Origin of the sequence: Rhizobium sp. BK060 (assembly GCF_014193145.1) — a bacterium.
In the GTDB taxonomy this organism is placed as follows: domain Bacteria; phylum Pseudomonadota; class Alphaproteobacteria; order Rhizobiales; family Rhizobiaceae; genus Rhizobium.
This window is the reverse complement of sequence record NZ_JACHYW010000003.1, coordinates 1-57,671: the sequence shown is the minus strand read 5'-3', so window position 1 is coordinate 57,671 and position 57,671 is coordinate 1. Positions and strand designations below refer to the sequence as shown.

Genomic DNA, 57,671 nt, shown 5'->3' with positions numbered 1-57,671 from the left:
GAGTTGCGGTTCATAGCCTTTCGTGTCCTTGAAGAAGTACTTTTCGCAAAGAAGGCGAACGCCGATTTCTCGACTGTCAAGTTCGGCGTTCAGGTTCGATCTTACATCGATGACTTCGTCGTCGCACGCGGCAACGAAGTGAACTGGTACGAGATAAAGTCCGGCGAGGCGACCGAGTGGGATGAAGGTCGCCACACGATCGCCGACAACTTTCTCTCTCAATACTTGCTCGATCACGGTCGTCGGCTAAAAGCTAAATATAATCTGGTCGTGCCGACCCAAGAGAGAAAATCCCATCTCGACGACATGGCCGACCACCGAACGAAGGGCGTCGTCTTAGTCGTCATATTTCCGAACACGGGTAATGTCGACGACATCGAGATCGAATACCCTTGGTTCCCCAACGACCTATCGAAGCTGATCCCGCTGGACGCCGCCCGCCGCGACCTTGAAGATCTCTACGTAGGACTCCAGGCGACGGCTCTAAATTTTCCGAACAATGAGATCCGAGATCTTGCGTTCGTGGCCGAGCAGCTTTCGAGAAAGTACAAGGGTGCATTCACCTGTGTACCAGACCAGCGCCTTGATCCTCGCGCCGAAGCGATCATTTTAGCTGTCCCCGGTATGACCGTTGCGGTTTGCGGCGATCAACTCCACTATAAATGTACCAATCCCGAAGTGCGAGGGCGGGTGCTCGGTTGTCGGATCGGATCGGCGTCAGGGCAGGCATTCGAAGAGGAAATAATTGCTCGAAGGCCGAAAACTTGGAAGAGATTGTCACCGCTGCTAGGAAGGAATTATGGTGGAGCCTGAACTGTCTGAAGCCATAGAGGATCAGTTCCTCGAGTTCAGCTCGACGAAATCAGGCGACCGCGCGACGATCGAACGTCTCGCGGGCTTTTTTCTTGGCAATCTTCTTAAAGAGAAAGTCCCCGTTGCTCAGCAGGTCGTTCAAGTTGTTATTCGAGCGGCGGATTTGTTGTACGCTGACGGCTTCATCGACAGCCTTGCCCAGGCAACAGACGCGGAAGCGCTACCCGCCGACATCGGCGTCACTTGTTACTGGAACGAATACCACCGCCTCTCGGCGGAAGCCCCCCTTCCTGATATCGCGCCTCTGTACAGAGAATACCACGCGCTCGAAAAAGGGGGTGTGGATGTAACGGCGCTCGTGACCTCCGGGCTCTCCGAGCCGGCAGCGATATCTGGGAACCTACGTCGTGTTCGCGAGCGAACAGGCTCTACCCATCTGTTGGTGGTAACGTCTACGGCCACGCAGGAGGAGATCGACATCCTCGCGGACTACCTTTCAGAGGATAGGATTTATGACGCGAGGCTCCTCCTCGGGGCAGATCCATCTGTTCAGCATCGTCTCCGGCGACTACTGCCGCAGATCGCCTCGGAAAATGTCCCTGACAACTCCTATACCTATCCGTCGTTTTTGGACGGCTTGCATGAACGGTATGGTGAGTATCGGGCGAACCGAATGGCGGGCTTCGGACCGTAATCGGATATGCCTGCGCTGATGTGCCATTCCGTGCTCGGTTTTTCAGCTCGTCGCTTGCGTCGGAACTGCGTTTCGAGACTTGGCGTCTAAGGATTCCCGACGGCGCATGGGCTTCGCTCGACGGACGCCTTCCGGAGATGGTGGTGGAGATCACTCTGACGATGACCGCCCGCCAGCTCAACAGGGTCGCGCACCTGAGAGCGATCGTCGCGGAGGGAAGCGAGCTGTGGACCTCGTCGCAGCCCGCGCCCACGAACGCAGGAACACGGGCCGGCTATCTGTTGGGGACAGCACAGGACCTGAGCGTCCTCACGCTTTACAGGCGCGAAGAATTCGAAGCTCTCGCCGGTCGTGTCCCGGAACTGGCCCCGCTTCTCGGTGGGCCGGCACTTCCCTTCATCATCGTCCAGGAGGGAAACGGATGTCACACCGCATTCGACATAGTCTGGAGACGGCATCGATGGAAGAATTAATAGGTAGATCCTATGAGGAGGGTGGATAGCAACCTCACCTTGCCACGGCGCTGGTTGCTATCCACCCTCCTCATAGGATCTACCCAATTCCGAAATTTTCTGTAGTCATAGGGATCCCCACTCGTCTTCCGACTGACTAGGTCTAATCGGTAAAGAGGGGCTTACGCGGCGTCCGAGTACCGCGAATGGACCCTTGATAGGTCGCTTTAGCGTTTACCAATCCTTACGCTCAAAACGCTGTTAACGCGGAGGACGTGTTTCCACAGCCAAGGAAATTTTGTGTGGTGGCTATCGATGGGCGGATGGTGATCCCCCATTCACGAGCGCAGCGGCGATCCTTCGCCAAGTGGACGGCGATTAGAGAGCTGGAAAGCGATGTGCGGGGGATAGACGCCGCCCTCCCCCACACATCGTTCACGCCAGGATCAAGCGAAAACGAAATCGTTGGCTTGCAGGCTTGCGATCGAGACGCCTTCGAGGCGAACGTAGTTGTTGACGTCCGCGTAAAGCCACGTGGTACCACTCACCCATTCTTGTGCGTTCGCCAATACCGCCGAAAAGTCATGCAGGCTTGCGATTGCACTCACGTCGATTTTGTCGACGCCGACATCGAAATCGTCGATCCAATCCTGCCCGTTCGACGGGTCGAAGGCGAACGTATCCGTCCCGCCGCCCCCAACGAGAAAATCATCCCCGTCCCCGCCGACGATGATATCGTCACCGTCGCCGCCGAATAGGATGTCATTTCCGGCCTGCCCATAAAGAGCGTCTTTGTTGCCCAGTCCGTAGATGGTGTCATCGCCATCCTGCCCGTGGATCGTATCGAGCCCTGCACCACCATTCAGCGTGTCGGCTCCAGACGTGCCCTCGAGCGTGTGGGTAGAATTCTGCAAGATGAACTGAGAAACGTCGATGCTGTGGTCAGTCCCTGTTCCGGGTGCGTCGAAGACAATCCACTCGACGTTGTTGGCGACATCCATAAGCTGGCCGCCGGAGACGACTACGGTGGAGTTATTGACAAGATCCAGTTTGAAATCGTCGTAGGCACCGTCAATGACGAGCGTATCAGACCCGTTACCGCCATCTACCAGATTCGCTCCGACGCCTGCGAATATGACATCGTCGCCATCGCCGGCATTGATCACGTCGTCGCCAGCAAGACCGTAGATCGTATCATTTCCACCAAGACCTGTGATGGTGTCCTGGCCGGCTGTCCCCGTCAGCGTATCAGCGGAAATCGTCCCGGCAACGGCTGTCGCAGATTGAGCTTCGATCAGGCCACTGACGCTGACGCTCGTGTCATTTTGACTGTCCGGCGTATCGAACACAATCCATTCGGCATGGGATATCGTGTTTGAAACACCGTTTCCACTTATGAGAATTGAATGATCGTCCCGGACGCTGATCGCGAAGTCGGTGTACGCACCGCCGATGACCACGGTATCGACGCCGTCACCACCGTCGACAATGTCTTTCCCCGTGCCCGCGAATACCACATCGTCACCGGCGCCGGCGTCGATCGTGTCGTCGCCCTGAAGTCCGTAGATAGTATCGTTTCCGGCGAGGCCGTGGATCGTGTCGTGCCCGGCAGTACCGGTCAGCGTCTCGTTGCCCCCCGAGCCGGTCAGATCGGTTGAAGAATTAGACTCGATGAGGAAGCCCACGTTTATACTGGTGTCGTCTTGCCCATCGGGCGCATCGAAGGCGATCCACTCCACGTCGGCAATCCGATTTGTGATGCCTGATGCGGTTACCAGAACCGAGTGATCGCGTTGGACAGTAACGGTGAAATCCGATTGGGCACCGTTGATGATAACAGTATCGCTGCCGTTTCCGCCATTTATGTTGTTGGTTCCATCTCCCGCGAAAATGACGTCGTCGCCGTCTTCACCATAGATCAGGTCGTTTCCGGCCAGACCAAAAATGGTGTCGCTCCCGGCACCGCCGAATATAGCGTCGCCCCCAGTCGATCCGGTGAGGCTGTCACCACCGCTGGTACCCAATGTCATGGAAGCGGCGGCCGCCTGCACAGCGGCGTAAGTAAATGCAACACCCGCGAACGAGAACTCCTCGACATTTATGACCGTGTCTGTGTATGTGTGGTCCCAGATCTGCAGATGTCCGCCCGACGCCACTATGATCGTGTAGGACGCGATGCTGTTGAGGAAGGCGACGGTGTCGAATCCTGCTCCTCCGTCGATCTGATCGCTACCGTTCTGTCCGTCGATGATGTTGTCAGCGCTGTCACCGGTGATGGTGTCGTTGCCCTGGCTACCGATTACGTTCTGGATGGCAGCGAAGCTGTCTTGGCCATTCTGGGTACCAACCGCCGTCCCCTGACCGGTCGAGGTAAATTGAACTGTCACCGATGCCGTATGCATCGAGAAATCGACCGTGTTAACGCCGCCTCCGCCGTTGATCGTGTCGTTTCCACCGCCCCCAGCGAAGGTCTCATCTGCGTCTGACCCCGCAATTGAATCATTGCCGAGACCACCGATAATCCGTTCGATGTTCGTGAAGGTATCAGACTCGCCGGAGGACCCCGTGGCGGAATATTCTCCCCAGAAATCGTCATGGGATATGGTCAAGTTCTCGGTCGAGGTGGCGTAGCTAATCGTGTCGACGCCATCTCCACCGTCATAGCGGTCATAGCCGCCGCCATGTGTGGAAGCGTCGATCGAGTCATTCCCGCCACGGGCAAAAACCGTATCGTCGCCGTCTGTGCCGGCGAGGTCACCATTATCGCCGTTATTTCCTTCGATCCTCCAGCCACCGTTCGAAGTAGGGTCGAAAGTCAGATAGTTCTTAATGCCAAAAAGCAGAGCATTCGTGTAGGAATTGACCATAGCGTCGACATATAGGATCGCCTCTTTCGCGACCGCGTCATAAACCTTTTGGCCTAACAGACTGAATCCGTATTTCTCGTCATAGTCAGGATAGTAGACGCTCGCCAAAGCAGTGTCGAACGAAAGCAGATCCCCGAAGGAAGTTGCCGCTGCGAGATCGGCGCTTGTAAGCTTCACCGTGATAGTCATTCCGTCCGAGACCCACTGAGAATAGGCAGTGAAGTCGGCATCGGATCCGTCGATTAAGTCGAGCTTTGCACGATCCTCGAGTTGCTGGTCGGTTAGCTGAACGTTCGGAGTATTTACCCCACCTCCGACTAGGTAGACATCATTGCCCTCGCCTCCAACGAGAATGTCCTTCTCGCCATCATTCCACTCACTGTGCGACGACGTCTCGAGCGATGCGAAGGTGATCGTGGCAGGATCGAACCCCTCGCTAATGGTTGCGCCGACTAGAACGTCGTCGCCTGCACCTCCGTAGAGCCTATCCGCATCGCCGCCGCCCGTCAGCGTGTCCTGGCCGTCGAAGCCCATTACGACGTCCGCGTAGTGCGTCCCATTTTTCGTGTCGTCGCCTTCGTTGCCACCGATCGCCAAGCCGCCAGAACTGATAGACACAGAGTAGTCACCGAACTCGTTGGATGAAGAGGCCAATCCCAATGCTCCGGCACCGGCAAGCTTTCCCAGATATGCGATCACATTCGGATCTTGGGTAGCCAAGCCATCGGCAAGTGCGAAGGCGATCGCGGCTGCGGAACCAGGCGAACCGGAGCTTATGAGCGTATTCCAAAGCGCCTGCTTTTCTTCGGCGGTGCTCAGGTATTCTAGTGGGAAGTTAGCCGTCCAAGCACTCGCACTCAGACCGGCTGAAGCAAATACCTGCTGATGGTAAGACTGAATTTCAGCATAGCCGAGTTCAGCGCCGCCGGCATTTTCGCGGGCGGCAAAGTCGGCATTCATAAGTTGCAGGCGGATTGCAGCTAAGTCGTTGCTGTTTAGCGGGTTTCCTTCGATGTCCGCTTGGGTGGTAATGAAATAGTTTGCAGTCGCGCCACCGCCTCGATCATTGTTAACGACTGCCAACGCAAGCTTCCCATAGATATCGCCAAAATCAGCGAGGAGCGTGTAGTACGCGATGCGATCACCCGCATTCTTGGCCAACGCGAGCTCGGCAAGTTGTTCACCCGAAAGTTTAATGCCCATATCTTTATCCCATGTGCTGAGTAGTTAATTGGTCATGCAATTCAACAGGCTTTGGATATTCCCTTTCATCAGCTTCCAATTTTTAAGCTGATCTAGTGGATAGCCAATTTTCACGTCGTAGCCGCCTAGGCGTGTGATTTGCTCGCAGTGCGGATAGCGGCGAGGTTGTGGTACGGTGCAGGAAATCACGTCCGTGATGGACGAGCCCTCGCGGCCAAAGAACAGGGTCTGCTTCTGCCAGTCCGGTTGCCAGCGCACCGGCAACTGGACCTGAAAAAGACCTTCCGACACAGCTTGTTCCGCAAAAGAGGGCTCACCAGATGCAGCCTTTCTTCCCGACAAGATGTTGGCGGTCACCCTCGCAAGGTCATTTATTTCAATTAAATTGGTGACCAGGAAGCTGACCCATTCCTCCCTTCCCGCGACGATTTTCCCTTGCATCTCCCGACGCGGATATGGCTCAAGCGTATCCCGATGAAAGTTGAAGTTGGCGGCTCCGTCGCCGTCCTTCGAGAAGGCGTCTGCGGTCTCCGGGAACAGGAGATAGTCGGCCGGAATACGTACCTTCACCTTTGTGCCTCCATGCTGGGCAAGGTAGCCCTCAGCAATCGTTCCGGAGAAATCGAATCCGCCGCAGATTCTCGCCGGACGATCGTCGTCGTGGGGTTTTTCGTCGCTAGCAGAGTTCATACCTTGCGAACTCGAGCCTCCAGCAATCACTGCAACGGCAACCGCGAACACGCCCAGGAGCGCAATCGCACTGAATTTGAGAGCGAAACTCATGTCATTCTTCTCGAAATACGCGTTGCATGTGGTCACGGATGGGCTTCGTAAAGTACGAAACAACGTTGCGATCCGCGGTCCGGATGAAGGACTCCACGGGCATTCCCGGCACCAAACGAACTCCAAGATGAGTTAGTTCGATCATGGCTTCCTCGGACATCGCAATGCCGACTCGATAGAAACTTGCGCCGGTTGTCTTGTCGGCCTCCAGATCCGCCGATACCCGAACAACCCGGCCTGTGAACTCCGGCGTCGTGTTTCGATTGAAGGCTGTTAGACGCAGTGTCGTGGACTGGCCAATTGCGACCTGATCGATATCGGCTGGCGATATGCGTGCTTCGACTGTCAAAAGACTGCCTTTCGGCACTATCTCCATCAGCGTTTCCGCCGGGGCGACAACTCCACCGACGGTATGAATAGAAAGGAGATGCACAATGCCGCCGATGGGTGCCTTGATCTCGGCATGTTTGACTGTGTCCTGAGCCGCGATTTGCTCTTCTGATAGTTGCCCCAGCTCATTTTCGACGTCGCGCAATTCGGTTGCGACTTCTGCACGGAGTTCCTGATCAATTTGCAGGCTTTGCAACTCCAATTCGGCAATACGACCTCGCGACGACGCCATTGAAGCGAAAAGTTGCCCACGCTCGCCCCGCAGCCGTGCTGCATTCCGTTCGAGCGCGTTGATCTGGCTCATGGTGATTCCCCCGACATCGAAAAGTCGGCGCATGCCCACGAGCTCCTTTTCGATCAGACCGATCTCTTCGATCTTCGCTTGCTCCTGTGCGTCTAACCCTTTGATCTGTTCGCGAAGTTGCTGTACCTGCTCGTGCAAGCGATCCTTCTGCCCTTCTCGGGAAGCACGTCGATCAGCAAACAGGCGACGCTCGCTCGCCATCGCCGCTTCCGCTTCATGAGCGTCCAGGCCAACCCTCAACTCTTCCGGCATTACCACGTTTGTCGAACTGTCCCGCTCCGCCCCGAGTCTTGCCTTGCGTGCCCGGTACTGCTGAATTTTCTTTTCGATGGATGTGAGGTTTGCTCTGGACGCAGTTTGGTCCATTCGGACAATTGTCTCGCCGGACTCGACCGCCTGGCCCTCACGCACGAGGATCGCTGTGACAATTCCGCCCTCCCGATGCTGAACTCTCTTGGCGCTACCATCTACGACTAGCACGCCTGACGCGATTACAGCACTTGACAGCTCCGTCGTTGCAGCCCAGCCGCCAACCCCGCCGAACAGAAGAAGCATGGCTGCGGCCCCAACGAGAAGGTTCCTGTTTAGAGAACGAGACAACCTGGCGCGCACGTTCGAACCGGCGACCGTCACTGGCGTTCTCCCTCTACGACAGTCAAAGCGGGCGAATTGGCATTTCGCACCGCTCGTTGCTGGTTCTCCTGGATCGATTTCAGGATCGCGTCTCGGGGGCCAAACGCCTTCCCGAGACCATTCTCCATCACGAGCAGTTTATCGATCTGCAGCAGGACGCTGTTTCGGTGAGAAACGACTATGACGATACCGCCACGACGCTTTACGCGCGTAATAGCCCCTGCCAGCGCCTTGTCGCCATCCACATCCAGGTTGGAGTTGGGTTCGTCGAGGACAACCAGAAAAGGATTTCCAAACAGTGCGCGGGCCAGCGCCACCCGCTGTCGCTGGCCCGCTGACAGATTTTGACCTGCTTCCCCGACCTGCGTTTCGTAGCCATCGATTAGACCGACGATCATGTCGTGCGCGCCAGCCTCCTTTGCGGCAGCGATAGTATCGGAATGGTCTGCCTGACGATCCAGCCTCGCGATATTCTCGGCGATCGTTCCGGGAAATAGATCAAGGCTCTGCGGCATGTAACCGATATGCCGGCCGCGCTCCGCTGCGGGCCACTGGTCCAAGGACGCGCCGTCCAGGGATACCTTGCCACGCACTTCCGGCCAAACACCGGTTATGGTTCGTACAAGTGAGGACTTGCCCGAAGCGCTCGGGCCAATGATGCCTACGGCGGTTCCCGCCTCCACCTGGAAGGTGACATTCTTCACGGTGATGCGTTCACGCATTCCGGGTGGCGCGACGAACAGGCTCTCCACAGAAAGGAGCTTCGACGGTGGCGGCAGTTGCGTTCGTGGTTGTTCTTCGGGGAATTGCTTGAAAGTTTCCTTTAAGCGCTGCCACGCTTGGTTTGCCGCGATCATGTTTCGCCAGTTGGCAATGACCTGCTCGATCGGCTGCAAGGCGCGAGCAAGAATAGTGGAAGCAGCAACGATCGACCCGCCGGTCAAATCTCCTTGGATCACCAGCCACGCACCCAGTGCCAGCGTTCCCGATTGCACCATCTGGCGCACCGTCTTCGACACCCCAGAGAACAATCCTGCGATGTCCGCGGAGTTTCGTTGTAATTCGGCGCTGCGTTCATGTGTCTCGGTGAGCCGCCCTTCAGCTCGCGCGAGGAAGCCCATTGCTGCAACTGCTTCCGCATTCCTATGAATTGCCTCGCCGAAGCGGTTGCGCGCCGAAACGATTTCGCCAATCTCGCGCACACGCGGTTTTGTCAGCACGTCGGCAGCAATGGTCAACGCGATGAGAAGCGTCATCGCAACAGCCGCTAGCAGGCCGATCCATGGGTGCAGAAAGAAGCAAATGACGAGATAGAGGGGCATCCACGGCAAATCAAATAGCGCGGCCGGGCCAGGGCCAGAAACGAAAGATCGCACCAAATCAACATCCTGCGCCGGCCTGAGTATATCGCCAGACGTACGCCCCCGCAGCGAAGCTCCTGCGATTACCGACGCAACCCTGCTGAAGATGCTGTTGTCAAAGATTCCAGCGATCCGGCTCAGTACGCGATTCCTTACCAGCTCAAGCAGACCGGAAAATGCGTAGAGACCAGCCGCCAGCATAAGCAATGCGACCAATGTCGGACCGCTGCGACTAGGAATCACTCGGTCATACACTTCCAGCATAAACAACGGGCCAGAGAGGGCGAGTAGATTGACTACCCCAGAAAATACGAAGACGCCCGCTAGTGGAAGAAAGAGTGGCGCGGATTCGCGCCCGTCGGAAAGTGACCTGAATAACGCCATAGCCCCCGCGCCGACGACAGATTCTGATATGGCTTAGCGATAGCTACAAGAAAGCGATTTCGCAACCTATGCAGAAGCAAAATTTCCATAGTTCAATTTATCATGGCATCTTTCTTGCGGGAGCGTGGATTTTTCAGCTCCGAGCTCATTAAGCTTTTCGAGGGCGCTACTCTTGCCGGTGATCCGCTGATTGTTGTCGCCGACCGGGAAGATCCTATCGCAACTTGATTATTCGTATCTCGTCGAGGAGTATGGCGCACTCCATAACCCTCCTCCCTCGCCGCCCTCTTGTATACTGGGGTGAAGCTCCATTACGACCTCGACGAGATCATCGAGCCTAACGGTGGCGACTGGACGGTATCGCTCATCGAAAGCATACGTGGCGTCACGATCCGAACGACCCTCTAAGTTCGAAGGGTTCATCGTCTGTCGCACAGCAACACCATAAGATCGGGGCATTGGCCAATTCCGCCTCGGATGGACTCTCTGTCATTCCCACAAATCCGCTGTGCCATCTGGTGTTCGCCAAGGCTCTGTTGCCAGCGCAATAGTGCTACGAATACCGCATCGTAAGAAACCGGCAAGTACTTCCTAACCCCGGAAAACTCACCACCGGATTGGTCCTCGAAGATGTCGCGATTAGCATTCTGGCGGGCGAACGATCTCGCACCACACCATCTACTTGGTCGCTTTCGTCTGCGCACCGATCCGGCTTTCGGAGGAGATTTTCCGCCGCGCTCGTCTCGTCACCCCGGCCCCTTCCATCACCTCTCTCAAGGTCGGCAAGGGTTCCACGATGACATCCACGAGATCCTCGAGCGCAATCAGGCAAACAAATCCGACTTCGGTCTCGACGATTGCGGGCCGGCCCTCTGAAGCCGCTTTGGTCAAAATGAAGAGGCGGCGCCGCGCCTCCCGCAATCTGAGCGGCATTCCTCCGGCTTCAAGGATCGCGGCCGTCACCAATGGTCGCGCCTCCGCCAACGGTTTCTCCTTCAGAGTTCGCACGATCATTTTCCACGGAGGTCTCATGCTGCAAGTTCCTCCGTTTCAGTTAGAATTTTCGCCACTTCAGCGCCCTCGACATGACCTCGCTTGTCTAAGGTGTCTGCGAGCAACTCGATCGCCGCGCGACGCCGCCTGACGATCTCGCGGCTTCGCTCCATCTCACGGACTAGGACCCGCTCGACCCTAGCGGCGATCTCCGGATTGCTCCGGCGGAGCCGATCTCTGAGTACAGGGGTGCTGGCCTCGAAATACGATAGCCCCTCGCCCATACCGAGCGAGACCTCCAACTCTGTGGCGATGTCGGTCGCCCTCTGCAGGTCCGATCCGTCGGTTCCCGCGGCACCTGCGAAAGCAGTCGCCAGCAATTCCTCCTCTGCTGCCCTCCCGGCAAGGAAGAATGCGATGCGATCAAGATGGTGCTGCCGATTTGGATCATTGTCTTCTTTGACAACCAGACGCGCGAAGCCAAAGGGCTGTGGGTCCCGAGCTTCTTGCGAGACAACGACAGCTTCCAGAGTGCCAAGCTCAAGATGGACAGCGACGACCGCATGGGCGGCCTCGTGGATTCCAACCATCCTCCGTCGAGCACCCTCCAGCTTCGTTGCGGGCGGAAGGGCGCGCATAACCATCTCGACGCTGACATCGGATTTGGCCCGCCGCGCCTCGCGCCTAGCTTGACGCCCGGCCTGCTCGAATGCCGCTCCGGTGAAACCCGCGGTGGCTGCTGCGATCCTGTTCACGTCCTCCGTCGAGAGATGATGGCCGAAATAGGTGTGCGCGAGATGTTTTCGTTCGGCGAGATCGGGCAACGCGATCGTCAGGTGTCGATCAAGTCGTCCGGGCCTCAACAGGGCCGGATCGATCGCGTCCGGGTGGTTGGTCGCACCGATGACAACCACGCCCTCCAGCTTGCTGTGACCGTCCATCAGTTCCAACAACAGGTTGATACACTGTGTCCAGTAGAGTTTGTGTTCGCTGTTCCCAAGGTGAGCGCGGTCTCCGATCGCGTCGATTTCGTCAAGGAACAAGATCGAAGGCTTGTTGGAAATGGCCTGCTCGAAGCTCCTGCGCATGGCTGTCAGCGTGTCGTTTAGGTATCCTGCGGATTGCCAGCGGGCTGCTGAAGTCGCCACCAGATGGACGTCGCACGATCTGGCGAGCGCACCGGCGAACATGGTCTTTCCAGTGCCCGGTGGCCCGCTCAGCAGGAGACCGCGGTCGATGTCACTCCATGACAGCCCCCCCTGCTTCCACTCGCGGATGTCCTCGGCTAGCGAAAGCCCCCAGATCTTGGCATCCCCATATCCAACGAGGTTCTCCAAGCTTGGTTCATCCGATGCCGGCAACGACACCTGCTGCATGCTCGCTAACCGCTCCAGAGCGTCCTTGGCCGGCCTTCCCCGCCTGAGTGCAGCAAACACAGAGGCAAGAGGGTACTCGAGCAGCTTCTTGGCGTCGGCGAGTTCGAGAACCTGGCCTGACAAGGATCTCGCGGCCGCTGCAAGATGAAAGGGTCTGACGGGGTCGACATCGACGACGCGATCGGCCGCAAGCTTGAATTCGTTCGGCAAATCCTGGCCCGGCGGCCAGACGATCAGGAATGACCCCGCGTCGTTCATGGCATCGAGGACGACATCGAGGTGGAGCTTGCCTCTACGGTCGATTTTGGGCCAAACCGCATTGAAGTTTGACAGCTCCGGGGTCTCCTGGACGAGATCGAGCGCGGCAATCTCGTATTCGGCACAATTCGCGCCGACTGGAAGACGGAGCGCGATCACACACTGGCGGTAACCGAGCTTCCTAAAGCCGCCGCCAAGACGAACGGCGTTCTTGAGAGCGAAGCGATACGCGAGGCGCTCCATTGTAAGCGGCTTCCGAGTTGTCCTACGGTAGGTCATTTGCCGCCTCCCAGCGCAAAACGGCGAAGCATTGTCTCAGGCCCAAGCATGCGCTCGTCGAGATCCGCAGAGATCATACGGTTGAGTAGCATCCAGGAGATGCCGGTCATGGGCTGCACCTCTCGAAATAGATGCATGCATTGCCCGATCGCTAGAGAGCCCGCCTCCTCCAACGCGGCAAGCAGGCGCATCCTGTCGTTCAATGGCGTCCGATAGTTCGTGTAACGCAACATGTCCTTTGCATTGGCGAGCCGGCATCCGACTTCAGTTTCCTCGCGGGAGACGAAGCGGTGGTGGACATGGCTGCAAGCAGCGCCTTCGGAAACTGAAGCCGAGCCCACTTCACCGCAGGCGTCGAGGAAGACGCGCCTGCCGTCGTCATAGTCGACCACGAAGTCCGGAACGTGAACGCCGTCCGAGGTCGGAAACTCCGTCGGAAGGCAAAGCCACGCGACGACGTGGTCGTCGACGTCTAAAAGGCAGCCGAGATCACGAGCCAACTGGCTCCGGAACATGACGTCGCCGGAGCACCTTACAGTTCCTAGCGGATAGAATTTCTGGGAGAGAGCATGCTTGTACGCAGCATAGAGCGCCTGCGGCATTTCGAAATGCGGATGGCTCATGACGATACCCGAAATAGCAATGGATCCTTGCCGCGGCGAAACGGCGCTAAGGACTCAACATATTCGGCTTATTCGTAGGAGCTTGTTCATCATGGTGAACAAAATACGAACAAAAATCGCGGCGTCAATAAGAATCTCGACGCCCAACGCCAAGCGCCCGCGAGGAACTGGGGATGATCGACTCGAACGGCCGACCGGGTACATCTCGATCCGAGCGGCCTCACAGTGCTCAATTCGCTTCGACGGCGGCGGCAGACGCTGCCTTCTTCTTCAGTTTGCGCAGTACCGGGCTCTGACCGGAAGCCAGTCGGGATCGCCATGGTATACCCAGGCAAGGCGCGCTTGTTTTCCGCATGCTGGAGCAGCGCCTCTGCCAGACGTCGATGCTCATATTGCCGTTTCGGCCACATCGGGCTTGTCTCGTTCAGTCCTAGCCATGGCAAAGCCGCGCTCGCGCAAGCTACACAAGAAGCGATGGTTCTTAGGGAGCGAGCTGAGCGTAGCAAAAGCCACGACGGTGAGTTCGAAGCCGGCGACGTCATCGCCAAGATTATCGCACGAAGGTCTCGTGCATGTCGGCCACCGATGTCACTGGCCCGGAACGTTGACGCGTTGGAGCTGGGCTGGCCATCGAGAGCTCAAAGAGATCGGGATCCGATCGTGATCTTCCCCTCGGTGGGTTTCGATCGGACGTTGCGACCAACTCGGTCCCGCCCTACCTACTGGCCATGATCGTATTCCTCGACTTCGAAGCCTCCTCCCTTGGCAAGCACAGCTACCCCATCGAAATCGCCTGGGTCTTCGAGGACGGCCGCTCGCAGTCGTTCCTGATCAAGCCAAAGCCCGGATGGACCGACTGGTCTGCAGATGCGGAAAAGGTTCACGGAATCTCGCGCGATCGCCTGCAAGAGGAAGGAAGCGACGTCGAACCCGTCGTCAGAGAACTCATGGCGGAGCTCTCAGGAAACGAGCTTTATGCGAGTTCGCCTTCGTGGGACGGGAAGTGGCTCAGCGCGCTACTTCGTGGCGGAGGAATGCCACGTCACGCATTGCGACTGCGGAAATCCGACGATCTCTTTACCGAGGTGGCGTTAGCTATCCTCAATACGGGTGGCACTCCAGTCGACGTTCCGGCTTTGGTGGCCGATGTCATCGCACGGTCGGAGCCTGCAAACCCGACTCATCGCGCCCTTCCTGATGCACTCCTCGAGCTTAAACGGCTCTGTCTTGTCCGGGATACAGCGAGGAAGATTGCGGCCTCCTGACAGATACGGTACTCGGTTGACAGGACGGTGGGAACAATTCGGAACCGTAGATCAATCCGCGTATGCAGACTGTAACGGCATGTCCAAAGTCGATTCTACTCGCCTGGGACTCTAGCGAAGAGGCTGTGCTAGCCACCCGGCATTCGATGGAGTTTCTGACGGGCTGCGCTTCTGTACATGTCACATTGGACGATCCTGTTGCACGGAGCTGGGAAAATGGCGAAGAGCCTGGATCTGACATGGCGACGTTCCTTACCCGCCATGGCGTGAAGGTTGAGGTTGACCGCATCGCAAGCGGCGGCCGTCTCTCAATCCAAAACCCGTCGCCGATAAGCCGAACGAATCTCGATCTTAGAAGTGGTTTGATTTCGCTCAATGCAGCAAATTAGCGATCACGTATATTTATTTAATGAATCAACAACACTTTCAGTTCCTGGACAGAGTAGATGCTGGTTGTCAGCTTGCAACCAAGCTCGTCAAGCTGAAGCTCGATCGTCCAGTTGTCTATGCCTTGCCACGCGGTGGGGTGCCGGTGGCGCTAGAAATCGTGCGCGCCTTGAATGCTCCGCTCGATTTGATCCTTGTCCGTAAAATTGGCGCTCCAGGCGCGCCTGAAGTCGCGCTGGGCGCCGTTGTGGATGGTGAAAGCCCCGAGACGGTCATCAACCAGAATGTGCGGCTGGCGAGTGGTGCTGACGATGCCTACCTTGAACGCGCCCGACAGTGCGAACTTGTCGAACTTGAGCGCCGCCGCGCGCTGTACCTCGGCAACCGCGCGCGAGTAGACCCCAAGGGTCGCACCGTAATCATTGTCGATGATGGACTTGCCACAGGGGCGACGGCGAAAGCGGCGCTTATTGCTGTGAGAGGCCAAGGTGCCGCAAAGATCGTTCTCGCCATTCCAGTCGCGCCGGAAGAAACACTCGCCGAGATGCGTCAATATGCCGACGTGATCGTATGCCTTCATCCCGCCAAAGATTTCTGGGGCGTTGGCTCCTTTTACGAGGATTTCCGTCAGCTCACCGATGAAGAGACTATTGGACTTCTGAGGCAGGGATGGACCGAATCCGAGAAAGCCGAGCCGAGCCCCAGCAAACGGCAGATTGCTGTCCCGCCACTCGGTCTGGTTGGCGATTTGAGCGTTCCGCCGGACCCGCGCGGCATTATCCTGTTCGCTCATGGCAGCGGGTCGAGCCGGCTCAGTCCACGGAACATTGCTGTCGCCGACAGCTTGAATGACGCGGGCTTCGCAACCCTTCTCTTGGATCTGCTGACGGCGGATGAGGCGGGAGACCGACGCAACGTCTTTGATATCCCGCTTCTCGCGGAGCGCTTGCTCGAGGCTGCGATCTGGATCGGTGCTGAGCCGGACATCGCTGATTTGCCGTTAGGCCTATTCGGAGCAAGCACCGGAGCAGGAGCAGCAATGCTAGCATCAGCGGAGCTTCGGGAGCGGGTATCGGCGGTAGTTTCGCGTGGCGGTCGTCCAGATCTGGCAGGGCGACGGCTGACCGAGGTCGAAACGCCAACGCTATTCATCGTCGGTGGCCATGACGAGCAGGTGCTTGCTCTAAACCGCGAAGCCCTTGCCGCCCTGACATGCGAGAAACTGTTGAGGGTCGTCCCCGGCGCCACCCATCTGTTCGAGGAGCCTGGCGCGCTGGAGGCGGCGACCGAGATGGCAACTGCTTGGTTCCAGCACTACCTCGCCCCGAAAGCCCCCATCCATGGATCCGCAGCCACAGCAACGCAGCCAGTATCGCAGGCATCGATAGCGGAAGTACTACGGTCCGCCGCCGAGCGTTTGCCCGCGCTGGACGATCCGGCCTTGCCGACGCCTTGGACCGGTTCGGCCACGCTCGTGTAGTGTTGCTCGGTGAAGCGTCCCATGGAACCTCGGAGTTTTACCGGGCGCGCGCTGCCATCACGCGCCGGCTGATCGAGAAACACGGCTTCACGATTGTCGCAGTCGAAGCCGACTGGCCGGACGCCGCAGGCTCTGCAGAAGGCGAGCGCCGCCTCGATCCTCTGCCTTCTGAGAGGCATTCATTTTACCGATAGGCTTATCGAGACCGAAAGATCCGCCCGCTATGAGATGTCTCGAAACGGAGCAGTCTCATAATGGAATTGAACCCGAAGGCGAAGGCGCTCGCCGGGACGCGGAAGCGGATCACGGAACTTCAACAGCAGATGACCGACAAGGCGCTGAAGATGGCTGCGGAAGTCGAAAAGCTCCTGGAGGTCGCAACTGTTCGCGAAGCGAAAGGCTTTCTCAAGGTTCACTGCGGCCTATCGTCAAGCGATCTCGGCACTTACGTCAAGTTTTCGAAGACCCTCAAAGGCGCCGAAGACGTCCTAGCAAGGAGCCGTATCCCGTTCTCCGTGATGAAAGCGCTCGCGTCGGCCGACAGCGACACTCGGGCGGAGGCGCTTACCACAATTGCTGGAGGCGCCCATCTCGACACGAGCGAAATTGCAGCGATCCGGCGAAGAAATCGAACCGACAAGATGTCCAGAGCCCAGGCCGCCGAAAAGGACCGCGCCGCGGTCATCGCAGCGGAACTGCGTCGCCGCGCGGCCTCTTCTTCTACTGCCTTGGACCAAGAAACCGATGCGTTCCTCGATACTGTTCGGGCCTTCGAGAGTCGGTTCAGATACTTCATCCAGAGCTTCGCCGATGCCAAGAAAGAGGAGCCGGAAACGGCCGAGGAATTTATGGCCGACTTCGAGCGGATTCGATCTGCGGGCGAACATCTACTCGAAACATTCGTCGAGGTGTTCGGGCCAAGACACGACCTTGCGGAAGATCTGAAGTTATCGAGAGCGCGATATGCGCTTCAAAGATTCGCGGAAGGTCGTTTTGCTCACGACGGCGGCTGGACTTTCGAGGAAGGCATTCCTGATCCTAGAAACCTCGACATCATCGGGGCGCTCCTGATCTTGACCAGCAGGCCTCGGAATTCGCTATGGTTACGCACTCCGAAGTCACCCCGCCCAACGGACCTCACGTAGCCTCCGCGCCGCCTTCGTTCTTTGGAGCTTTGCGCCGGCCTCGGAGGCATGTCGCTTGGACTGGAGGCAGCGGGCTTCGATCCTGTCGCGCTCATCGAGTTGAATAGCGACGCCGCGGCGAGCCTGCGTGCCAACCGTCGCGACTGGAACGTGATCAAACAGGACATGAAGCAGGTCGACTATGCGCCCCATCGCGATCGGATTCACCTTTTGGCCGGCGGTCTGCCCTGCCAGCCGTACTCACGGGCTGGAAAGGCGCTAGGCAAGGATGACGAGCGCGATCTCTTCCCGGCCGCGACGGAAATTGTGAACGCCGTCCGGCCGAAAGCATTCATGTTCGAAAACGTCGACGGTTTCAACGACGCCAAGCATGCCGATCACCGCGCCGAGGTCTTCGCCCGGTTCGCCGAAGCTGGATACGCGGTCAGGACGATATCGGTGAATGCCAAGGACTACGGGATCGCGCAAGAGAGGCCCCGCATCTTCGTCATTGGCATGAGTCCGGAGAACATGGCTAGGTTCCGCCCACCACCGACTTTCGAAGAATGGCGAGCAACCGTTGGCCACGCTCTCGAAGACATGATGGGCGCAGGCGGATGGTCGGGTGCTTCGCGATGGGCCGAACGGCGTCGGACCCAGGTGATCGTCCGCGACAACAAGGAGGAGATCGGCGGCCTAGCTTCGACTCTTCTGGGCGAGAAGCGGCGCGGGCGGGAGAAGGAAATCGGCCGGTGGGGTCTCCGCGAGATCATCATCGGCGGGACTTGGGACGCACCTCCCACCGACGCGATGGCCGCCGCTGCCGGAGATGACTTCATGCCTGGCCTCACGATGCCGATGAAAGCACGCCTTATGGGATTGCCTGACGGGTACGTCGTCATCGGAAACAAGGAGTCGCAGTCTCAGCAGATCGGCAATGCCGTCGTTCCCCGCGTCGCGCAGGCGGTTGGCCTAGCCATATATTCGGCCCTGCTTGGTGTCGACTTCGACTGGGAGGTTGTCCTGAGGCATCCGCGGCTCCCGTACGAGAGGGAAACCGTCGATCGGATAGAGATTGATGCGCCTAGTCTGGCGTACGATGCGGAGGTGCCTAGAGCGTCATGCGCCATTCCGGCTTCGCTTCTCCGATGTTAGAAAAAGCACTATCGATCAGGCTCTTCGACGCACTTCTTCACGTCTTCTATTAGAGACGGCGCATCGGACCGAGAACCCTTGGTCCGTGCGCCGCCCCCGAGACCAGCGGGTTGGAGGTGCCGCAGGAATATGTCCGTAGGTGACAGGACGTGTTCATCAATCGCAGAGCACCGTATGACCGTACGTAGGGGGCGGCACGATCAGTCAGCAATTGCTTTCGGGAGTGATCATCTCTTCGATAAACCGCCGCTCTCCAGATTTGCTTGCTTGAGAGATTCCGCGCTCAACAATTGCAGCTTGTCTAGGGGGCATTTCTTCCAGAAGATCTCTGATCCGTTCGCGTGCAACCTGGACCTCATCGTACTTAAGCGCGCGTTTTGAAGCGATTTTCGCCAAATATAGAAGCCGCCGATCTCCCTTGGACTGAAGATAGCGCTTGGCTAGGCCTTTCGAACGAAGTGCCTTTGCAGAGTCGACCACGCCCTTTACCGCGGACGTGCCTACCACCAGCGCGGAAAGCGCCTCAATGAGATTGAAGATAATAGGGTAAGCGAAGCTCATTGCCCTTTCTCCAAGTAATCCGGAAATCTCCGGTCGTAAACGACGTGCCACGCAAAACGTTCAATTGCATGCAGTAACACCGTCAGAATGATAGCAACTAATGCCGCGTGTCCAAAGATCCAACTTTGCGTCGATATCGCTTGCACGGTGTTGATGGCTCCAACGGCCTGCTCGGCCTGTTCAGGCCTATAATCCGCCACAATGCACCAAAGAAAAAGCGCGATGTATCCCGCTCGAAACCCATAACCTTCAGACGTAAAGCCGAATCCTGCGGCAAGTACCGCAGCAGTCATGTAGTAACTCTCGTCTTTGATCAAACCAGCGTGCTTCTCGAACTCGACAAAGAGTGGCAATAGCGGAACTACAATAATTGCCATGAGCGACATGAGCCAAACCATGAGGCGACGGCGGACGGACAGTAAGAATTCGAGAATTTTTGAAAGACTGGTCACGTATAAACTCATCAGAAGGCAGCAACAGGCGCGCCACGTGAACACCCAGTTCCTGCCTCGTACCTCGCATGCCGATTTTCATGCATGATGTCCGCAATGGTTGTCAATGCAGGGAATTGCACCCCCGTTTCCGAATGATGTGCGATGCGCCGGTCTGCAAGCGCCTACGGGACTGCATTCACCCGCATCGTTGGATTGCCACCATCGAAATATGCTGAGCATGCAGCGACCCTCTAAGTGATCAAGCCGCTTCTACCGGCACTAGGACAGCCGCCCCGTTGAGTCGACCGGCTCGTAGAGCCGCCAACGCATCGTTGGCCCGCTCAAGGGAATAAGCGGTTGTGACAGTTCGAATGTTTGCTGCTCGCACGACCACGAAAAATTCGTGGGCGTCAGTGCGGCTAAGATTGGCCACCGACACAACTCGCCGCTCCCCCCACAGTAGGCGATAGGGCATGGCAGGAATATCGCTCATGTGGATGCCGCCGCAGACAACCACACCGCCTTTCCGAACGGCAGCCAGTGCCTTGGGCACCAGCTCGCCCGCCGGAGCAAAAAGGATGGCGGCGTCGAGCAGTTTCGGCGGAACTTGGTCAGACGATCCCGCCCATACAGCTCCCATTTCCAATGCAAAGCGCTTTCCTTCGTCGTCTCCCGGTCGGACGAACGCATAGACCTCCTGCTGTTTCCAGCGGCAGACTTGTGCCAGGATATGAGCGGCGGCGCCAAAGCCGTAGAGCCCAACGGTTTTCCCGCCACCCGCCATCTTCAATGATCGCCATCCGATCAAGCCCGCGCAAAGCAATGGCGCGGTGGCAACCGGGTCCGAGCCCTCTGGTAGCGTGAACGCATAGTCCGCGTCGGCGACGACATGAGTCGAGAACCCGCCGTCGATCGTGTAGCCGGTGAACCCTGGGGCGTCGCAGAGATTTTCCTTTCCGTCACGGCAAAAGGAGCAGCAGCCGCAGGTGCGACCGAGCCATGGCACGCCAACCCTTCGACCTAGCAACGTTTCCGGCGCGCCGGATCCTAGCGCGATGACGGTCCCTACAATCTCATGGCCAAGTATCAGGGGAAGCTTTGGGTCAGGAAGATCGCCATCGAACACGTGGAGGTCCGTCCGGCAGACACCGCAAGCCTCGACCCTGATCAAGACTTGTCCCGCTGATGGAGACGGATCCGGCAGTTCGACAAGGCGCAGAGGCGTCCGAACTCTGTCAAGCATCATCGCCTTCACGTCAGCCTCCATCGATCGAAAAGTAACTCAATCAGCAACACACCAAGCGTTCTTGCCTTGACCTGAATCAAAGACTCCGCCCTCGCCGAGCGATACGAAGGATTGTTGGCGTAGCTGTCCATACGTACGCTCACGACGACGAGGAGGAGGGCAACATGGACCATATCGTAACCAGTACCCTCAACGCCAATCGTGCCGTCATTCCCAGTTGCTCGATCGCTCCAAACAACGATAGGCCAAGGGATGTGGATATTCTGCTCGAGCGGTCAGATAACGACCACTGGGTCGTAACCATGATCTCGTTGCGGGCGCGAAACTGGGCCGCTCACGAGCTTTGCTGCGCGCTTCGCAGTTGCTTCGCCGGAAGCATGCGTCTTGACATAATGAGCGCCGACCGCTTGCTGAAGAACGCGCGCAAACAGGGGTTCAAGACTGAATTCGTGGGCCTTGGTGGAAAGGACATTTTCTAAGGAAGACGGCACTACGTCCCCCGATCGCGAGAGACCGCTGCTGGGATGTGCCTGTCGGACCTTTGCTGCTGCATACGGTCGTTTCACGACCCAGCGCCGTAAACTTGGACGCTTCGTTGGTCGTTACCGCGCAAGCAACGACCACGCTCTGGTTTGATTGGTCGGCCTTGTGTAATCCGAGGCCACTAGAGGAGGTTCGATCTTACCTTGGACACCGCGCGATAGCCTCGAAAGGCGAGCTGCCTCATTATAGCTTCTCGCCCGCTGTTCGACTACGGCCACATCATGCGAATAGGTATCAAGCGGAGTCCGATACCAGACCTCCGTTTGAAACTTGAGACCTGCCTGCCACAACCACTCTGCCCCGTGCCCCGTGCGCCCGCGAGGTTCCCTCGGATGAAACTGGAAGCTGCAATTGTAGGATTCTTCCTCGTGCTCGCGTCGGTCGCTGCCGCACAGCAGCCTCCCTCCGAGACGAACCGAAAGATTGACGAATTCGTACGCCTGTTGGATGACCCCGACGTCCGTGCGTGGCTCGACAGCCGCAGGTCCGAAAATCCATCTTCCGCTCCCGGTGCGGCTGAAAGCAATTTTGCCCTCGTTAAATGGGAAGCCGCCGTCCGTAGCCGTGTACACAACGTTTTAACCGCCATCCCACGAATTCCGGCAGAGGTCGGCACGGCTGCTGTTCGAACCCGCGAGGAGGCCATCGCTAGGGGCTATTCCCCCGTCTTTGCGATTTTCGCGGGCCTCGTCGCCATTGGCCTCATAGCTGAATTGATCTGGCGCAGGCTTGTCGCGCGCAACAATGATCTGCTTGCTCGGCTTGGTTCGCTCGGGGGCTATGGTCTTTTTCGCGGTTGATTGGCCTCCCCTCGCGCGTTTGACCTTGCTCGCCTGTCTGGCGGCTTTCATCGCCGTTCGCTTGGCAATCGCTCTGATATCCTTGGCGGCCATTTCACCCGGCCAACGCCTGCGTCTGTCGATCCTTGCAGGATTGATCTGCATTGCGATCGCCAACGCGGCTATCGCGGAGCCCCTCGGCATCAGCCATGATGTTTCCGACGCCATCGCTTTCTGTTTCTCCGCAATGATACTCGTTGTGGCGACTGAAACGGTCTGGTCGACAATGCATATGTCATCGACATTGAAGGCCGGTCTAACAGCGTTCGGCGTCGTGCTATGGATCGCCTGGTCGCTAGACATGAGAGGCCTGTTCTGGCTTGGCATTTATGCCATCGTTCTTCCCAGTGTTCTGAAAGGAGTCACGCGCGTTGCCGGCCATCTTCATTCCGACGCCACCGGGCTGCGAGGCGTCCTGATCACACACGGTATTCGAGCCGTCGTTATTGGGATGGCGGTTGGATGGCTGGCAATCGTCTGGCATTTCAATCCGGATGCGCCTGGGCGGCGGGACCCATGGATTTCGGCGTTGGTCTATGGTGGCATGAAAAGCGTGGGTGTCCTTGTTCTCGCCGACCTGGTCTGGCAATTGGCAAGGAACTGGTTCGACCGTACGCTGCTGGTGGCTACCGACACCACCTCTCTTTCACCTGCTGATGCGGCGCGCCGCGCGCGATTCCGGACTCTGCTGCCAATCTTTAGAAATGCGATTGCGGTTGTCGTCTTGGTCTTGGCGGGCTTGATCGTACTTTCCGAGTTGGGGGTGCAAATCGGCCCGCTTGTTGCGGGAGCTGGGATTTTCGGCGTCGCGATAGGCTTCGGATCGCAGACTCTTGTGAAGGATATCATCAGCGGTGTCTTCTATATGCTCGACGACGCGTTTCGTGTCGGTGAATACATTCAGGCGAAAGAGTACAAGGGAACCGTCGAGGGCTTCAGTCTTCGTTCGGTTCGCCTCAGACACCATCGCGGTCCGGTATTCACGGTACCCTTCGGCGAACTCGGCGCGGTGGAAAACATGAGCCGCGACTGGGTGATCGACAAATTCCGGATATCGGTCGGCTACAACACCGACATCGAAATGGCTCGCAAGCTCACCAAGAAGGTGGGCGTCGACCTCAAGGCCGATCCCGAGCTTGGACCGCTATTCATCGAACCATTGAAGATGAAGGGCGTGGAGGAGTTTGGCGATTACGGGATCGTGCTGAGCTTCGCGATGACCACAGTCCCCGGCATGCAAACCTACATCCGGCGCAAAGCTTACGCCCAGCTTCGAGAGGTCTTCCTGGCAAACGGAATCACCTTCGCCCAGCCAACGGTCCAAGTCGGCGGTGACGACAAGAGCGGCGGAGCGGCGGAGCGGCAGCAGCGGCGGCTGCGATGCGCCCACACCAAGCGGGCCCGGCCGAACCGTTCACCTAGCATCCAGGCAAGGCATCTGGCCGCTTTTGTCGCGGCTCGGCCCGCTCTGCGATAGGCAGTCAATCTAGCCACTGCTGGGTTGGTGACGCGCATTTGCGACTTTGATCAACATCAAAGACAGGGCCCCTGCAGCTAGTACAATTCTCCTACCAAACCAAGGAGGGCAGCAAGATGAGCATCAAAACCGTCATATGCGTCTTCGGTGTCGACCGCTGGGATCTGGACCTCAAGACCGCCATCGAGTTTTGCGAAATGCAGGGCGCACATATGACCGCCCTCGTCGTCTGCATGGGGCGTGTTCCGGCGATTGCTACGTATGAAGCGCTTTCCACCACCTGGCTCGAAGGGCAGCAACAAGAAATCGATCGCCTTTCCGAGGAGACGGCCGCGGTCCGCAAGATCCTCGAAAGAACTGAACTGTCCTTCGATGTGCAGGAAATCTACACCGAGTTCGCCTGGGCCGACGACGACATTGCACAACGTGCACTCTATGCCGATCTTGTGCTTATTGGCCCTCAGGCCGCAGGGAATGAGGACCTTCAGCGGCGAATTGTCGATGGAGCGCTGTTCCAGTCCCCAACGCCAATTCTCATCAACCCTCGCATGCAGCCGGTCGTGGCGTTTCCGAAGTCCGTACTGCTTGCCTGGGATTCGAGCGAAGAGGCCGCGCGTGCAACCCGCCAGTCGATGGAATTTCTGAAGGGCTGCGATGCGGTGCACGTCACCCTCGTGGATCCTGTCGCTAGCAGCTTCGCGAATGGTGAAGAGCCGGGATCCGACATTGCCACCTTCCTTGTCCGTCACGGGATCAAGGTGGAAGTTGACCGCATCGCGAGCGGTGGGCGCCGTGTGGACGAGACATTGCGTCAGCACGCGGTAGACGTGGCGGCCGACATGGTGGTCATGGGTGCTTACAACCACCCGAGGATCCAACAGCGGCTTTTCGGCGGTGTGACACGGTCGATGCTGAAGGACAGCCAGATCCCGCTTTTCCTGTCCCGTTGACGCAGACTCTACGCCTATCGGCTCCGGCAGTCGCCGGGGCTTGCCAACGATATCAATGAAGTTCCCAACCGAAAGTCACTCATCCCATCCAAGGGGATCGCCATGAGGCCACAGTTCCATCTGCCCTTGAGCACATATCCAGAGGCAAGCTCGTTTACGATTATCGAGAACGCCATCCAGTTCTGCCTCCATCACGCGGCGGATCTGGTAGCGAGCCTTTCCGTCGCTCGGCGTCCTGGCCATCAGCTCGAACGCGCTGAAAATTCTATCGACGACGAGATACTTCAGGCTGATCGCTTCGACCGCAAGGTGGCCGCCCAGCTTGTCAGGCATCTGAAGCATCGGTCTGAAAGGGCATCTCTCGATGTCAGGCTCGATACGTTCGAGGCGGAGGCAATGTCGGCGAGCCTGAAGCTGGCGGAGGTTTCTCGCGCATACGACCTTACGATCGTCGAAAACTCCGAAATCGCGCGGCCGACAATCGAAAGCCTCGTTTTCGAAAGTGGTCGCCCGCTGCTTTTGCTGCCGCCAGAGGATTTCTACGGACGTATCGACACCGTTTGCATAGCCTGGGATGGCAGCGCCACTGTTGCCCACGCCCTGTCGACCGCCTATCCGCTGATCGGATCCGCCACCAAGGCGATCGTCGCCTGTGTGCGCAATGGAGAGCTATCCCATGACAAGCTGCTGGACCGCTACGTCGAAGCCTTAAAGCATTCGGGCCTTGAGGTGGAACTCGCGGCTTTGCATTGTGATGGCGAAGACATACCATCTGCCATTCAGGATGGTGCCCTCGAAGGCCGTGCCGACCTGCTGATCGCCGGAGCTTATGGTCACTCCAAGCTTCGTGAAGCGATGTTCGGTGGCGTAACGCGTGGTCTGCTCGGCAATCTCCGCGTCCCCGTGCTGCTAGCGCACTAAGCCAGTGCCCGAAGCGCGTTCAAGACGACCGCCACATCAATGGCCTCCTGGATGAGCGCTCCTTGGACCGGAGGCAGAAAGCCGAACGCGGCGACCAGCATTGCGATGGCCGAGAGACCTATGCCGGCGTAGACGCTTTGAAGCGCGATACGTTTCGAACGCCGCCCAATTTTCAGCGCGGTCACGATTTCCTTCAAATCGCTGCGCAACAGCACGACGTCAGCCGCTTCCGATGCGGCGGCGAGATTTCCCCGCGCAACGGCGAGGCCCACATCGGCCGCCGCAAGTGCGGGCGCGTCGTTGACCCCGTCGCCTATCATCATGACAGGTCCGGATTTTCTTTCTAATCGGATGATTTCGACTTTCTTGCCCGCCGACAACTCCGCCTCCACAGCATCCAGGTCGAGCTTTTCTGCGACCGCGCGCGCTACGCCGATCCGGTCACCGCTGGCAAGAATGATCCGTTTGATGCCCGTAGCGCGCAGCTTTGCGACCGTCTCAGGGGCTTCCTCTCTAAGCGTGTCCTCGAAGCAGATGGTGCCCGAATATCGTCCGTCCACGAACACAAGGGCACTGGCCAAAACATTGGTGACGGGAAATAAAGCGCCGCTGATCTTCGAAGCAATGAACGAAGGCCCGCCGACGAGAACATTGTGGCCATTAACCGAAGCCTCAACGCCCTCGCCCGCGACCTCGGTGGCCTTCTCCGGCCTTACGAGAGCGAGGCCGCGTCGGTGGGCTTCGGAGACGATCGCGCGGCCGATGGAATGCGACGATACCTGCTCGGCTGATCCAGCCAGTCGCAGCAGCTCGTTCGCATCGCCCTTGCAGTCAATGTCAGTGACGGCAGGCTGTCCGATCGTAAGCGTTCCGGTCTTGTCGAAAACGACAGTGCGAATGTTGGACAGTGCTTCAATCACTGCCGCTCCCTTGACCAGGATGCCGTGACGGGCAGCGTGTGATGTGCCCGACACGAAGGCGACCGGAACCGCAAGAAGGAGCGGGCACGGAGTCGCGACGACCAAAACGGCCAAAAGCCGCAAGCTGTCTCCGGAGAGCGTCACGGCAAGAATGGCCACGCTTACCGTCAGCACAAGAAACAAGAGCCCAAATTGATCAGCGACACGGAAGATCGGAGCCTTGCTTTGCTTGGCTTCCTCGACGAGTCTCACGATGCTGGCATACGTACTCTCCGCAGCCGGTCGGGCGGCGATCATTTCAAAGGCATCGCCCGCGTTCGACGCCCCGCTCATGACTGGCTGTCCTTGCCCAAGGCGTACGGGAAGCGGTTCTCCCGTAAGAGCAGATTGATCGACGAGTGCGGTGAGGCTTTCCACTCGCCCATCGACGGGGACGATGTCGCCGCGGCGGATAAGCAGTTTGTCGTCAATTCCGATTGCGGCGATTGGTATCTCCACCAGCCCATTTTCTGAGATGCGCGAGGCGGTTCGCGGCACTCGCGACAGAAGGTCGGTCATTCCGCTCTCAGCACGGCTATGGGCGTAGAACTCGAGGAGATGTCCGCCGGCGTACATCACCGAAACGATAGCGCCTGCCAGGTATTGCCCGAACCACAGGGCCGCAGACATGGACAGCGCGGCAATAAGATCGAGGCCGAATTCGCCGCGGCGAAGTTTTGACACGATTTCGACCAGCAGGCGTGCAAGCACTGAGACGATTGCGACAATGAGAAATACCTGAGCAGGAGGTCCGGCACCTGTTGCTTGCAGAACGAGGGAGATCAGAAGACATCCCAGCGCGCTGGAAAAAAGGAGGAGTGGCCAAACGCGCCCAGCAAAATCCCTCACGCTCCAACCGTTGAAAATCGTCTTGCCAACTGGCGCCGCATCGAGTGGCAGCATGCGTCTGTCCATTCAGAAATGGTCGGAAACAGCAAGCGTGGCATAAAGCGAAAGGGGTTCATTGATCTAGGACAATGACCGAAAGCCGTGTTTGCGCGACAGATAAAACTTGAATGACCACCCACCGGGAGAGCGGCGATGCAGCATGATTATATCCTCAGCGAACTGCGCCCCGATCAAGAGCTCGCCGCGTTTGCGCTTGTATGTAGCGTCGCGCCCACCTTTGGCGAGAGGGACTGGGAGGCATTGCTCGACAAGGCTCGCAACTGGCGCTGCCTCGATGTCGTTGATCACGCGGGCCGTGTCAGAGGCCTGGCCGTATTCAGGATCGTGATGCATCCGCAAGCCGGCATGATTATGGACGTTCCTATCTTCATCGCTCTGAGTGCAGCAAACCAGAACGAGATCGCGGAGAGCCTGTTCGCGGGCCTCCAGGGCTGTGCGACGGGCTGCCAATTCATAAGAGTATGGAATGCCGTGCCCAAAGATTTGGAAGAACTGGAAGATCCCTCGTTCTTTCGACGCTGGGACCACGGGCTCATGTACCGTTTGGCTTCCGATCCGATGTCGCCGGCTTTGCAGTGAACACGTATCCCACGGCCCGGATAGACTTTATGAATTGTGGGCGTCCCGGATCGACTTCTATTTTTCGCCTCAGGCGAGCGATCTGGGTATCGATCGCCCGATCGAACGCTTCCCGTTCCCGGTGGCGTGTGAGATCCATCAATGCGTCCCTGGTCAGCACTCGGCCGGCATTCCTGACGAGGGCATCGAGCATATCGAACTCGCCAGTCGAGAGCTCGACCTCGGCCCCTTGGGGATTGAGAAGCCGTCGCTTTTCCCGGTCGAGCTGCCACCCCTCGAAAGCGACCACGTCGCCCACGCTCGAGACCGGCTTCGCGCCCGTTTGATAACGGCGCAAGATCGACTTCAGCCGGGCATGAACCTCGCGCAGATGAAACGGCTTGACGACGTAATCGTCGGCACCTACCTCCAGCCCCACCACACAGTCGACGACATCCTCGCGTCCAGTCAGCATCATGATCGGAATGTTGGAGGTGTTTCGGATCTCCCGCGCAAGATCAATCCCATCCTGTCCTGGAAGCACAAGATCGAGAAGAATGATGTCGAACGTCGTGGAGTTCAGGAGCGTCTTCATTTGTTTTCCGTCAGCGGCGCAGGCGACGATATAGCCTTCCTGCTCGAAATAACGCCTTAGCATCTCCCGGACGCGCGCATCGTCGTCCACCACCAGTATCCGCGTGCTGCCGGGAGACCCCGTGGTCATGTGAGCACCGGTGGCCATGTGAGCACCGCCTCCTGAAATCTACGATCCATGCTTGCGGTCGCAGGATTGCGACTGCTACTCGACGCGTCAGGTGCGCCAATAATCGCTGATCACCGATGTAAGTGGTCTTGCTAGCGATACCGCAACAAAATCCATATCGCATTCCATGCACGGCTGCCATGACCAATCTCTTCTTTGCGCTTGGTCAATGCGGACACTCCTCTTCCAAGTCATCTTCAGGCTGCAACCGCATTTTTGGCGCTTGGCAGACGCGAAGAGGATTAGAAAATGGGTGGTCTCATTTGTCGGCTCCGCACCATCCGGGCGCTCGTTTGGTATCTGGAGATCGCCTCGATTGCCGTCGCCTGCGGCTGCGGCGTAGCAAGTGCAAGCGAAACCGCCTCCCCTTCGCTCGCGCCGATGCTCCGCCGAGTTGTTCCGACTGTGGTAAGTATCGCCGTTCGGGGAAAAGTGGAAGACGACGAGTCCTTGATCCTGACGCCTGGCAGGCACGCGGAAGCCTCGCCTTCCGACTTGATTCCGTCCCAGGTTTCGGTGACGGCTGGAACTGGCGTGATTACGGATGCGCAGAATGGCTACATCCTTACGAACAACCATGTGATCGAAGGCGCGACGAGCATCAAAGTCACGATTGCCGACGGTGCGACATACAATGCCGAGGTTGTCGGGAGCGATCCCCAGACAGATCTCGCGGTCATCAGGATCGAAGCTACCGGATTGAACGAAGCGCAGTTGGGGCAGTCGGGTTCGCTCCAGGTCGGCGACTACGTGGTTGCCATTGGCACTCCCTTTGGACTGGGTAAGTCCGTTACATTCGGCATTGTAAGCGCCCTCGGCAGGACCGGCCTCGGACTCGATTCCGAAGAGGGATACATTCAGACAGACGCTTCAATAAATCCGGGCAATTCCGGCGGTGCGCTCGTTGATCTCGACGGCAAAGTCGTCGGCATCAACACCGCGATCCTGGGACCGTCCGGGGCCAACATAGGAATGGGCTTTGCCGTCCCGATCGACACGGCAAAGGCCATCATGCGGCAACTCGTCGCGAAGGGTAGGATTGAGCGCGGTCTGCTTGGCGTCCAGGTTCAGGATAACAGTGCGGATTTCGGCCGCGCCCTCGGGGTCGAGATTGCGACAGGGGCGCTCGTAAGCGATGTTGTGTCGGGCGCAGGAGGTTCGAAGGCCGGAGTAATGGTTGGGGACGTCATCGCTGCAGTGAACGGTACGCCCGTATCGACCGCTGGCCAATTACGAGCGCGGATCACTGCCCTAGCGCCGGACACGACCGTGAGACTGACCGTGATGCGCCCCGGAGGGAAAGTCGAAATCAACGCGACGCTTAGTGCGAGCCTACCCGAAGCCCAGGCTGAAAATCCTGAGTTCGTAGATGGCGAAGGGTTGCTGGCGCTGGTGACGCTCCAGACGCTTGACAGCGCTTCCGATGCCTTTGGCAAGGTGCAAGGCGGCGTTGTGATGGCGATCTCCGACAGCAGCGCCGCTGCCGCGGCCGGCCTTCGGCCCGGCGACGTCATAACCAGTGTCAACAGAACGAAAACAACGACGCCTCAAATGGTGGTAGAGCTTACAAAGGCAGTGAAGGATCTTCTCCTGCTCGGCATTTTCCGTGATGGCCATATGAGTTTCCTGGTCATCAAACGATAGAAACATCAACACGGCTGCAGCGGCTGCAAGCGCCCCCAGGGCGCATCGGCATTCAGGATGTTTACGTGAGCTGATACCACCGAATACTCGCTCTTTGATCCACGGCAATGTCGTTTGTTCGGTTCAGCGATAACATCCTTCCAGTTGCTGGGCCTGAGCAAGGCAAATTGCCAAGGCCCAGTCTCCGACAATGCAAGAGAGGAGAAAAACTATGGACAAAATACGAATTCGCTCGAAGGACTGGATCCTGGTGTGCGATGGATCCAAGGCACTATTTCTGCGCAACGATGGCGACGCGCAGGACCTAAATCTCGTCGAAGTCCGCACTTTGATCAATGAGGGTGTCCCGACGCATGAACTCGGCGCCGATCGTCCAGGAAAAGTTCACGCATCCGCGGACGGCGTGCGAAGCGCAGTTGAAGCCCCTGATCTGCACGAGCGGCAGGAAGAGGAGTTCCTAGCCAATGCGGCGGGGGAGACCGAAGCAGACATCAGGCGAGGTGCGACGCAACGCCTGCTTTTGATCGCTCCTCCACGCGCGCTCGGTTTTCTACGCCAGCATCTTGGAACCGCGACTCAAGCCGCTCTGGTTGCAGAAATCGCGAAGGACTATACGAAGATGCCCGTCCGCGAGATCGAAGCGCGACTTCAGGAGGAGGTTCGCTGAGAAATCGCTGACAACTGTCTGAGCGATTGTCGCGCCGACAAGACTCCCGAGTGAGATCGGCAATCGCTTTGGAGGTGTCAATTATGCGGCTATCCAAATGCGGGCGGCTTTGGCCCGGCTCGCAAATGGCAGGCGACCGGTATTGCGAGGCATGCACCAAATCTCGCAACGTCCGTCGGTCGTTTGGACTTAACGACCTCAATCGAAAAGCTGGCGCAGCCGGATGGCCAGATCCTGAGCTCTGTATGGTTTCTTCAACCAACTCGCGGAAGGCAATGAACGATTGGCAATGCTTGGCTCAGCATAGCCCGAAGTGAAAAGTACTTTGATGTCGGGCTTAAGCAAGAGGGCCTGCCTAGCCAGTTCGTCGCCCGTCATGCCTCCCGGCATGACAATATCGGTAAAGAGAAGATCGATCGTGTGATCCTTGGATAGAAACTTCAGCGCATCTGCGGCTGAAGCCGCCTCCAGCACGGAGTAGCCGCCCTTTCTCAATCTCGAGACGACAACACGTCTGACGCGCTCGTCGTCTTCGACAACCAGGATCTTCTCAGAACCTCCCGGCGCTTCCTCAGTGCTGGCTGCTTTGTTAGCCTTGGCAGCGACTGCAGCCGCAGCGGCAGGCAGAAAGATACGCACCGTCGTTCCCTGATCGAGTTCGCTATGGAGCTGAATATGCCCGCCGAGTTGCTTGACGAAGCCATAGACCATGCTGAGCCCAAGTCCGGTTCCGGCACCGACACCCTTGGTGGTGAAGAACGGTTCGAAGGCGCGGGTCTTCACGTCTTCAGACATCCCGCTTCCGCTGTCGGTTACGGAGATCAAGACGTAATCGCCCGGCCTCGATTCAGGGTACATCCGGGCATAGTCGAGATCCAGTCTTGCTCGTGAAATCTCGAGTGTAAGGCTGCCGCCGTTCGGCATGGCATCGCGCGCGTTCAGCGCAAGATTGAGCAAGGCGTTCTGGAGCTGGGAGCCATCGACGAGCGCGATGTGATCGCTGCCTTTGATGCTGGTGCGAAGTTCAATTGCCTCACCGAGTGTTCGTTGCAAGAGTTCGGAAAAGCTCGATACCAGCGAGCCGATGTCCACGCTCTTGGGATTGAGGGGCTGACGCCTTCCAAATGCAAGAAGCTGCCCGGTCAGCTTCGCGCCATCGTCGGCGGCCTCCTGGGCCTCACGAACCAGTTCGCGTTGCTTTTCGTCGGTTAGGCAGGCGTCGAGCATTTCAAGATTTCCGCTAATCACGGTCAGCAAGTTGTTGAAGTCGTGAGCAAGCCCGCCGGTCAACTGTCCGACAGCCTCCATCTTCTGAGCTTGACGAAGCTCCTCTTCGATCCGATGCCTGCTGGTTAGGTCACGGATGAAACCGGTGAAGATGCGAGTGTCATTCGAGATCGCCTCTCCAACGGAGAGCTCCATCGGGAAGACCGACCCATCCTTCTTGCGGCCCTTCACCACGCGGCCGAGACCGATGATCCGGGCCTTGCCCGTCCGCAGATAGTCGGCAATGTATCGGTCGTGTTCCTCCCGATATGGCGACGGCATGAGCATGCGAACGTTTCGGCCGATTACCTCGCGCGACGAGTAGCCGAACAGCCCCTCGGCAGCGGCGCTGAAGGAGGTTATAGAGCCGGTGTCGTTGATCACGACCATGGGATCCGGAACGGTTGCGAGAATCGAGCTCAGGTGCGCCTCGCGGTCTGCAAGATCTTCCTGTACCTTCCTGGCTTCTGAGACATCGATATTCGTCTGTATGACGACCGGCGTCGGCGAAGCCGCGTCGAAGACGACCCAGCGCGTCGAAACCGTCATCGGATGTCCATCCTTATGGCGATGAACTATATCACCATCCCAAGTGAGGCCGGCGTAAACGTCCTTCCTGATGTCGTCGATCGCCCTCGGGAACTCGGTGGCAAGAAGCTTGTGGACTACTTGCCCTACGGCTTCCTCCCGCGTCCAACCGTAGAGCCGCTCGCAACCCGATGTCCAATGGCTGATGACACCGTCGACGCCGTGGATGATCACGTTCGTGTCGTCGAAGACGCGGGCGATGACATCAAGATCCCGCCCCTTGGACGTCGAAACCGCGGCATCGTTTGCCATCGTCGCCTTCCCGCTTAGTGATGGTGTCGCATCGGCGTTTCGTCGAAGCGGAAGCCTTCGTCTGCGTCAGCTTGGCTCTCTCCTGCCCTATGCACAAGAGCAGACTTGTTGCGCACGACGATCCTATATCGGCCACTTACCGATATGAGGCCCATGCCGACCAGTTTGGTGATGGTGCGCGAGACGGTTTCGATGGTCAGTCCAAGGTAGTCCGCGATATCGAGCCGGGTCATCGGCAGGCAGATGGCGGCCGGATCGGCGACTTGCGACGCGCTTTTCTCCAATCGGTTCAGAAGAAAGCTGCACAACCGTTCTTCGGCGCTCTTGCAGGAAAGTAGCACCATCTGGTCCTGCGCCGCCGCTACTTCGTCGCGAAGCTGCGACAGAAGCACGGGACGCAGGTGAGGCTGCGCCCGTAGCTGTTGTTCGAAGGATGCTTTCGTCCGCCGCTGAAAGGAAACGTCATCGATCGCCTCGGCGCTGTAGAGATATCGGTTCTTGAACGACACGCCGACGATATCGCCTTTGGCGAGAAATCCGGTGATCACTCGACGGCCGTCATGCAGGAGTCGGCAGATGCGCAGGTTGCCCTCCAGGATCGCGAAGACATGATCGGCGCGATCTCCTTCGAAGAACACGACCTTGCCCGCCGCTGCACGTTCGACCGGAGCTCGGTTGAAAAGCACGCCGAGGCCCATCGGCTCCGGTGAGACCGATACTTGCTCAAACAACTGCCTGACATTGAGATTGTTCGCCAACATGATCTTTCCTCCACTCAGGTGGCGTTCAGTTGACGACCCTTACGTTACAGGGGAATGCTTCTTCTGTGCCAATTGGCGGAAGTTTGTGACAGTCTGTTACAGCCAGATTCATCGATGTCTGGCAGTGACGAAAGCGGTGTCTTGTTCGTCTTTCGATCAACCGCCCACGCGACGCGGTTCCTTGAAAAATGCCGCTAGTCCACTTGCGTGGCGATCCGACCCGAGACGTCGTTCAGATAGATGCCGTAAAAGAGGTGCGAAGAAGCGGTCGCGGGCGGCACATCGACCGGCTTCAACGATCCGACCTCCCACCAGTCGAAGTGCTTTGCGAGCAGTGACCACGCGTGGAGCCGCTCCTCGTGCCAGGCATCGGTGTCCGTGAGTTCCTGGAAACGCCCGTTCAGTACCACGCTTTTCCAGCAACCCTTGCTGGGCGATTCGTCGACCTGAAGACATACCTTCGGGTTCTGCCGCATCCATTCGATTTTTCGTCCCGGCATGGAGAAGCTGTAGGCGACCCTGGCCTGGAAGGCGAAATACAACGGCACGACATAAGGCTGCCCGTCATTGCAGCAGGCCAGGTGGCCGTAGTGACTGCCTTCCAGCATTGCGAGGCATTCCGCGTGACTCATATTCCTGAGCGCCATTGTCATGGCCTTCACTCCCGATTGTCAAAGATGGTCCCGAATAGACCGCTGCAGGTCGAAACCCCGTTGACCTACGTCACCGCTTGCGCGGTAAAGGAGCACACTGAACATAGTGGCAATCATTATCGCTATTAGGAATAGCAACAATGCGTGGTCGAGCACGAACCAGCGCAGCCATCTGTAGCAATCTTGAGCATGCATTCGTCGAACTCCCAGGATATGCTTGCAGGGCTGCAGCCGCAGTTTGCTTCCGTAGGCCGCGGAACCCGGTTAACCACCTATAGACAGGTTATTGACCACACTGACGACACCGGGAATCGACCACGCTGCTCGCTCCGCCGCGATGCGTTCGCGCCATCCGGTGACGCCGCCCTTAAGAGTCACATTGCCGCCAGCGACATCCACCTGAATATGGGCAGCCTCGACGTCGGCGTTGCGTTTCAACGCGCCTTCGATCCGGTTCTTAACATCCGGAACCGATGCTGCCGGCTTGATCGACAATACGTTGGTGACGCCCACCACGCCCCCGAGCTTCATGACTGCCTTTTCGGCCGCCACGCGCTGGAAGTGCCACGGCACCTCTCCAGACAGCGTCACCCAACCCTTCTGGACTTTGACATCGATCGCGCCATTTGGCAAAAGCGTGTCCCATTCGATGATATCGAGCGCCCGCGCGGCAATTTCATCGTCAGCGTGCTTCTTCCTCTCCGCGAAGCGGACTTCGAGGTTCTCTGCCAGCGCGCGTGCTCCCTTGACCCGCTTGACTGCGAGCTCGGCGGCAATCTTTTCAGCGTAGCTGCCGACATGGCCCGTCAAGGTGACAACGCCGTTTTCAACCGTTACGCCGATGTTGGCTGCATCCACGCTCGGTTCAAAACCGAGTTCGTCGATGATATTCTGACGTAGTGCGAGATCATTCATGACATTCCTCCACTGAACAAAGGGTTCTCGAGACCTCGTCGAGATGATCCGCCATTTTGCCGACCTGACATTGCGCTTGATCAAACCAGGCGAAAAATATCCTAACCCATCGACGCTTTGACGAATGCTCGCCAGTTTGAGCCAGATCAAAGCCTACGCGCTCATTCGCCTCTACGATCCAGCCCCGTCGAACATGGAAGGAGGCTTTCCCATGACAGACATTTCGTTGCGACAGAATGTACTGGATGAGCTGGAATTCGAACCGAGCATCGACGCCGCCCACATCGGCGTTACGGCCGAGCGTGGCGTGATCACGCTGACTGGTCACGTCGCGACCTACGCAGAGAAGGACGCGGCCGAGCGTGCTGCTCGGCGTGTCAAGGGCGTTCATGCCATCGCCCAGGAGATCGAAGTGCGCCCGCACGGCACACACGTCACCGCGGACGACGAGATCGCAACGCGCGCTCTCAGCACGCTCGCTTGGCGTACGACCGTTCCGAGGGACGCCGTGAAAGTCAAAGTGCAGAATGGCTGGGTCACGCTGGAAGGCAATGTGGAATGGCAATACCAAAAGAACGCGGCGGCTAGCGCCATCCGCGATTTGGCCGGTGTCGTCGGCATTTCCAATGTGATTGCGGTGACGCCACGGCCCACTTCCAGCGACGTCAAGCGGCGGATCGAAGACGCGTTCAAACGGGACGCCGAACTGGAGGCTCAGTCCATCCGCGTAAACGTGATGGACGGCAAGGTGACGCTCGATGGAACGGTGAAGCGGTGGTCCGAGCGACAGGCCGCAGAACATGCCGCTTGGTCGGCCGCCGGTGTGACGGCCGTCGAGGATCACCTCCGGATCGGCTGATCGAAGGCGAGCGAAGGCGTCGTGGGCGAATAACGGATTATTGCGTGATCCTGCGGCCTTCCCCCTGTCGCCGAAGGACGAGCTCTTTTGAGTTCGTCCTTTTTTGTTTCCGCTCCTGCTTGTCCATCCATCAAGAATTACTGGCCGTGCCGAACCCGAAAATGTTTTGCCGTTCTTGACGCGCATCAAAGCGGCCTCATCGAAGTTGTAGTTTGATGGCGAGGCTCAATGTTGAGAGCAAGCAACTTTGATGGGATCCGGATTTCCGGAACCTGCTCGGCAAACAGGAGATGACCATGCCTGATACAGTTCCCGTAAAGACAGAACAGAAGACGATGCCGGCCGCCGGCAGCATCTGGTCGCCGTTCGAAACCTTGCGCACCGAAATTGACCGTCTGTTCGAGGATTTCGGGCCGTCGTCGTTTCGGCCTCTCGCACGGCCGTTTTTTGCGCGTACTGCGGCATCTTCCAATGGATGGATCATGTCGCCTGCCGTCGACGTCGTTGAAAAGGACGATGCTTTCGAAGTGACGGCCGAAGTGCCCGGTTTGGACGAAAAGAACCTGGAGGTCAAACTTGCGGACGGTGTTCTGACCATCCGCGGCGAGAAGAGCGAAGAAAAGGAAGACAAGGAAAAGGCGTATCATGTTTCGGAACGTCACTACGGCTCGTTCCAGCGCTCCTTCCGGCTTCCCGACGGCGTCGAGGCTGACAAAGTCAGCGCGGCTTTCGCGAAGGGCGTTCTCAAAGTGACGCTTCCCAAGAGCCTCGCTGCGAAGCAGAACGATCGCAAGATCGAGATCAAGGCCGGCTGATCTCGCACAGGTGGGTGCGCCATCATGGGCGGCGTAGTCGTCGTCTTCGCCGCCCTACCCGCGTTTGCGGGACCTGGCACCGGGAGAGCTTAGGAGAAGGTCGATGGTCGTCCAGATGTCGCGGACTGCAGAAGCGTTGCTCTCAGGAGCGGGTGCTGCGGGACAGAGTGGACAGTAGGAGGTAGGAAAATGGGATTGAAAGTTCTCGCAAAGGCCGAATGGGCGACTTACTTCTCGCATCTCCACGAAGCCGTGCAAAGCAAGGAGATCAAAATCGAAGTCGTGGGTGCGACGGTTGGCGATCAGATCCTTGTAAAATCCGCCCCTCTGCTGGGGGCGACGTACGAACCCAAGGAGGACATGCTAGAGCTTTCGGTCAAGGGCATCACGCATGTGGTCGAAAGGCCGCAGAAAATCACGGTTCAGGATGAGGAAGGAGAGGTCGTCGCGATCGAAGTGATCGATTTCGCCGAGCGGCATCAGATCCTGACGTTCACCTAGCGCAAATGGGGCTCGGCGAGATGATGAACGTCAACGCACGCGGGCCGAGCCTTATCCGGCACGCCACTAAGGACCAGAGCGAAGCTGTCGACGATCTCGCAGAGGTTAGCCTGTGTTCGCAGAACGAAGCCTGCGAGGCGCTCGCCTCCAGCCCGTCAGGGATTGCCGCCGACGAAGCACGACTGCGGCGCGAACGGAATGGCCCCAATGTCATCAGCCGCGAGCAACGTGCCCCGCTGCTCCAAGAAATCTGGATTCGCGCCAAAAGCCCACTGAACGCCCTCCTGCTGTTACTTGCCATCATTTCGTACGCGCTCGGCGATCTGCGGGCCGCCGTCGTCATATCGACCATTGTCATCCTCTCGGTGGGGATGGCCTTCGTTCAGGAGCATCGTTCCAGCCAGGCCGCCGCCAAACTTCGCGCGATGGTAAGGACGACTGTCAGCGTCCTTCGTCCGGGCACCAGCCAGCCCGAGGTAACAGAAGAGCCCGTCGAAGAACTCGTGCCTGGGGACGTCGTGCGGTTATCTGCAGGCGATCTCATTCCCGCTGATTTGCGCCTCATCGACGCCACTGACCTTTATGTGAACCAGTCGACCCTGACTGGGGAGGCAATGCCCGTCGAGAAGGTGTCCGTTCCTGCCTCGGCTCCCGTCGACTCGGCATTCGATCGTCCAAACCTCTGCTTCATGGGATCGAACGTCGTTAGTGGGTACGGAAGCGGTCTGGTGGTCAGGACTGGTCCGCAAACCTTCTTCGGCGCGCTGGCCGAGGAGGTGGTGGCCCGGCAGGAGGAGACGGCCTTCGATCTCGGCGTCAAGCGCTTCACCTGGCTGATGATCGGTGTGACCGTTGTTCTCGGGCCCCTTGTCTTTGTCATCAACGGAATCACAAAGGGAGATTGGCTTCAGGCCTTGTTGTTTGCCGTGGCGGTAGCAGTCGGGCTGACTCCCGAAATGCTTCCGATGGCGGTAACCGTCAACCTTGCGAAGGGCGCGCTCGCAATGGTCCGGTCGAAGGTGATCGTGAAGCGCCTGAACGCGATCCAAAACCTCGGCGCGATGGACATCCTGTGTACTGACAAGACCGGCACGCTGACGCAGGACAGGATCATTCTCAAGCAGCATGTTGATATCCATGGCGGCGACTCGCCGCGAGTGCTGCACTACGCCTATCTCAACAGCTACTTCCAGTCGGGACTGAAGAACCTACTCGACGTCGCGGTCCTCCAGCACGGGGACGTCCATGAAGAACTAGGGATCGACCAGCGCTTTCGAAAGATAGGGGAAATACCCTTCGACTTTGCCCGCCGGCGTTTGTCCGTCGTCGTTTCTGACGATCAGGGCAAGCACATTCTTGTCTGCAAGGGCGCGGTCGAGGAGATATTCGCGGTATCCACCCGCTACGAGGATGGCGGGGGGTCCGGAACGTTGGATGCGAGCCATCTGGCGACGGCCAAGGAAGAGACCGTCGCACTCAACGATAGCGGCTTCCGCGTCGTCGCGGTTGCGTACAAGGAGATCGCCGAAACGAAGTCGAGCTACAGCGTGGAAGACGAAAGCGATCTCACTCTGCTCGGCTACATCTCGTTTCTGGATCCTCCCAAGGAGAGTGCCGCCAACGCCATCGCCGCGCTGGAGGCGAAAGGGGTGCGCGTGAAGATACTCACCGGAGACAACGAGGTGATCACGCGCAAGGTCTGCGGTGATGTCAGGATACCGGCTGGCGACATTCTCCTTGGGTCGCAGCTCGAGGGAATGACGGATGTCGAGCTCGCAGAAAAAGCTTTGGCTACAACCGTGCTTGCGAAACTGACGCCAATGCAAAAAGAGCGCGTCGTCCGGATCCTTCGCTCGAGCGGCCATGTGGTCGGTTTTCTCGGCGACGGAATCAACGACAGCCCGGCGCTCAAGGCCGCCGACGTCGGCGTATCAGTCGACAGCGCCGTCGATATCGCAAAGGAAAGCGCAGACATCATTCTGCTGGAAAAGAACCTCCTCGTCCTGCGCGACGGCGTCGTCGAAGGGCGTAAGGTGTTTGCGAACATCACGAAATACATAAGGATGGGCGCGAGTTCGAACTTCGGCAACATGTTCAGTGTCATCGGGGCCAGTCTGTTCCTGCCGTTCCTGCCGATGACGGCGATACAGGTTCTGACCAACAACCTGCTCTACGACGTCTCGCAGACAGCCATCCCGACCGACACTGTCGACGAGGAATTTATCGCCACGCCGCGCCGATGGGATATTGGTGGCATCTTCAGATTCATGCTGCTTTTGGGGCCGGTTAGTTCGATCTTCGACTATGCGACGTTCGCCATGATGCTATTCGTTTTCAAAGCATGGAGCGATCCGGCACTGTTTCAGACGGGATGGTTTGTGGAATCATTGCTCACTCAGACCTTGATCATCCACATCATACGCACCGCTCGAGTTCCCTTCATTGAAAGCAACGCCAGTGCGGCACTCGTCGCCACGAGCATCGTTATCGGGATCATTGGCATCCTTCTGCCCTCCACCGAACTCGGAACCGCCCTGGGATTTGTCGCCCTGCCCTGGCCATACTGGCCGCTCTTGGCGACAATCCTGTTGTCGTACGCAACCATGACGCACCTTGTGAAACGCTGGTTTGTGCGTCGATGGGGAATGTAAGAAGCGGCAGCAAAATGCTGTAAGGAAAACGTCAGGTCATCTCAACTGCATCTCAAGCATGGCCTGTGTGCAGACTTTGAGCGCAACATCGAGCCTTGCTGGCAGTTTGTCGCCCAACCGATTTTCAAGCAGCTTCAGAATCTTGACCAACACTTGCTCATCCGCAGAGACGGTCGACGGCATCAAGCCGAGCAGGCGGGTTGAAAGCGCTCCGGGCTCGAGTTGCGTTGCCATCTTCATCGGGTTCCAGCCCTCATAGTAGATCCCACGAACGATGACGGGGAGAGAGTTGCCGATCTTCGCGTTGTCGTCGACCGAGAGACTGTCGCGGACGGCATGCAACGTGGCGCGCAACACGTCGTAGGCGGCGCGCTGCTCGCAGCCAAGGAGATCTGCTAGTTCGCGCACCCAGACGCCCGCCTCCTGGGCGGCTTCCGGAAAGGTTCGAAACGGGCTGTAGGGCATGATGACCTCCTGGGTCGAGGCTCTTCCCGGATAGCGGTGGGGCCGTTGATCTGTCGAGATTTTGCGGCCGACCGAAGCCGCTGTCATTGACGCGGGTCAAATCTCATAGCAAGCCGCTTATAATTGCGATGGGTCAATGAAACGCCCCCGCAGATCTGCTCGGATGTCCTGACCCCCTGGAGGATGTCAGGATGAGAGTCGAAAAGACACTTGAGGACGATCCTTTGATCGAAGGGCGGGAAGCCCGTCCCAGATCCCGGAAGGAAAGCGCCATGCCGCGCAAGCTAGCCGGCTTCATCCTTGCAATGGGGCGGAGCCATCAGGCTGCTTTGGTCCTGCTTTCGGTCATGCTATTCGTTGTCGGCATCGTGCCGCTGGAGATCCAGCGAAGGATCATCAACGGCGCGACACAGGGCGCGAGCTTCAACGCCATCCTCATGCTTGTTTTCGCCTACTTCGCACTCGCCCTGACCGAGGGGAGTATTAAGCTCGCCTTGAACATCTACCGCGGTTGGATCGGCGAAGTCGCTATCCGATGGCTCCGCATGGCGGTTCTTGACGCGAGGGAACGCCACCTGGAGGAACTAACGACGTTGGTCGAGGGCGTCGAAATGTCGATCGTGCTCGCCGAGGCCGAACCTGTTGGCGGCTTCGTGGGCACGAGCATTTCGGAGCCAATCCTCCAGGTAGGTGTTCTGATCGCCGTCGGCGGCTACATGATCTATCTGCAGCCGCTGCTGGCGCTGGCAGTCGCGGTGGTGTTCATACCCCAGGCCGTCCTGGTTCCCATTCTGCAGGGTCTTATCAATCAGCGCGTGAAGACCAAGATCACGGTCATGCGACACCTCAGCGAACAGATGGTCGATCGCGACGCATCGCCCAAGGCTTCGCAACATCAGGCAGCCCGTGTCCAGAGGCTGTTTGCGACGAACGTCAGCATCTACAGGCTGAAGTACGCGCTGAACTTCCTGATGAATGTTATGATTCAGCTTGGCTATGTGGGGATATTCGCACTTGGCGGCTACTACGTGGTGACGGGCAAGACGGAGATCGGAACCGTCGTGGCGTTCGTTGCAGGCCTCAACAAGGTCTCCGATCCGTGGGGTGCATTGGTGGACTGGTATCGCGACCTCAAGGTTACCCAGGTCAAGTACGAACTCATCCGCGACGCCAGCACGATCCCCCCCTCCGAACTACAAGATCTCGGCAGAAGAGGCGAAGCGCCAATGACAATATGAGGTGGCCGCGTGCGATAGACGGACCACCTCATGCGCGCGGATTATTCGGTAACGGTCAGTCTTGCCTCCATTCCTGCCTCGAAGTGCCCCTTGATGTTGCAAAGGAGGGGATAGGAGCCAGGTGCTAGCTTTGCTTTCAACTCGCCGTCCGCGCCCGGTTTCAGATCGGATACCTCGCCGACGCTCTTCAACTGCTTTTCATCGACACGATGCTTGGACTTTATCAAGGGGATCTTCTGATCGTCGTTTCCGATGGCAGGCTTGTAGGCATCATTTCGCGATCAGATCTCCTGCGCGCTGTCTCACAGCTACAGCAGCCACTGCCTCATCTGTCGAGGATGCCGCGATTCAGGCAGCGATCGAGGCCGAGTTGAGAAAGCAGGATTGGAGCCGCAACGGGTTCATCCGCTGACACGTCGCAAACGACGTCGCCGAATTGGATGGTACAATCTTTGACGAGCAGGAGCGCCTCGCCGCGAGGGCGGCTGACGAGAATGTTCCGGGCGTGAGATCAATAACGGATCACCTCACATGGATCGACCCTTACTACGGTGTCGCGCTCCCAATACCGATTCCCGAAGGCAACCGCGCCTGAGAAGGCTTCCGCTCAACCGTCCATTGTTGGAGTAGCCCATGCGGCGATTCCTTCCAAGCTAGAGGATGATTGCCGGCGCATTGCGCGTCGGTCGGTGACATTGAGGACAAAGCTGCCGTGCGTGAGCTGTCGCTATCGGAATTTGCCAGTCGAGAGGAAAGAACGGCATTATAGAGCTGAAGGCTAGCGATAGACGAGAACCGGGATCCGCGAATGACTCAGCACCTTGGCCGTGACGCTGCCTATCAGAACGCTGGCGACGCTCCCGCGACCATGCGATCCCATTGCAATCAGGTCGCATCCATTCTCGATAGCAGTGGCGACTATCGCGGTGTGTACCTGATCGCTCTGAACTTTCACGGTGTGGCTGACGACACCCTGAAGACGCGCCCGCGCTTCAACGGCACTCAGGAATTTTACGGCCTGTACGTCTGCGAACCGATCGTAATCATCCTTGGCAATCGCAAGCTTCTCACTATCAGTCGTAAAAATGTGAAACGGCTCGATTACGCTGACGAGCACGACCGACGCCTTGGCGTCTCGAGCAAAGGCGATAGCGTTCTCGGCGGCGGCCTCGGCAAGCTTCGACCCATCTGTTGGAATGAGAATGTTTGTAAACATTGGAAACCTCCCCAGATCGGTGACTAGCTTACAAAATCCCCGAGCAGCGGTCTTTGATTCTCATCAATCTTTGTCGGAACATTCGGTTGCGGTGAAATGCAAAGGTCGAACTGCGCCTCTCCGTGGCGGCACATGATAGAAGCCGGATCGACTGGCTAGCCGTCCCCATTGCCTGGCGGCGCAACATCCTTGTTGATCTCCAGCACATTGAGAAGCTGATCCACAAGTCTGTCGGTGGATAGTGCCGCATCGAGCTTCAGCCATCCGGTCTCAGCCGTTTCTCTCGCCAGTTGATCGGCGAGAACGTCGAGCGTGGCGTCGGAGGGACCACCGCTGCGCGTTGCCACACGCTGCCAAAGCACAACCGGCTCTGCCTGCAGCCAAAATCCTGAAAATTGGTGCCCGCCCTCTCGGCCCGCAGCTTCCATCATCCGGCGGTTGGCGGCATTGTCGAGACAGCATCGGTCACCGCCGTTCCCCCCTCGCCGAGAATGATGCGGGCCCGGAATGTCATTTCGCGATAAACCTTGGCCGAATGTCCTCCTTATATGCTGCTGGAGGAAGCCGCGTCTCGGCCGGCACCCCAAACAATGCCTTGCGTATTCGATCGCTTTCGATGATGCGTGCTCCCGGCGGGGCGCCCAAATGAGGTGCCAAAGCCTCCGCGAGTGTGGTCTTGCCCGATCCGCTGAGCCCGCCAATGGCGACAAGTTCGGCTGGAGGTTGCTTCAGAAGCGAGCATGCCAGGTTGAAATAGGATCTCGCTTCATTGGCCAAAGCGAAAGTACCGCTTTCGGCACCATCCGCCTGTAGGGCGACGACGTGAGTTCGCACGGCAGCCCGCACTGCGAGAAAAAATGGAAGAACACCAAAGCCGTCGTCTTCGTCGGTATCGTCGAGATAGCGGTTCACAATCAAATTGGCGAATTGAAAGTAACCTGCCAAAGGTCCATTAGCAAGAACGCCAGATCATAAAGGACATCGCTCGTCGCGATACTTTCATTGAATTCGATGCAGTCGAATATGCAGGGCAGGCCCGCATTGAGAAAAAATTTCGAAGATGAAGGTCTCCATGGCATCTGCGGACCTTCCCCGCCTCCTGGCGCTTGTCGAGCACGCCCGAAAGCGCTGAGAGTCGGGACTCAAAGCCTTGCACCAGTTTGGCGACGTCGTGCCTTGAGAACACACTGCTCATAGCAAACCCGGCCTGGTTGATCCGCAGAACCGCTTCCACGTTCCAAGTGCCGCTTTTGTCGCGGACGATTGGCGCGGAACGATGAAATCGAGCGATTTCTCGGGCAAGCGCCGTCATCATCGGAGCGGTTAGTCGCTGTTCCGTGGCCAGTCGATCGAGCAGCGACGCCTGATCAAAGCGACGCATTTCGACAAGCGCGTCAACGAGTTCCCCCTGCCCGTCGAGGGTTAGCTGACTATCGGCTTGCCGGTTTATGGTCCGCACGCCCAGACACAGATCTGGAGCCGTCGCTCTGTTCAATTCGACCTCCTTGCGGCACACTGCGAGCCGCACAGCAGGGGTCGAGAAATTCGCATAGGGTACGACCGCCCTTTTCATCTTGTAAGCGCGATCACCGGTGAGAAAGATGCGCGATATGTGGGTTTCCAGTCCCCGACGACAGGGCTTTCATAAGAAAGGAAACGGTGGAGGACTGGTCCTCAGTGATCATCAGTTGATCCTCCCGCAAATGAATGCCAGACGATCATTTTTAGTGCCGCACTGCATTGACACGGATCAATGTCGGTGAAGGGCGGCAAAGCCTGATGAGACGTTTTAGATTGGAGTTGGCGGATAATCTGTTGTGGCAGAAAAATCGCTTCAAGAGATTGATCCAATGCATCTTCAGGCGCGGCAGTCGATCCGGCTCCAGCAGCGGCTCCCCCGTGCCTCAAACGAGAGATCTTCGCAGAGGCCGGTCGATCGCCCGACTACGTTCGACCCGAGTCCAATTCTTCCGCGGCCTCGAACATCATCTCGTGCATCGTTCTGGCGAGATCATCCTTTGATATCTTGATTCCGGCTAGTTCGAAGTCACGAAGTAGCTTTGCGACAAGGTCGTCGTCGGTTGGCGTGCCTATCGCGGTATCGTTTAATTCCTGAAGATTATGCCCGGAAGTCGTTTCGTCGTAGCAGGTTGGTCGCCCAACCCGCGAGGAGACAATCTCGCCGCGCCCTAGTCGCCAAGAGTCGTGCGAAATCCAGAATGTATTTCGATTCGAGCTCAAGCTTTCTTTCCTCAGTGAAGGCCATTTTGCGCCTGCCTGCAAATCCGTCGTGACCTGACACTACCATCGCCGTAACTGCGTCTGTTTGATCACGATCAAACTCCGCACATGTGGCGGAAGGCGTCTCACCCGCATTGGGCCCCGCAATCCAGTTCGGATGAAACCGCCGAAATACCGACGAAGGGCTGTAGTGGGGACTGGCAAAGGAGCACTCGGAAACAGGGAGATTGATGCAGATCAAGGCGGACCTCGGCTTTTCGGATTCAAGTTGAATGAACCCCGATGGAGGTATTGCAATGCTTGCGAAAGACATCATGGCCAGTCCTGTCACCACGATCGGAGAAGATCAAAACGTTCGGCGCGCAGTAGAGATCATCAACGCGACCAAATTCGGCGCGGTTCCGGTCGTTGATGCAGAAGCCGTGCTGACAGGCATCGTTACCGAGGGTGACTTGCTCCGGCGCATCTCCTCTTCAAACGGCAGACGTCCAGTGCCCCACACCCGCGACCGGAAGGAGGCACTAGCGGATTACATCAAGGCTCGAAGCTGGCGGATCAAGGACGTTATGACCACTCCCGTAATCAGCGCCGTTCCGACCGCGACTATTACTCAGCTCGCCGACCTTCTTCTTGCACACCCGATAAAGCATATTCCCGTTGTCGCCGAAGGACGATTGGTGGGCATGGTAAGCCGACGCGACCTCATGCGAGCGATAATCGACACCCCATCGGAGTCCACGGCGTCTGGCGACCAGGCCCTGCAGACAGCGGTGCGCAGCCGGTTGGAGTCGGAGCTCGGAATCCCTCCCAAGGATGTTGAAACCTCTGTCAGCAACGGCCTCGTCATTCTCCGTGGGGAGGTTGAGAGTTCGATTGAGCGAGAGGCTGCCCGCGTGGCTGCCGAAAGCGTTCCCGGCGTTCAGGGCGTGTCCAACAATATCCAGGTCGCTTACCGGATGCTCAGCCGGCTGAAGCCACCGGCCGAATAACCTGCGATGTCCGGACGATATTTTATCGGCGCTCGACTGGAGGTCGTAGGTCAAGAGGCGCGATATCATTGCCATCGGAGCCTCCGCGGGGGTGCAGGCATCAGACGCCACGTTGGTAAGATCGACCTGTTGGGTCAATCGACGCGCTCGCGGACTTCATCTGCCATCAAATGGGATATCTGCGCGCAGCCACAGGGAAATTTCGGTTTCCCTTTCGACGATAGAGCATCCTCACTTTGATCTTGGTCAAGGACGCCGGCCTCCAAACCCTTAGGCTCTGTCAAAAGCTGACAGGTGGAACATGGCAGACCTCAAAATATCCTTTCATGGTGCTGCGGGTTCGGTCACCGGCTCCTGTTTTCTGCTGGAGACCGGGTCCTCGCGGATATTGATCGACTGCGGCATGTTCCAGGGTTCGAAAACCGAGAAGGAGCTCAACTACCGGCCATTTCCGTTCGACCCTACGCAGATCGACGCTGTCCTTCTCACCCACGCCCACATCGATCACTCCGGCCTTCTGCCCAAACTTGCGAAGGCGGGTTACAGCGGTCCCATCTACGCGACCACTCCGACGATGGAACTCTGCGGCATCATGCTTCAGGACTCCGGCCACATTCAGGAATCCGAGGTCAAGCAGTTCAACCGTCGCGGTCGAAGACGGGCACGTGAGCCTGTCGAGCCCATCTACACCGCCGAGGACGCGCGTAGCGTAATGCCACAGTTCGTCTGCCTGCCGTATAAGCAGTGGCAGGAGACCGTGGGCGGTATCCGGTTCCGGTTCTGGGATGCGGGACATCTCCTCGGATCGGCCTCGATCGAAGTCGAAGCAGCGCTTGCCGGCGATCCGCAGCGCCTTCTTTTTTCGGGTGACGTCGGGTCTCGATACAAGCTGCTGGAAGGTGATCCGCAGGGCCCGACTGGCGTGGACTACCTGATCTGCGAAAGCACCTATGGCGACCGGGAGCGCGACGACTACACGCAGGAAGCTCGGCGTGGTCGTCTGCAGCGGGTCGTTGCCAAGGCCAACAATGGCAACGGCGTTCTCCTGATCCCCTCTTTCGCGGTGGAGCGCACGCAGGAGGTTCTGACAGATCTGATCGCACTGATGGATGCCGGAAGTCTTCCCCGAACGCCCATCATGATCGATTCGCCTCTCGCGTCTCGAGCGACAGAGGTGTTCAAAGCGCAGTCTCGCGAACTCGAAAACAGAAGTGCCTTCCTCCGAGCGTTGAACGCCCCGAACGTGAGGTTCACGGAAACTGCGGAGCAATCCAAGGCGCTCGATCTCGTGCGCGGATTTCATATCATTATCGCGGCAAGCGGAATGTGCGAGGCCGGTCGAATTCGACACCGTTTACGCAATTGGCTTTGGCGCTCCGAGTGCACCGTGCTGTTCGTCGGGTTCCAGGCGACCGGAACGTTGGGACGAATTCTCGAGGATGGCGCGCGTGTCGTGCGAATCCAAGGCGACGAGATCGAGGTCCGCGCCAACATTGCGACGCTCGACGCCTATAGCGGTCATGCGGATGCCAGCGAACTGGAGGAATGGGTCACCGCACGCACCCCAATCCGAAAAGGACTGTTTCTTGTGCACGGCGAGACTACCGCGCGAAGCGTGTTGTCAGACCGCCTCTCCAAGACTGTGAGCGCACCGATCCTGTTGCCAAGCCTCGACGAAAGTTACCTCCTGAGCAAGGACGGCGCGCATCTGGCAACACCTTCAAAGCCCCGCCGGCTGGAACCCGAACAACTCGGTCATGCTGACTGGCATAACGACTATCAAAGCTTCGTCCTCGACCTATCTGATCGGTTGGACAAGGCGGCGGATCGCAAAGGCCGTGCCGTCATTCTTCGCAGGCTGAGGCGTGCGCTCGATCCGGACGATGTCATCGCAAAGAAGAAGGAGAATGAAAATGCTCTCGACTGACCGGGACTGCAAACGCGGTGGTGAACACTTAGCAATCCCTACCCAAGGCGAAATCGAAGGCAAGCTGCTCGTATTTGAAGTCGTCGCAGTCGCTTGCCTGCAGGAACTCCTGAAGCACGAGCACGCGCCCGTCATTTTGAAGGTCCGACAAAATATCCTGCACACTCTCAAAGAAAGATGCAGCTCGCTGAAGCTGTGTTCGGACGACGAGACGGCGACTGCAGACTACGCATTGGGCGTGCTGGATGCTGCTGTCGCACAGGTGAGATCGAAGTAGGCAATGCTGCCCAGACGCAAGCGAGGCCAAGATGATCGGTAGAGTTGGAATCACTTTCAATGCTGGTTCTTCGACGCTCAAGGTCGGCGTTTTCGGCATCGGCGCGGGGTATGCCAAACCAATCGGCCGAGGCACCGTGGTGTCAGGCGAAGAGCCGCGATTGAAGTACCTTGCCGGAGACGAATTGCTTCAGGCCGATCTGCCCGTCGGCCGTATCGATGAAGGATTGATTTCGTCCGTTCTCGATCACCTCCTCCCAACCGGTTGTGACGTCGGCTTTGTGGGCCATCGCGTCCTCCATGGTGGATCGATGTTCGACGGACCTGCTCTCTTGGGTGACGCCGTTCTCGCGCAGATCGAAAGCCTGGTACCGATCGCCCCTCTCCACCAACCTCAGGCGCTCGAGGTCATTCACGCTGTGCGGGCCCTGTATCCCTGTGTCGTGCAGACGGCTTCCTTCGACACAGCGTTTCATTCTTCGCATTGCAGCCTGACTACGAGGTTTGCGATCCCGCGCGCCATGCACGACGCCGGGATTCGGCGCTATGGATTCCACGGACTTTCCTATCAGCACGTCGCCGCCCAACTCAGGAAGCTTGCCCCCGACACGGGTGGCGGTAGGGTGATCTGCGCGCATCTTGGAAGCGGCGCGAGTCTCTGCGGCATGGTCGACGGCGTCAGCATCGACACCAGCATGGGCTTTTCCGCTCTCGACGGGATTCCCATGGCGACGCGGCCGGGAGCGATCGACCCTGGCGTGCTTGTCCATTTGCTTAGGTCCGAGCTCCACGACACCGACCAGTTGGAGAACTTCCTTTATCACCGATGCGGCCTTCTCGGCGTCTCGGGAATTAGCGGTGACACCGAGCTGCTTCTCAAGGACTTCAGCCCTGCTGCCAAGGAAGCGCTTGATCTGTTCTGCTTCAGAATTGCAGGTGAGATCGGCCGTCTAGCGGTGTCGATAGGCGGCGTTGACGCGATCGTCTTCACCGCCGGCATTGGAGAACATCAGCCGGAAATCCGGAAAGGCATCGAACGTCACCTGGGCTGGATGGGAGTCTCGCTGAGCGAACCCGCTAACAAAGCGAATGCAACCGTCATCAGCGCGCGTGGCAGCAATATATCGGTCTTCGTCATTCCCACGGACGAAGAGCAGGTGATCGCCGACGAGGCGCTCGCCGTCATCAGCCAACACAGAATGTGAGGAGTCCCCACCATGGCTGCCAATGGCACGACGCTTGCCGCGTCAGAACTCCGTCTTATCGACCGCTACTGGCGGGCGGCCAACTACCTCTCTGTCGGGCAGATCTACCTGATGGATAATCCGCTATTGCGGGAGCCACTCAAGCCGGAGCACATCAAACCGCGGCTTCTCGGTCACTGGGGAACGACGCCCGGACTGAACTTTATTTACGCCCACCTCAACCGCATCATCAAGGCGCGTGACATCGACGTGCTCTATGTCTGCGGGCCCGGCCATGGCGGCCCTGGCATGGTGGCCAACACGTATCTGGAGGGCACGTACAGCGAAGTCTACCCTGAGGTCACGCAAAGTGCCTCGGGTATGCGCAAGCTGTTCAAGCAATTCTCGTTCCCAGGCGGCATACCAAGCCATGCCGCACCTGAGACGCCGGGATCGATTCATGAAGGAGGTGAACTCGGCTACGCACTCATCCACGCTTTTGGGGCCGCGTTCGACAATCCTGATCTCGTCGTCGCCTGCGTGATCGGCGACGGGGAAGCAGAAACCGGACCCCTAGCCGCAGCGTGGCACTCCACCAAGTTCCTCAATCCGGCCCGCGACGGCGCAGTCCTGCCCGTTCTTCACCTCAACGGCTACAAGATCGCTAATCCGACAATACTTGCGCGAACGAGCGACGGCGATCTGGAAAGCCTCTTTTGGGGATTGGGCTACCAGCCGATTTTCGTGGAAGGACATGAGCCAGTCGAAATGCATCAGAAAATGGCGCTGGCTTTCGACGAGGCTTTTGAACTCATTACTGGTTTGCAGACAATGGCGCGCGAAGGCGTTGAATTTTCCGGAGTTCCACGCTGGCCATTGATCGTACTGCGGAGCCCGAAAGGATGGACGGGCCCGAAGGAGGTGGACGGCAAGAAGGTTGAAGGGTTCTGGCGAGCCCATCAGGTGCCGGTTGCAAACTGCCGAGGCGACGACGGCCATCGAAAGATACTGGAAGACTGGATGCGCAGCTATCATCCCGAAGATCTCTTCGATGCCGAAGGTCGCCTGAGGCCGGAACTACAAGCGCTCGCGCCGACGGGCGACAAGAGAATGGGTGCTACGCCCTTTGGGAACGGCGGCCGCCTCCTCCAGAAAATGGTCGTTCCAAAAATCGAAGATTACGCCATCGACATCGAGGAGCGCGGCTCCAAGCAAGTCCAGTCGACAGAGATCTTTGGGATGTATCTGCGCGACGTCCTGAAGCTGAACGCGGGTGCGAGGAACTTCCGGATTTTCGGTCCGGACGAAACGGAGTCCAATCGGCTGGGAAGCGTCTTCGAAGAAACCAACAGGGTGTGGATGCAAAGGATCGAGGACTACGACGTCCATCTTGCTCAAGACGGTCGTGTCATGGAGATCCTCAGCGAGCACCTGTGCCAGGGATGGCTTGAAGGCTATCTCCTGACAGGACGCCATGGGCTCTTTTCCTGCTACGAGGCCTTCATCCACATCGTCGACTCGATGTTCAACCAGCACGCCAAGTGGTTGAAGGTCTCACGAGAACTAGCCTGGCGGAAGCCGATCTCGTCGCTAAACTACCTTCTGACCTCCCATGTCTGGCGACAGGATCATAACGGCTTCTCACATCAGGACCCCGGCTTCGTCGATCTGGTCGCCAATAAGAAGGCCGACATCGTCCGCATCTACCTACCACCGGATGCCAACACCTTGCTATGGGTCGGCGACCACTGCCTGAAGACTTACAATCGTATCAACGTAATCGTGGCGGGCAAGCAGCCGGAGTCTCAATATCTGACGATCGACGAGGCCATGAAGCATTGCGAGGCCGGCCTCGGCGGGTGGGATTGGGCGAGCTACGAAGACAATACGATCGCGCCAGACGTAGTGATGGCGTGCGCAGGCGATGTCCCCACAATGGAGACGCTCGCCGCGGTTATGCTTTTGCATGAAGCGATCCCGGAACTCAAGATCAGGACAGTCAATGTCGTTGACCTGCTGGCATTGCAAGATCCTGACCAGCATCCGCACGGAGTGGATCATCAGAGGTTTGACGAAATCTTCACGAGGGATAAGCCTGTCATCTTTGCCTATCATGGCTATCCCTACCTGATCCACCGTCTGACCTACCGGCGGACCAATCATAGCAACATCCATGTAAGAGGGTTCATGGAGGAAGGAACGACGACAACGCCGTTCGACATGACGGTCATGAATCAACTTGACCGATATCACCTTGCCCTGGAGGCGATCGCGCGGGTTCCCGGTCTGGCTGCGAAGGTGCCGGACGTGACTGAGAAGCTGAAGGCCAAGCTCGCCGAGCACGCCGCATTCATCAGGGAAAGCGGAGAGGACATGCCCGAAATCACTGGCTGGCGGTGGCGACGGGCGTGAGGAACGATGGTCTCGGACCCCCGTGGCGAGTCAGAGAGACTAACGCCTAGAGCCGCGCTCCTTCGTACTTTCCGGAGGGGGCAGCGATCTCAGTCAGTGTCGCGTCGGGTGCAGGCGTGGCAAAGCCCTTACGAATCGCCTGCGATGCAGTGCGGCCCATCCACTTGGGACTAACGCCGCGTCAGGAGCATTCAGCGTGAAGCCAATTGCACCGTTCGCGGGCTCCGATCCGACTTCATCGATCTGGCTCTGCTTGTGGCGTTGACGATGGCGGTGAGCGTGGCGGTCAAGGGCGTAATCGCGCAAGAATTCCAAGATCACTTCTTTGTCTTGAGCGTTGGCCGAAATCGCTTGCCGTAAGGCTTTTTTTATGGCTCAAACCGAGCCGGTGCAACATGCGTCCAACGCTCGAGCGGTGCACGATGACGCCGCGCTCTGCAAGTTCGAGGCACAATTCATCAAGCGTCAAATCACCCCTCTCAGCCATACGCTGTCGGAACCATGCTCCATGGTCGCTCAACTTGCCGCCGCCGACATGGCCCTGTCGTCTTGGCGACAGAGAGCCCGTCTCACGCTTCAGGATAAAGGTTATTTACAAACCGAGGCGAGACACGGAAATGCCGAGACGCCTCGCGATGGGTGTTACCTTCTTCAACGAACGCGACAACTCGGGAACGCAACTCGATCGGATGTGATTTGCCCATGACCGGTCTCCTTCCAAGTGAGACGGAATCACAAATCGGCCGATTCGAGAACCTGAATCAAAAAACGGGCGACACGCTTTAGCGCCACATTTCATTCTTCCGGCATACCGGCGAGCGGCAATCCGTCGAGGATGGGTTCCATGCGTTCCGGAATCTTGGCGGGTTGGCCGGCGCGGAGGCGAGCGACGGTGACGCCAGGCGAAAAGGCAAGCAGGCCTGCAAGATGCTGTCGGGCTTCCTCCATGCGTCCGAGCTTTGCGTTGGCCGCAATCATCATCCAGAAGCATGGACCCTAATAGGCATTCGCTGCCATGGATTTGCGCGCCCAGGCCAGAGCCTCTTCATAATTGCCGCGGACCATTTCGACATGAGCCAGCCCGGTAAGGTTCCAGTGAGCACCAAGACTGTTCGGACTCAGTCGTTCGGCGCGCAGGAAATATGTGACCGCTTCATCGAGACTGCCGCAATGGAGGTTCGCGACGCCCGCAAAATTGACGACATCGAGGTTGTTGGGGTTGAAGGCGACTGCCTGGCGTACCAGCTCGAAGCCTCGATCATATTCTTTCAGGTACTGGATCAAGGTGTTGCCGCACGACAAGCGCGTCGAAGCTGCTGTCGAAACGGCCGAGTCTGACCAGGCCGTCCCATCGATAGTCCGCGTATAAAAGGGCGAGGTTGCCCCATGGCTTGAAATAGCAGAGATCGCCCGGCCGCTCGTTTCCAAAGGGTCCGCTGCCGTCTTCGGTCAGCTTGCGCGGCAGATGGACGATCTTCTCGTTCCTGGCCGAAGTCTTCAATCGTTAGGTCCAGAGGGAGCATCGGAAAACAGATCGCGTGCCGACGGATTGTCGTAAAGCGTGGCCGTCATCGAAAGGTCGTTGAACGTGATCCTGACTTCGGTCGGCTCCTGGCTGGCATCGCGGCCCTGCTGTCCGCGCGCCGCGACGGGGAGCGCCGAGGCCGCCAAAGCTCCGCCGATGATCCTCCGCCGGGTCATTGGTATCGTCATGGTATCAACCCTTGTCACACTGATTGAGCCGTCGGCCGGAAGAGTATTTCGTTGATGTCGACGTTGTCCGGTTCGTTCACCGCGAATGCGACCGTCCGGGCAAATGTGTCGGCACCGACGGCGATCTTGCTGACGAACTCCTTCGTGCCGGCCTGGATGTCCTTCTCGCTGATGTGCTCGAGGAGTTCGGTGCTGACCGCGCCGGGCGAGATGATGGTCGTCCGGATGTTGTAGGGTTTGACTTCCTTGCGAAGACCTTCGGACAACGCCCGAACCGCGAACTTCGTGGCGCAATAGACCGTGGCTCCGGGATCGACGACATGCCCGTAGACCGAGGAGACATTGATGACGTGGCCCGACTTCCGTTCCTTCATATGCGGCAGTGCGGCGGCGATGCCGTAGAGCACACCTTTGATGTTGACGTCGATCATTCGATCCCATTCGTCGACCTTGAGACGTTCCAAGGGGGCAAGCGGCATCAAGCCGGCATTGTTCAGCATGACATCGACGTGACCGAACTGCCGAACCGCTGTGTCGACCAGGTTCTGGACCTGCTCCCTGTCCGTGACGTCGGTCTCGACAGCGACCGCCCGGCAGCCTTTGGAAATGAGCTCAGCGGCAACCGCGTCGATGCGCTCGCGCCTTCGGGCACCCAGCACGACGATAGCACCTCGTTCTGCGAGATGACGTGCCGTCGCTTCCCCAAGACCGCTACTCGCCCCCGTTATTACAACGACTTTGTTCTCTATTCCCTGAGACATGATGTTCTCCATGGTTTGCAGCGACGATCAGATTCGACGGCTGGCGACCGCGCCCAACGCGGCGGAGCTGAAAAGAAGGACGGCGGCCAGAAGGAAGGCGCTCCACCATCCCGCCGTGTCGAAGAGAATGCCGCCGACGAAAGCTCCGCCCGCGATGCTCAACTGGATCAAGGCCACCTGGAGACCGCCCGCCGCTTCGAGTTCACCGGGCACCAGCCTGGCCATCCAGGTGTTCCATGCGACGGGTACGGGAGTCGAAAAGAAGCCCCACAGAACGAGAAGGACCGCCGTTGCCCAAGGCGAGGCTCCGAGGCCAATGAGAAGGATTGCGATCAGGGCGACCACGCCAGGCATCCCGACAAGCGCCATGGCGAGGTGCCTGCGCAGGACGAAGCCGACCAGCGACGTTCCGAGAAGTCCGCCCAAGCCGACACCAAGAAGCATCAGTGACAGCGCGTTCAGACTGACCTCGGTTACCCCTTCGAGAAACGGACGCAGATAGATCGAGAGCGCGTTCATCCCCATGAACACCAGGCAGGTCGCGGCCATTCCGACGAGGAAGGACCGGTTGCGAAGGAGTCCGAACATCTTGCCCGTTGACACGGTCTCGGTGGCGGGCAACCGTGGAAGAACGAGCATCTGCCAAACCAGCGCGGCTAGACCGATCGGAACCGTGACGAGGAAGGTGCCGCGCCATCCGATCATCCCACCGAGAAAGCTCCCGATCGATGGCGCGATGACAATCGCGAACGCCGTGCCGCCCTGGAGAAGAGCGATCGCCTTCGGCAGTTCCGAGGAAGACACCAGGCGCGCGAGGATGGCAGTCGAAAGCGACCAGAAGCCTCCTATGGCGAGGCCGACCAGCGCGCGGCCAATCAGGAAGGTGGCAAAGTTGGGAGCGACAGCGACGATCAGGCTGGAGACAGTCAATATCGCGGTATAGATGAGGACGACCGACTTTCGGTCGATCCTCGCGAGCAACCCGTTGCCGAACAAGCTGGTCACGACAGCGAAAAAGCCCGACACCGTGATCGCCAAACCAGCCTGACCCTCCGTGATCTGCAGGTCCTGTGCGATCGGCGTCAGGAGACTCACGGGAAGAAACTCCAGCCCGACCAACAGGAACGTGAGCAGGGAGAGGCAAACCACCTGTGCCCAAGGCGTGGTGGTGTCTTCACCGGGGACTTCCCTCAAGGCATCAACGCTCATTTTCGTTTCTCCTGTCTGTTGACCACCAAATAGTCGCTTTGGTTTCGGCAGACTAGGAGTTACAATCCGCATGTAGATGTGAGAGAGATTCAACAATGAAACGTGACGAGTTCACCGAGATGAGGGCGTTTCTCGAAGTCGCACGCGAGCGCAGCTTCACCCGAGCTGCGGCGAAGCTTGGCGTCACGCGATCGGCGCTGAGCCATACGGTCAGCGCACTGGAGGCACGAATAGGGATACGACTGCTTGCCCGCACGACCAGAGACGTCGCGCCGACCGTCGCCGGGGAACGTCTCATGGAAAGCATCCAGCCGCACTTCGAGAGCATTGCCGCGGGGATCAGCGCGATCAGCGCGTTGCGCGACAAGCCTTCCGGTCACGTCCGTGTCGTCTGCCCCGACGACGCCGTGGACCTGGTGTTCCGCCGCAGGCTCCCGACCTTCCTGAAGGATTTTCCGGAAATCGGGGTGGAGATCATCGTCGACAACGGGTTCACCAATATCGTCGAAAGGCAGTTCGACGCGGGCGTGCGACTCGGCGAGGCAGTCGCGCGCGACATGGTGGCAGTCCGGGTTGGGCCTGACGTATCGTATTCTGTCGTCGCCTCCCCCGAATATCTGGAGCGCCGATCGCCGCCGTCGATCCCGCAAGAGCTGCCAGACCATAATTGCATCAACCTTCGGCTTCCAACCTCTGGTGGTCTCTACGCCTGGGAATTCGAACGCGACGACCGCGAGTTCAGCGTTCGTGTGGACGGCCAACTGACCCTGAGCAACATAGCCTCAGCGGTTGATGCCGCGCTGGACGGGATCGGTCTCGCTTACGTGCCGACGGACCTCGTCCTGCAACATGTCGAACAAGGAAAGCTAAAGCGCGTACTCCTGGACTGGTGTCCGACGTTTCAAGGCTATCACCTCTATTACCCTAGCCGCCGAAATCCGTCGTCAGCCTTCTCGGCCTTCGTGGACGCTTTCCGGTACAGACCGCGAGAATAGTGTGAGTGCTGACACCGCAATGTCTCCTATTGGCGGAGGCTGTCGTCTAATCGCGCGGTAAAATGCAAGCCCTTTTTTGAACATCGAAGCTGTCGTTTGCCGGGAGCAGTGTCGTCTTCGCGGTCGATATTAAATCGCCGCATGATGGGGCTTCGCGGGTGAACCTTCCAGAGTGTGAAGCGCACGCTACGGGCACGGCGGCTCGAAGGTGCAACAGCCTCGGCGGAATGGTCCCTTCCACGTCCCGGCAGGGACGCCTCGATGCGCCTTAGGGCAGGCGCATATGAGCTTGCTGTGTCAGGCCATGCTGGTCACCCGGTTGAACAGTTCGCCGGATTTCAGCATCGAGTGCATGATGACCGCCAGCTTGCGTGCGACGGCAACAGCCGCGCGCTTGAAGCCAATCTTCTCTCTCAGCTTCAGTCCCCAGGCGCGCAGGTCGCTGTCGGCATAGCTGCGCGTCAGGATCACGGTCGCGGCTTCATAGAG

46 protein-coding genes and 6 pseudogenes (1 of these 52 running past the window's edge) are annotated in these 57,671 nt (G+C 58.2%); 26 read left to right on the top strand and 26 right to left on the bottom strand.

What is annotated here, in order from left to right; translation table 11 throughout:
* The 3 genes from FHT71_RS04135 to FHT71_RS04125 all read left to right on the top strand — a co-directional run.
* Positions 1-813 carry the 3' portion of a hypothetical protein gene (locus FHT71_RS04135; RefSeq protein WP_132594567.1) on the top strand. It extends 114 nt beyond the left edge of the window, so the window shows 813 of its 927 coding nt (coding positions 115-927); its start codon lies beyond the left edge, outside the window; it ends in the stop codon at positions 811-813.
* A complete protein-coding gene (locus tag FHT71_RS04130; RefSeq protein ID WP_132594569.1) occupies positions 800-1,507 on the top strand; it encodes a hypothetical protein in 708 nt (235 codons plus the stop codon). Before FHT71_RS04135 ends, FHT71_RS04130 begins: the two co-directional genes overlap by 14 nt.
* A gap of 143 nt (positions 1,508-1,650) precedes the next feature.
* On the top strand, positions 1,651-1,980 hold the full coding sequence (locus FHT71_RS04125; RefSeq protein WP_132594571.1) for a hypothetical protein: 330 nt from the start codon (positions 1,651-1,653) through the stop codon (positions 1,978-1,980).
* A 425-nt stretch (positions 1,981-2,405) separates the two neighbouring features.
* Here the strand turns inward: FHT71_RS04125 and FHT71_RS04120 are convergent, their stop codons facing one another.
* The 7 genes from FHT71_RS04120 to FHT71_RS04090 form a co-directional block, all read right to left on the bottom strand.
* On the bottom strand, positions 2,406-6,029 hold the full coding sequence (locus tag FHT71_RS04120; protein WP_183718970.1) for a calcium-binding protein: 3,624 nt from the start codon (positions 6,027-6,029) through the stop codon (positions 2,406-2,408).
* 24 nt (positions 6,030-6,053) lie between these two features.
* The gene (locus FHT71_RS04115) at positions 6,054-6,812 is read right to left on the bottom strand and encodes a hypothetical protein (protein WP_132594884.1); all 759 of its coding nucleotides are present in this window, start codon (positions 6,810-6,812) and stop codon (positions 6,054-6,056) included.
* Position 6,813: 1 nt separating this feature from the next.
* Complete coding sequence (locus FHT71_RS04110; protein ID WP_348649286.1) at positions 6,814-8,139, bottom strand: HlyD family type I secretion periplasmic adaptor subunit; 1,326 nt, start codon at positions 8,137-8,139, stop codon at positions 6,814-6,816.
* Complete coding sequence (locus tag FHT71_RS04105; protein WP_183718966.1) at positions 8,136-9,884, bottom strand: type I secretion system permease/ATPase; 1,749 nt, start codon at positions 9,882-9,884, stop codon at positions 8,136-8,138. The genes FHT71_RS04110 and FHT71_RS04105 overlap by 4 nt, the downstream gene beginning before the upstream one ends.
* Positions 9,885-10,562: 678 nt before the next feature.
* Complete coding sequence (locus FHT71_RS04100; protein WP_132594878.1) at positions 10,563-10,892, bottom strand: hypothetical protein; 330 nt, start codon at positions 10,890-10,892, stop codon at positions 10,563-10,565.
* Positions 10,893-10,912: 20 nt separating this feature from the next.
* Positions 10,913-12,790, bottom strand: coding sequence for an AAA family ATPase (locus FHT71_RS04095; RefSeq protein WP_183718964.1), 1,878 nt, complete (start codon positions 12,788-12,790; stop codon positions 10,913-10,915).
* Positions 12,787-13,413 (bottom strand): hypothetical protein, encoded by a 627-nt coding sequence (locus FHT71_RS04090; RefSeq protein ID WP_246717945.1) that lies wholly within the window; start codon positions 13,411-13,413, stop codon positions 12,787-12,789. Before FHT71_RS04090 ends, FHT71_RS04095 begins: the two co-directional genes overlap by 4 nt.
* A gap of 728 nt (positions 13,414-14,141) precedes the next feature.
* Here FHT71_RS04090 and FHT71_RS04085 point away from each other — a divergent pair.
* From FHT71_RS04085 to dcm, 4 genes and pseudogenes are all read left to right on the top strand, one after another.
* Positions 14,142-14,678, top strand: a complete 537-nt coding sequence (locus FHT71_RS04085) for a transcriptional regulator (protein ID WP_132594874.1) — start codon at positions 14,142-14,144, stop codon at positions 14,676-14,678.
* A gap of 409 nt (positions 14,679-15,087) precedes the next feature.
* Positions 15,088-16,673, top strand: a pseudogene (locus FHT71_RS04080) (phosphoribosyltransferase family protein); the annotation flags it as partial.
* Positions 16,674-16,799: 126 nt separating this feature from the next.
* Positions 16,800-17,690, top strand: coding sequence for a hypothetical protein (locus tag FHT71_RS04075; RefSeq protein ID WP_183718962.1), 891 nt, complete (start codon positions 16,800-16,802; stop codon positions 17,688-17,690).
* A gap of 21 nt (positions 17,691-17,711) precedes the next feature.
* Complete coding sequence (gene dcm, locus FHT71_RS04070; RefSeq protein WP_281412118.1) at positions 17,712-18,824, top strand: DNA (cytosine-5-)-methyltransferase; 1,113 nt, start codon at positions 17,712-17,714, stop codon at positions 18,822-18,824.
* Between the two features lie 204 nt (positions 18,825-19,028).
* Here the strand turns inward: dcm and FHT71_RS04065 are convergent, their stop codons facing one another.
* From FHT71_RS04065 to FHT71_RS04055, 3 genes are all read right to left on the bottom strand, one after another.
* The gene (locus FHT71_RS04065) at positions 19,029-19,385 is read right to left on the bottom strand and encodes a hypothetical protein (protein ID WP_132594868.1); all 357 of its coding nucleotides are present in this window, start codon (positions 19,383-19,385) and stop codon (positions 19,029-19,031) included.
* Positions 19,382-19,837: a hypothetical protein gene (locus FHT71_RS04060; RefSeq protein WP_132594866.1), complete on the bottom strand. Its 456-nt coding sequence runs from the start codon at positions 19,835-19,837 to the stop codon at positions 19,382-19,384. The genes FHT71_RS04065 and FHT71_RS04060 overlap by 4 nt, the downstream gene beginning before the upstream one ends.
* Positions 19,838-20,078: 241 nt before the next feature.
* Positions 20,079-21,074 carry a zinc-dependent alcohol dehydrogenase family protein gene (locus FHT71_RS04055; RefSeq protein ID WP_132594864.1) on the bottom strand — a complete coding sequence of 332 codons (996 nt, stop codon included), beginning with the start codon at positions 21,072-21,074 and terminating at the stop codon, positions 20,079-20,081.
* Between the two features lie 155 nt (positions 21,075-21,229).
* Between FHT71_RS04055 and FHT71_RS04050 the strand changes: the two genes are divergently transcribed.
* The 4 genes and pseudogenes from FHT71_RS04050 (at position 21,230) to FHT71_RS04035 (ending at position 25,795) form a co-directional block, all read left to right on the top strand.
* Entirely contained in the window at positions 21,230-21,544 is a 315-nt protein-coding gene (locus FHT71_RS04050) for a hypothetical protein (RefSeq protein ID WP_183718958.1), read from the top strand.
* A gap of 396 nt (positions 21,545-21,940) precedes the next feature.
* Positions 21,941-23,804, top strand: a pseudogene (locus FHT71_RS04045) (mechanosensitive ion channel family protein); the annotation flags it as partial.
* Between the two features lie 236 nt (positions 23,805-24,040).
* A complete protein-coding gene (locus FHT71_RS04040) occupies positions 24,041-24,874 on the top strand; it encodes a universal stress protein (protein ID WP_132594862.1) in 834 nt (277 codons plus the stop codon).
* A gap of 102 nt (positions 24,875-24,976) precedes the next feature.
* Positions 24,977-25,795 carry a universal stress protein gene (locus tag FHT71_RS04035; protein WP_183718956.1) on the top strand — a complete coding sequence of 273 codons (819 nt, stop codon included), beginning with the start codon at positions 24,977-24,979 and terminating at the stop codon, positions 25,793-25,795.
* Here FHT71_RS04035 and FHT71_RS04030 read toward each other — a convergent pair.
* Complete coding sequence (locus FHT71_RS04030) at positions 25,792-27,657, bottom strand: heavy metal translocating P-type ATPase (protein WP_132594858.1); 1,866 nt, start codon at positions 27,655-27,657, stop codon at positions 25,792-25,794. The genes FHT71_RS04035 and FHT71_RS04030 overlap by 4 nt on opposite strands.
* Before the next feature lie 138 nt (positions 27,658-27,795).
* On the opposite strand from FHT71_RS04030, the gene FHT71_RS04025 reads away from it, so the two are divergent.
* Positions 27,796-28,242, top strand: coding sequence for a hypothetical protein (locus tag FHT71_RS04025; RefSeq protein ID WP_132594856.1), 447 nt, complete (start codon positions 27,796-27,798; stop codon positions 28,240-28,242).
* Here FHT71_RS04025 and FHT71_RS04020 read toward each other — a convergent pair.
* On the bottom strand, positions 28,196-28,945 hold the full coding sequence (locus FHT71_RS04020; protein ID WP_183719156.1) for a response regulator: 750 nt from the start codon (positions 28,943-28,945) through the stop codon (positions 28,196-28,198). The genes FHT71_RS04025 and FHT71_RS04020 overlap by 47 nt on opposite strands.
* 288 nt (positions 28,946-29,233) lie before the next feature.
* Here FHT71_RS04020 and FHT71_RS04015 point away from each other — a divergent pair, with 288 nt between their 5' ends.
* The gene (locus tag FHT71_RS04015; protein WP_132594854.1) at positions 29,234-30,628 is read left to right on the top strand and encodes a trypsin-like peptidase domain-containing protein; all 1,395 of its coding nucleotides are present in this window, start codon (positions 29,234-29,236) and stop codon (positions 30,626-30,628) included.
* A 211-nt stretch (positions 30,629-30,839) separates the two neighbouring features.
* A complete protein-coding gene (locus tag FHT71_RS04010; protein WP_165933215.1) occupies positions 30,840-31,295 on the top strand; it encodes a host attachment family protein in 456 nt (151 codons plus the stop codon).
* A gap of 198 nt (positions 31,296-31,493) precedes the next feature.
* Here the strand turns inward: FHT71_RS04010 and FHT71_RS04005 are convergent, their stop codons facing one another.
* From FHT71_RS04005 to FHT71_RS03990, 4 genes are all read right to left on the bottom strand, one after another.
* Positions 31,494-33,401 carry a PAS domain-containing sensor histidine kinase gene (locus FHT71_RS04005; RefSeq protein WP_132594850.1) on the bottom strand — a complete coding sequence of 636 codons (1,908 nt, stop codon included), beginning with the start codon at positions 33,399-33,401 and terminating at the stop codon, positions 31,494-31,496.
* Between the two features lie 14 nt (positions 33,402-33,415).
* Positions 33,416-34,162: a helix-turn-helix domain-containing protein gene (locus FHT71_RS04000; protein WP_132594848.1), complete on the bottom strand. Its 747-nt coding sequence runs from the start codon at positions 34,160-34,162 to the stop codon at positions 33,416-33,418.
* A gap of 194 nt (positions 34,163-34,356) precedes the next feature.
* A complete protein-coding gene (locus FHT71_RS03995; RefSeq protein ID WP_132594938.1) occupies positions 34,357-34,815 on the bottom strand; it encodes a pyridoxamine 5'-phosphate oxidase family protein in 459 nt (152 codons plus the stop codon).
* Positions 34,816-35,079: 264 nt separating this feature from the next.
* A complete protein-coding gene (locus FHT71_RS03990) occupies positions 35,080-35,730 on the bottom strand; it encodes a BON domain-containing protein (RefSeq protein ID WP_132594940.1) in 651 nt (216 codons plus the stop codon).
* Positions 35,731-35,941: 211 nt separating this feature from the next.
* On the opposite strand from FHT71_RS03990, the gene FHT71_RS03985 reads away from it, so the two are divergent.
* The 4 genes from FHT71_RS03985 to mgtA all read left to right on the top strand — a co-directional run bounded on the left by FHT71_RS03985 (position 35,942) and on the right by mgtA (position 40,556).
* Positions 35,942-36,589 carry a BON domain-containing protein gene (locus tag FHT71_RS03985; protein ID WP_132594942.1) on the top strand — a complete coding sequence of 216 codons (648 nt, stop codon included), beginning with the start codon at positions 35,942-35,944 and terminating at the stop codon, positions 36,587-36,589.
* 296 nt (positions 36,590-36,885) lie between these two features.
* Positions 36,886-37,404 (top strand): Hsp20/alpha crystallin family protein, encoded by a 519-nt coding sequence (locus FHT71_RS03980; protein ID WP_132594944.1) that lies wholly within the window; start codon positions 36,886-36,888, stop codon positions 37,402-37,404.
* 189 nt (positions 37,405-37,593) lie between these two features.
* Complete coding sequence (locus FHT71_RS03975; protein ID WP_132594946.1) at positions 37,594-37,905, top strand: DUF5335 family protein; 312 nt, start codon at positions 37,594-37,596, stop codon at positions 37,903-37,905.
* A 20-nt stretch (positions 37,906-37,925) separates the two neighbouring features.
* Positions 37,926-40,556 (top strand): magnesium-translocating P-type ATPase, encoded by a 2,631-nt coding sequence (mgtA, locus tag FHT71_RS03970; RefSeq protein ID WP_245505591.1) that lies wholly within the window; start codon positions 37,926-37,928, stop codon positions 40,554-40,556.
* Positions 40,557-40,592: 36 nt separating this feature from the next.
* Here mgtA and FHT71_RS03965 read toward each other — a convergent pair whose 3' ends face one another.
* Positions 40,593-41,021, bottom strand: a complete 429-nt coding sequence (locus tag FHT71_RS03965; protein ID WP_132594950.1) for a DUF2267 domain-containing protein — start codon at positions 41,019-41,021, stop codon at positions 40,593-40,595.
* Positions 41,022-41,293: 272 nt separating this feature from the next.
* On the opposite strand from FHT71_RS03965, the gene FHT71_RS03960 reads away from it, so the two are divergent.
* Positions 41,294-42,259 carry an ABC transporter ATP-binding protein gene (locus tag FHT71_RS03960; RefSeq protein WP_245505592.1) on the top strand — a complete coding sequence of 322 codons (966 nt, stop codon included), beginning with the start codon at positions 41,294-41,296 and terminating at the stop codon, positions 42,257-42,259.
* Between the two features lie 41 nt (positions 42,260-42,300).
* Here FHT71_RS03960 and FHT71_RS03955 read toward each other — a convergent pair.
* A pseudogene (locus tag FHT71_RS03955) lies at positions 42,301-42,501 on the bottom strand (copper resistance protein); the annotation flags it as partial.
* Here FHT71_RS03955 and FHT71_RS32245 point away from each other — a divergent pair.
* The gene (locus FHT71_RS32245; protein ID WP_348632847.1) at positions 42,469-42,633 is read left to right on the top strand and encodes a CBS domain-containing protein; all 165 of its coding nucleotides are present in this window, start codon (positions 42,469-42,471) and stop codon (positions 42,631-42,633) included. The pseudogene FHT71_RS03955 and the gene FHT71_RS32245 overlap by 33 nt on opposite strands.
* 404 nt (positions 42,634-43,037) lie before the next feature.
* Here the strand turns inward: FHT71_RS32245 and FHT71_RS03945 are convergent, their stop codons facing one another.
* The gene (locus FHT71_RS03945; protein WP_132594952.1) at positions 43,038-43,475 is read right to left on the bottom strand and encodes a universal stress protein; all 438 of its coding nucleotides are present in this window, start codon (positions 43,473-43,475) and stop codon (positions 43,038-43,040) included.
* A gap of 155 nt (positions 43,476-43,630) precedes the next feature.
* Positions 43,631-45,160 (bottom strand): annotated as a pseudogene (locus FHT71_RS03940) (AAA family ATPase).
* 852 nt (positions 45,161-46,012) lie between these two features.
* Here FHT71_RS03940 and FHT71_RS03930 point away from each other — a divergent pair.
* The 5 genes from FHT71_RS03930 to FHT71_RS03910 all read left to right on the top strand — a co-directional run bounded on the left by FHT71_RS03930 (position 46,013) and on the right by FHT71_RS03910 (position 52,504).
* Entirely contained in the window at positions 46,013-46,705 is a 693-nt protein-coding gene (locus tag FHT71_RS03930) for a CBS domain-containing protein (protein WP_132594956.1), read from the top strand.
* A 301-nt stretch (positions 46,706-47,006) separates the two neighbouring features.
* A complete protein-coding gene (locus FHT71_RS03925) occupies positions 47,007-48,632 on the top strand; it encodes an MBL fold metallo-hydrolase (RefSeq protein WP_132594958.1) in 1,626 nt (541 codons plus the stop codon).
* Positions 48,613-48,909 carry a hypothetical protein gene (locus FHT71_RS03920; protein WP_348649202.1) on the top strand — a complete coding sequence of 99 codons (297 nt, stop codon included), beginning with the start codon at positions 48,613-48,615 and terminating at the stop codon, positions 48,907-48,909. Before FHT71_RS03925 ends, FHT71_RS03920 begins: the two co-directional genes overlap by 20 nt.
* Positions 48,910-48,943: 34 nt before the next feature.
* Complete coding sequence (locus tag FHT71_RS03915) at positions 48,944-50,113, top strand: acetate/propionate family kinase (RefSeq protein WP_165933220.1); 1,170 nt, start codon at positions 48,944-48,946, stop codon at positions 50,111-50,113.
* 12 nt (positions 50,114-50,125) lie between these two features.
* Positions 50,126-52,504 (top strand): phosphoketolase family protein, encoded by a 2,379-nt coding sequence (locus FHT71_RS03910; RefSeq protein WP_183718954.1) that lies wholly within the window; start codon positions 50,126-50,128, stop codon positions 52,502-52,504.
* A gap of 795 nt (positions 52,505-53,299) precedes the next feature.
* Here FHT71_RS03910 and FHT71_RS31325 read toward each other — a convergent pair.
* From FHT71_RS31325 to FHT71_RS03890, 5 genes and pseudogenes are all read right to left on the bottom strand, one after another.
* Positions 53,300-53,485 (bottom strand): hypothetical protein, encoded by a 186-nt coding sequence (locus tag FHT71_RS31325; protein WP_245505593.1) that lies wholly within the window; start codon positions 53,483-53,485, stop codon positions 53,300-53,302.
* Between the two features lie 15 nt (positions 53,486-53,500).
* Entirely contained in the window at positions 53,501-53,788 is a 288-nt protein-coding gene (locus FHT71_RS31320) for a hypothetical protein (RefSeq protein ID WP_245505594.1), read from the bottom strand.
* Positions 53,763-54,217, bottom strand: a pseudogene (locus FHT71_RS03900) (cyclophilin-like fold protein). Before FHT71_RS03900 ends, FHT71_RS31320 begins: the two are co-directional and overlap by 26 nt.
* A gap of 14 nt (positions 54,218-54,231) precedes the next feature.
* On the bottom strand, positions 54,232-54,978 hold the full coding sequence (locus tag FHT71_RS03895) for an SDR family oxidoreductase (protein ID WP_132594966.1): 747 nt from the start codon (positions 54,976-54,978) through the stop codon (positions 54,232-54,234).
* Between the two features lie 27 nt (positions 54,979-55,005).
* A complete protein-coding gene (locus FHT71_RS03890) occupies positions 55,006-56,187 on the bottom strand; it encodes an MFS transporter (protein ID WP_132594968.1) in 1,182 nt (393 codons plus the stop codon).
* Between the two features lie 95 nt (positions 56,188-56,282).
* Between FHT71_RS03890 and FHT71_RS03885 the strand changes: the two genes are divergently transcribed.
* Complete coding sequence (locus FHT71_RS03885; protein ID WP_132594970.1) at positions 56,283-57,182, top strand: LysR family transcriptional regulator; 900 nt, start codon at positions 56,283-56,285, stop codon at positions 57,180-57,182.
* 297 nt (positions 57,183-57,479) lie between these two features.
* On the opposite strand, the pseudogene FHT71_RS03880 reads toward FHT71_RS03885, so the two are convergent.
* Positions 57,480-57,671 (bottom strand): annotated as a pseudogene (locus FHT71_RS03880) (IS110 family transposase); the annotation flags it as partial.

Coding starts and splice junctions, on each gene's coding strand:
- FHT71_RS04130 (WP_132594569.1), top strand. CDS start 800: ATGGTGGAGCCTGAACTGTCTGAAGCCATAGAGGATCAGTTCCTCGAG.
- FHT71_RS04120 (WP_183718970.1), bottom strand. CDS start 6,029: ATGGGCATTAAACTTTCGGGTGAACAACTTGCCGAGCTCGCGTTGGCC.
- FHT71_RS04115 (WP_132594884.1), bottom strand. CDS start 6,812: ATGAGTTTCGCTCTCAAATTCAGTGCGATTGCGCTCCTGGGCGTGTTC.
- FHT71_RS04105 (WP_183718966.1), bottom strand. CDS start 9,884: ATGGCGTTATTCAGGTCACTTTCCGACGGGCGCGAATCCGCGCCACTC.
- FHT71_RS04095 (WP_183718964.1), bottom strand. CDS start 12,790: ATGACCTACCGTAGGACAACTCGGAAGCCGCTTACAATGGAGCGCCTC.
- FHT71_RS04090 (WP_246717945.1), bottom strand. CDS start 13,413: ATGAGCCATCCGCATTTCGAAATGCCGCAGGCGCTCTATGCTGCGTAC.
- FHT71_RS04085 (WP_132594874.1), top strand. CDS start 14,142: ATGATCGTATTCCTCGACTTCGAAGCCTCCTCCCTTGGCAAGCACAGC.
- FHT71_RS04075 (WP_183718962.1), top strand. CDS start 16,800: ATGGAATTGAACCCGAAGGCGAAGGCGCTCGCCGGGACGCGGAAGCGG.
- FHT71_RS04065 (WP_132594868.1), bottom strand. CDS start 19,385: ATGAGCTTCGCTTACCCTATTATCTTCAATCTCATTGAGGCGCTTTCC.
- FHT71_RS04050 (WP_183718958.1), top strand. CDS start 21,230: ATGGACCATATCGTAACCAGTACCCTCAACGCCAATCGTGCCGTCATT.
- FHT71_RS04040 (WP_132594862.1), top strand. CDS start 24,041: ATGAGCATCAAAACCGTCATATGCGTCTTCGGTGTCGACCGCTGGGAT.
- FHT71_RS04035 (WP_183718956.1), top strand. CDS start 24,977: ATGAGGCCACAGTTCCATCTGCCCTTGAGCACATATCCAGAGGCAAGC.
- FHT71_RS04030 (WP_132594858.1), bottom strand. CDS start 27,657: ATGCTGCCACTCGATGCGGCGCCAGTTGGCAAGACGATTTTCAACGGT.
- FHT71_RS04025 (WP_132594856.1), top strand. CDS start 27,796: ATGCAGCATGATTATATCCTCAGCGAACTGCGCCCCGATCAAGAGCTC.
- FHT71_RS04020 (WP_183719156.1), bottom strand. CDS start 28,945: ATGACCACGGGGTCTCCCGGCAGCACGCGGATACTGGTGGTGGACGAC.
- FHT71_RS04015 (WP_132594854.1), top strand. CDS start 29,234: ATGGGTGGTCTCATTTGTCGGCTCCGCACCATCCGGGCGCTCGTTTGG.
- FHT71_RS04010 (WP_165933215.1), top strand. CDS start 30,840: ATGGACAAAATACGAATTCGCTCGAAGGACTGGATCCTGGTGTGCGAT.
- FHT71_RS04005 (WP_132594850.1), bottom strand. CDS start 33,401: ATGGCAAACGATGCCGCGGTTTCGACGTCCAAGGGGCGGGATCTTGAT.
- FHT71_RS04000 (WP_132594848.1), bottom strand. CDS start 34,162: ATGTTGGCGAACAATCTCAATGTCAGGCAGTTGTTTGAGCAAGTATCG.
- FHT71_RS03995 (WP_132594938.1), bottom strand. CDS start 34,815: ATGACAATGGCGCTCAGGAATATGAGTCACGCGGAATGCCTCGCAATG.
- FHT71_RS03990 (WP_132594940.1), bottom strand. CDS start 35,730: ATGAATGATCTCGCACTACGTCAGAATATCATCGACGAACTCGGTTTT.
- FHT71_RS03985 (WP_132594942.1), top strand. CDS start 35,942: ATGACAGACATTTCGTTGCGACAGAATGTACTGGATGAGCTGGAATTC.
- FHT71_RS03980 (WP_132594944.1), top strand. CDS start 36,886: ATGCCTGATACAGTTCCCGTAAAGACAGAACAGAAGACGATGCCGGCC.
- FHT71_RS03975 (WP_132594946.1), top strand. CDS start 37,594: ATGGGATTGAAAGTTCTCGCAAAGGCCGAATGGGCGACTTACTTCTCG.
- mgtA (WP_245505591.1), top strand. CDS start 37,926: ATGATGAACGTCAACGCACGCGGGCCGAGCCTTATCCGGCACGCCACT.
- FHT71_RS03965 (WP_132594950.1), bottom strand. CDS start 41,021: ATGCCCTACAGCCCGTTTCGAACCTTTCCGGAAGCCGCCCAGGAGGCG.
- FHT71_RS03960 (WP_245505592.1), top strand. CDS start 41,294: ATGCCGCGCAAGCTAGCCGGCTTCATCCTTGCAATGGGGCGGAGCCAT.
- FHT71_RS32245 (WP_348632847.1), top strand. CDS start 42,469: ATGCTTGGACTTTATCAAGGGGATCTTCTGATCGTCGTTTCCGATGGC.
- FHT71_RS03945 (WP_132594952.1), bottom strand. CDS start 43,475: ATGTTTACAAACATTCTCATTCCAACAGATGGGTCGAAGCTTGCCGAG.
- FHT71_RS03930 (WP_132594956.1), top strand. CDS start 46,013: ATGCTTGCGAAAGACATCATGGCCAGTCCTGTCACCACGATCGGAGAA.
- FHT71_RS03925 (WP_132594958.1), top strand. CDS start 47,007: ATGGCAGACCTCAAAATATCCTTTCATGGTGCTGCGGGTTCGGTCACC.
- FHT71_RS03920 (WP_348649202.1), top strand. CDS start 48,613: ATGAAAATGCTCTCGACTGACCGGGACTGCAAACGCGGTGGTGAACAC.
- FHT71_RS03910 (WP_183718954.1), top strand. CDS start 50,126: ATGGCTGCCAATGGCACGACGCTTGCCGCGTCAGAACTCCGTCTTATC.
- FHT71_RS31325 (WP_245505593.1), bottom strand. CDS start 53,485: ATGATGATTGCGGCCAACGCAAAGCTCGGACGCATGGAGGAAGCCCGA.
- FHT71_RS03895 (WP_132594966.1), bottom strand. CDS start 54,978: ATGTCTCAGGGAATAGAGAACAAAGTCGTTGTAATAACGGGGGCGAGT.
- FHT71_RS03890 (WP_132594968.1), bottom strand. CDS start 56,187: ATGAGCGTTGATGCCTTGAGGGAAGTCCCCGGTGAAGACACCACCACG.
- FHT71_RS03885 (WP_132594970.1), top strand. CDS start 56,283: ATGAAACGTGACGAGTTCACCGAGATGAGGGCGTTTCTCGAAGTCGCA.